The sequence below is a fragment of the Paenisporosarcina sp. NPDC076907 genome (assembly GCF_050269735.1).
Taxonomy (GTDB): Bacteria; Bacillota; Bacilli; order Bacillales_A; family Planococcaceae; genus Paenisporosarcina.
The window spans coordinates 1-57671 of record NZ_JBNNIX010000003.1; the positions used below are offsets into that span (position 1 = coordinate 1).

General features: G+C 39.3%; 62 protein-coding genes, 1 pseudogene and 1 riboswitch (1 of these 64 running past the window's edge). Of the genes and pseudogenes, 18 read left to right on the forward strand and 45 right to left on the reverse strand.

Features of this window, described 5'->3' with window-relative positions:
• Nucleotides 1–223: 223 nt before the first annotated feature.
• Nucleotides 224–1132 (reverse strand): DMT family transporter, encoded by a 909-nt coding sequence (locus tag ACQKEV_RS11505; protein WP_427446255.1) that lies wholly within the window; start codon nucleotides 1130–1132, stop codon nucleotides 224–226.
• A 142-nt stretch (nucleotides 1133–1274) separates the two neighbouring features.
• On the opposite strand from ACQKEV_RS11505, the gene ACQKEV_RS11510 reads away from it, so the two are divergent.
• Together ACQKEV_RS11510 and ACQKEV_RS11515 are read left to right on the forward strand one after the other, a co-directional pair.
• The gene (locus tag ACQKEV_RS11510) at nucleotides 1275–2000 is read left to right on the forward strand and encodes an MgtC/SapB family protein (protein WP_427446257.1); all 726 of its coding nucleotides are present in this window, start codon (nucleotides 1275–1277) and stop codon (nucleotides 1998–2000) included.
• 12 nt (nucleotides 2001–2012) lie between these two features.
• Nucleotides 2013–3002 carry a cation diffusion facilitator family transporter gene (locus tag ACQKEV_RS11515; RefSeq protein WP_427446259.1) on the forward strand — a complete coding sequence of 330 codons (990 nt, stop codon included), beginning with the start codon at nucleotides 2013–2015 and terminating at the stop codon, nucleotides 3000–3002.
• A 42-nt stretch (nucleotides 3003–3044) separates the two neighbouring features.
• On the opposite strand, the gene ACQKEV_RS11520 is transcribed toward ACQKEV_RS11515, so the two are convergent.
• The 5 genes from ACQKEV_RS11520 to pruA all read right to left on the reverse strand — a co-directional run bounded on the left by ACQKEV_RS11520 (nucleotide 3045) and on the right by pruA (nucleotide 9308).
• The gene (locus ACQKEV_RS11520; protein WP_269926474.1) at nucleotides 3045–3452 is read right to left on the reverse strand and encodes a YugN family protein; all 408 of its coding nucleotides are present in this window, start codon (nucleotides 3450–3452) and stop codon (nucleotides 3045–3047) included.
• A gap of 104 nt (nucleotides 3453–3556) precedes the next feature.
• Complete coding sequence (locus ACQKEV_RS11525; protein ID WP_427446260.1) at nucleotides 3557–4720, reverse strand: iron-containing alcohol dehydrogenase; 1164 nt, start codon at nucleotides 4718–4720, stop codon at nucleotides 3557–3559.
• Between the two features lie 116 nt (nucleotides 4721–4836).
• Nucleotides 4837–6081, reverse strand: coding sequence for a Glu/Leu/Phe/Val family dehydrogenase (locus ACQKEV_RS11530; RefSeq protein ID WP_427446261.1), 1245 nt, complete (start codon nucleotides 6079–6081; stop codon nucleotides 4837–4839).
• Between the two features lie 81 nt (nucleotides 6082–6162).
• Entirely contained in the window at nucleotides 6163–7356 is a 1194-nt protein-coding gene (locus ACQKEV_RS11535; protein WP_427446263.1) for an ornithine--oxo-acid transaminase, read from the reverse strand.
• A 407-nt stretch (nucleotides 7357–7763) separates the two neighbouring features.
• Nucleotides 7764–9308 carry an L-glutamate gamma-semialdehyde dehydrogenase gene (pruA, locus tag ACQKEV_RS11540; protein ID WP_427446264.1) on the reverse strand — a complete coding sequence of 515 codons (1545 nt, stop codon included), beginning with the start codon at nucleotides 9306–9308 and terminating at the stop codon, nucleotides 7764–7766.
• A 140-nt stretch (nucleotides 9309–9448) separates the two neighbouring features.
• On the opposite strand from pruA, the gene ACQKEV_RS11545 reads away from it, so the two are divergent.
• Complete coding sequence (locus ACQKEV_RS11545; protein ID WP_427446266.1) at nucleotides 9449–10756, forward strand: sigma 54-interacting transcriptional regulator; 1308 nt, start codon at nucleotides 9449–9451, stop codon at nucleotides 10754–10756.
• A 220-nt stretch (nucleotides 10757–10976) separates the two neighbouring features.
• Here the strand turns inward: ACQKEV_RS11545 and yugI are convergent, their stop codons facing one another.
• From yugI to ACQKEV_RS11560, 3 genes are all read right to left on the reverse strand, one after another.
• A complete protein-coding gene (gene yugI, locus ACQKEV_RS11550; RefSeq protein ID WP_016428978.1) occupies nucleotides 10977–11351 on the reverse strand; it encodes a S1 domain-containing post-transcriptional regulator GSP13 in 375 nt (124 codons plus the stop codon).
• An 87-nt stretch (nucleotides 11352–11438) separates the two neighbouring features.
• Nucleotides 11439–13580 carry a hypothetical protein gene (locus ACQKEV_RS11555; protein ID WP_427446267.1) on the reverse strand — a complete coding sequence of 714 codons (2142 nt, stop codon included), beginning with the start codon at nucleotides 13578–13580 and terminating at the stop codon, nucleotides 11439–11441.
• On the reverse strand, nucleotides 13570–14127 hold the full coding sequence (locus ACQKEV_RS11560; RefSeq protein WP_427446268.1) for an RNA polymerase sigma factor: 558 nt from the start codon (nucleotides 14125–14127) through the stop codon (nucleotides 13570–13572). The genes ACQKEV_RS11555 and ACQKEV_RS11560 overlap by 11 nt, the downstream gene beginning before the upstream one ends.
• Before the next feature lie 133 nt (nucleotides 14128–14260).
• Between ACQKEV_RS11560 and ACQKEV_RS11565 the strand changes: the two genes are divergently transcribed.
• Nucleotides 14261–15601: a sodium-dependent transporter gene (locus tag ACQKEV_RS11565; RefSeq protein WP_427446270.1), complete on the forward strand. Its 1341-nt coding sequence runs from the start codon at nucleotides 14261–14263 to the stop codon at nucleotides 15599–15601.
• Between the two features lie 100 nt (nucleotides 15602–15701).
• On the forward strand, nucleotides 15702–15917 hold the full coding sequence (locus tag ACQKEV_RS11570) for a helix-turn-helix domain-containing protein (RefSeq protein WP_269926483.1): 216 nt from the start codon (nucleotides 15702–15704) through the stop codon (nucleotides 15915–15917).
• Nucleotides 15918–15969: 52 nt separating this feature from the next.
• On the opposite strand, the gene ACQKEV_RS11575 is transcribed toward ACQKEV_RS11570, so the two are convergent.
• On the reverse strand, nucleotides 15970–16230 hold the full coding sequence (locus tag ACQKEV_RS11575) for a DUF1871 family protein (RefSeq protein WP_427446272.1): 261 nt from the start codon (nucleotides 16228–16230) through the stop codon (nucleotides 15970–15972).
• 76 nt (nucleotides 16231–16306) lie between these two features.
• Between ACQKEV_RS11575 and ACQKEV_RS11580 the strand changes: the two genes are divergently transcribed.
• Nucleotides 16307–17479 (forward strand): MalY/PatB family protein, encoded by a 1173-nt coding sequence (locus tag ACQKEV_RS11580; RefSeq protein WP_427446273.1) that lies wholly within the window; start codon nucleotides 16307–16309, stop codon nucleotides 17477–17479.
• Nucleotides 17480–17966: 487 nt separating this feature from the next.
• Here ACQKEV_RS11580 and ACQKEV_RS11585 read toward each other — a convergent pair whose 3' ends face one another.
• Both ACQKEV_RS11585 and ACQKEV_RS11590 read right to left on the reverse strand, forming a co-directional pair.
• A complete protein-coding gene (locus ACQKEV_RS11585; RefSeq protein ID WP_427446275.1) occupies nucleotides 17967–18179 on the reverse strand; it encodes a hypothetical protein in 213 nt (70 codons plus the stop codon).
• A 17-nt stretch (nucleotides 18180–18196) separates the two neighbouring features.
• Entirely contained in the window at nucleotides 18197–18934 is a 738-nt protein-coding gene (locus ACQKEV_RS11590; RefSeq protein ID WP_427446276.1) for a peptidylprolyl isomerase, read from the reverse strand.
• A 141-nt stretch (nucleotides 18935–19075) separates the two neighbouring features.
• Between ACQKEV_RS11590 and ACQKEV_RS11595 the strand changes: the two genes are divergently transcribed.
• From ACQKEV_RS11595 to mnhG, 8 genes are all read left to right on the forward strand, one after another.
• Nucleotides 19076–20308 (forward strand): MFS transporter, encoded by a 1233-nt coding sequence (locus ACQKEV_RS11595; protein ID WP_427457888.1) that lies wholly within the window; start codon nucleotides 19076–19078, stop codon nucleotides 20306–20308.
• Between the two features lie 222 nt (nucleotides 20309–20530).
• Nucleotides 20531–22951 carry a Na+/H+ antiporter subunit A gene (locus tag ACQKEV_RS11600; RefSeq protein ID WP_427446278.1) on the forward strand — a complete coding sequence of 807 codons (2421 nt, stop codon included), beginning with the start codon at nucleotides 20531–20533 and terminating at the stop codon, nucleotides 22949–22951.
• A complete protein-coding gene (locus ACQKEV_RS11605; RefSeq protein WP_427446279.1) occupies nucleotides 22938–23360 on the forward strand; it encodes a Na(+)/H(+) antiporter subunit B in 423 nt (140 codons plus the stop codon). Before ACQKEV_RS11600 ends, ACQKEV_RS11605 begins: the two co-directional genes overlap by 14 nt.
• Nucleotides 23360–23701, forward strand: a complete 342-nt coding sequence (locus ACQKEV_RS11610) for a Na(+)/H(+) antiporter subunit C (RefSeq protein ID WP_427446281.1) — start codon at nucleotides 23360–23362, stop codon at nucleotides 23699–23701. Before ACQKEV_RS11605 ends, ACQKEV_RS11610 begins: the two co-directional genes overlap by 1 nt.
• Nucleotides 23694–25178 (forward strand): Na+/H+ antiporter subunit D, encoded by a 1485-nt coding sequence (locus tag ACQKEV_RS11615; RefSeq protein WP_427446282.1) that lies wholly within the window; start codon nucleotides 23694–23696, stop codon nucleotides 25176–25178. Before ACQKEV_RS11610 ends, ACQKEV_RS11615 begins: the two co-directional genes overlap by 8 nt.
• Nucleotide 25179: 1 nt before the next feature.
• Nucleotides 25180–25656 (forward strand): Na+/H+ antiporter subunit E, encoded by a 477-nt coding sequence (locus ACQKEV_RS11620; RefSeq protein ID WP_427446283.1) that lies wholly within the window; start codon nucleotides 25180–25182, stop codon nucleotides 25654–25656.
• On the forward strand, nucleotides 25656–25940 hold the full coding sequence (locus ACQKEV_RS11625; protein ID WP_427446284.1) for a Na(+)/H(+) antiporter subunit F1: 285 nt from the start codon (nucleotides 25656–25658) through the stop codon (nucleotides 25938–25940). Before ACQKEV_RS11620 ends, ACQKEV_RS11625 begins: the two co-directional genes overlap by 1 nt.
• Entirely contained in the window at nucleotides 25921–26298 is a 378-nt protein-coding gene (gene mnhG / locus ACQKEV_RS11630; RefSeq protein ID WP_427446285.1) for a monovalent cation/H(+) antiporter subunit G, read from the forward strand. Before ACQKEV_RS11625 ends, mnhG begins: the two co-directional genes overlap by 20 nt.
• A gap of 66 nt (nucleotides 26299–26364) precedes the next feature.
• Here mnhG and ACQKEV_RS11635 read toward each other — a convergent pair whose 3' ends face one another.
• Complete coding sequence (locus ACQKEV_RS11635) at nucleotides 26365–26598, reverse strand: hypothetical protein (protein ID WP_427446286.1); 234 nt, start codon at nucleotides 26596–26598, stop codon at nucleotides 26365–26367.
• 108 nt (nucleotides 26599–26706) lie between these two features.
• Nucleotides 26707–28218 carry a leucyl aminopeptidase gene (locus ACQKEV_RS11640; RefSeq protein WP_427446287.1) on the reverse strand — a complete coding sequence of 504 codons (1512 nt, stop codon included), beginning with the start codon at nucleotides 28216–28218 and terminating at the stop codon, nucleotides 26707–26709.
• Between the two features lie 153 nt (nucleotides 28219–28371).
• Here ACQKEV_RS11640 and ACQKEV_RS11645 point away from each other — a divergent pair, with 153 nt between their 5' ends.
• Complete coding sequence (locus tag ACQKEV_RS11645) at nucleotides 28372–28848, forward strand: divergent PAP2 family protein (RefSeq protein ID WP_427446288.1); 477 nt, start codon at nucleotides 28372–28374, stop codon at nucleotides 28846–28848.
• Between the two features lie 144 nt (nucleotides 28849–28992).
• Here the strand turns inward: ACQKEV_RS11645 and ACQKEV_RS11650 are convergent, their stop codons facing one another.
• From ACQKEV_RS11650 to ACQKEV_RS11670, 5 genes are all read right to left on the reverse strand, one after another.
• Nucleotides 28993–29322 (reverse strand): YuiB family protein, encoded by a 330-nt coding sequence (locus ACQKEV_RS11650; protein ID WP_427446290.1) that lies wholly within the window; start codon nucleotides 29320–29322, stop codon nucleotides 28993–28995.
• A gap of 182 nt (nucleotides 29323–29504) precedes the next feature.
• Nucleotides 29505–29639, reverse strand: a complete 135-nt coding sequence (locus ACQKEV_RS11655) for a YuiA family protein (RefSeq protein WP_427446292.1) — start codon at nucleotides 29637–29639, stop codon at nucleotides 29505–29507.
• Nucleotides 29640–29987: 348 nt separating this feature from the next.
• Nucleotides 29988–31202, reverse strand: coding sequence for an NAD(P)/FAD-dependent oxidoreductase (locus ACQKEV_RS11660; RefSeq protein ID WP_427446294.1), 1215 nt, complete (start codon nucleotides 31200–31202; stop codon nucleotides 29988–29990).
• 214 nt (nucleotides 31203–31416) lie between these two features.
• Nucleotides 31417–31779, reverse strand: coding sequence for a HesB/IscA family protein (locus ACQKEV_RS11665; RefSeq protein WP_427446296.1), 363 nt, complete (start codon nucleotides 31777–31779; stop codon nucleotides 31417–31419).
• Nucleotides 31780–32075: 296 nt separating this feature from the next.
• The gene (locus tag ACQKEV_RS11670) at nucleotides 32076–32312 is read right to left on the reverse strand and encodes a NifU family protein (protein WP_269926503.1); all 237 of its coding nucleotides are present in this window, start codon (nucleotides 32310–32312) and stop codon (nucleotides 32076–32078) included.
• Between the two features lie 84 nt (nucleotides 32313–32396).
• On the opposite strand from ACQKEV_RS11670, the gene ACQKEV_RS11675 reads away from it, so the two are divergent.
• Nucleotides 32397–32723, forward strand: coding sequence for a YuzD family protein (locus tag ACQKEV_RS11675; protein ID WP_427446297.1), 327 nt, complete (start codon nucleotides 32397–32399; stop codon nucleotides 32721–32723).
• 49 nt (nucleotides 32724–32772) lie between these two features.
• Here ACQKEV_RS11675 and ACQKEV_RS11680 read toward each other — a convergent pair whose 3' ends face one another.
• Nucleotides 32773–33840, reverse strand: coding sequence for an NAD(P)/FAD-dependent oxidoreductase (locus ACQKEV_RS11680; RefSeq protein WP_427446299.1), 1068 nt, complete (start codon nucleotides 33838–33840; stop codon nucleotides 32773–32775).
• A gap of 143 nt (nucleotides 33841–33983) precedes the next feature.
• Here ACQKEV_RS11680 and ACQKEV_RS11685 point away from each other — a divergent pair, with 143 nt between their 5' ends.
• Nucleotides 33984–34220, forward strand: coding sequence for a YuzB family protein (locus tag ACQKEV_RS11685; protein WP_269926506.1), 237 nt, complete (start codon nucleotides 33984–33986; stop codon nucleotides 34218–34220).
• 31 nt (nucleotides 34221–34251) lie between these two features.
• Here ACQKEV_RS11685 and ACQKEV_RS11690 read toward each other — a convergent pair whose 3' ends face one another.
• Together ACQKEV_RS11690 and hepT are read right to left on the reverse strand one after the other, a co-directional pair.
• Nucleotides 34252–35013, reverse strand: a complete 762-nt coding sequence (locus tag ACQKEV_RS11690) for a TIGR01457 family HAD-type hydrolase (RefSeq protein WP_427446301.1) — start codon at nucleotides 35011–35013, stop codon at nucleotides 34252–34254.
• Entirely contained in the window at nucleotides 35010–35462 is a 453-nt protein-coding gene (hepT, locus tag ACQKEV_RS11695) for a type VII toxin-antitoxin system HepT family RNase toxin (protein WP_427446302.1), read from the reverse strand. Before hepT ends, ACQKEV_RS11690 begins: the two co-directional genes overlap by 4 nt.
• A gap of 90 nt (nucleotides 35463–35552) precedes the next feature.
• On the opposite strand from hepT, the gene ACQKEV_RS11700 reads away from it, so the two are divergent.
• Entirely contained in the window at nucleotides 35553–35819 is a 267-nt protein-coding gene (locus tag ACQKEV_RS11700; protein ID WP_427446303.1) for a DUF3055 domain-containing protein, read from the forward strand.
• Nucleotides 35820–35832: 13 nt separating this feature from the next.
• On the opposite strand, the gene ACQKEV_RS11705 is transcribed toward ACQKEV_RS11700, so the two are convergent.
• The 23 genes and pseudogenes from ACQKEV_RS11705 to ACQKEV_RS11815 form a co-directional block, all read right to left on the reverse strand.
• The gene (locus ACQKEV_RS11705; RefSeq protein ID WP_427446304.1) at nucleotides 35833–36201 is read right to left on the reverse strand and encodes a YutD family protein; all 369 of its coding nucleotides are present in this window, start codon (nucleotides 36199–36201) and stop codon (nucleotides 35833–35835) included.
• Nucleotides 36202–36215: 14 nt separating this feature from the next.
• On the reverse strand, nucleotides 36216–37139 hold the full coding sequence (gene lipA / locus ACQKEV_RS11710; RefSeq protein ID WP_427446305.1) for a lipoyl synthase: 924 nt from the start codon (nucleotides 37137–37139) through the stop codon (nucleotides 36216–36218).
• A 214-nt stretch (nucleotides 37140–37353) separates the two neighbouring features.
• Entirely contained in the window at nucleotides 37354–38145 is a 792-nt protein-coding gene (gene yunB / locus ACQKEV_RS11715; protein ID WP_427446307.1) for a sporulation protein YunB, read from the reverse strand.
• Nucleotides 38146–38183: 38 nt separating this feature from the next.
• The gene (locus tag ACQKEV_RS11720; RefSeq protein ID WP_427446308.1) at nucleotides 38184–39554 is read right to left on the reverse strand and encodes a bifunctional metallophosphatase/5'-nucleotidase; all 1371 of its coding nucleotides are present in this window, start codon (nucleotides 39552–39554) and stop codon (nucleotides 38184–38186) included.
• A 12-nt stretch (nucleotides 39555–39566) separates the two neighbouring features.
• Nucleotides 39567–40391, reverse strand: coding sequence for a sulfite exporter TauE/SafE family protein (locus tag ACQKEV_RS11725; protein ID WP_427446309.1), 825 nt, complete (start codon nucleotides 40389–40391; stop codon nucleotides 39567–39569).
• Nucleotides 40391–41251, reverse strand: a complete 861-nt coding sequence (locus ACQKEV_RS11730) for a DUF72 domain-containing protein (protein WP_427446311.1) — start codon at nucleotides 41249–41251, stop codon at nucleotides 40391–40393. Before ACQKEV_RS11730 ends, ACQKEV_RS11725 begins: the two co-directional genes overlap by 1 nt.
• Before the next feature lie 768 nt (nucleotides 41252–42019).
• The gene (gene sufB / locus ACQKEV_RS11735; protein WP_427446314.1) at nucleotides 42020–43417 is read right to left on the reverse strand and encodes a Fe-S cluster assembly protein SufB; all 1398 of its coding nucleotides are present in this window, start codon (nucleotides 43415–43417) and stop codon (nucleotides 42020–42022) included.
• Between the two features lie 18 nt (nucleotides 43418–43435).
• Nucleotides 43436–43873: a Fe-S cluster assembly sulfur transfer protein SufU gene (sufU, locus tag ACQKEV_RS11740; protein WP_427446315.1), complete on the reverse strand. Its 438-nt coding sequence runs from the start codon at nucleotides 43871–43873 to the stop codon at nucleotides 43436–43438.
• Nucleotides 43863–45092, reverse strand: coding sequence for a cysteine desulfurase (locus ACQKEV_RS11745; RefSeq protein WP_427446316.1), 1230 nt, complete (start codon nucleotides 45090–45092; stop codon nucleotides 43863–43865). The genes sufU and ACQKEV_RS11745 overlap by 11 nt, the downstream gene beginning before the upstream one ends.
• Entirely contained in the window at nucleotides 45092–46396 is a 1305-nt protein-coding gene (gene sufD, locus ACQKEV_RS11750) for a Fe-S cluster assembly protein SufD (RefSeq protein WP_427446317.1), read from the reverse strand. Before sufD ends, ACQKEV_RS11745 begins: the two co-directional genes overlap by 1 nt.
• Nucleotides 46397–46411: 15 nt before the next feature.
• Nucleotides 46412–47191 (reverse strand): Fe-S cluster assembly ATPase SufC, encoded by a 780-nt coding sequence (gene sufC / locus ACQKEV_RS11755; protein ID WP_269926525.1) that lies wholly within the window; start codon nucleotides 47189–47191, stop codon nucleotides 46412–46414.
• 614 nt (nucleotides 47192–47805) lie between these two features.
• Nucleotides 47806–48342: a hypothetical protein gene (locus tag ACQKEV_RS11760; protein ID WP_427446319.1), complete on the reverse strand. Its 537-nt coding sequence runs from the start codon at nucleotides 48340–48342 to the stop codon at nucleotides 47806–47808.
• A 100-nt stretch (nucleotides 48343–48442) separates the two neighbouring features.
• Nucleotides 48443–48640, reverse strand: a pseudogene (locus tag ACQKEV_RS11765) (cation:dicarboxylate symporter family transporter); the annotation flags it as partial.
• Nucleotides 48641–48836: 196 nt separating this feature from the next.
• Nucleotides 48837–49658 (reverse strand): MetQ/NlpA family ABC transporter substrate-binding protein, encoded by an 822-nt coding sequence (locus ACQKEV_RS11770; protein ID WP_427446320.1) that lies wholly within the window; start codon nucleotides 49656–49658, stop codon nucleotides 48837–48839.
• A gap of 57 nt (nucleotides 49659–49715) precedes the next feature.
• Nucleotides 49716–50384 (reverse strand): methionine ABC transporter permease, encoded by a 669-nt coding sequence (locus ACQKEV_RS11775; protein WP_427446321.1) that lies wholly within the window; start codon nucleotides 50382–50384, stop codon nucleotides 49716–49718.
• Nucleotides 50377–51402, reverse strand: a complete 1026-nt coding sequence (locus ACQKEV_RS11780; protein WP_427446322.1) for a methionine ABC transporter ATP-binding protein — start codon at nucleotides 51400–51402, stop codon at nucleotides 50377–50379. The genes ACQKEV_RS11775 and ACQKEV_RS11780 overlap by 8 nt, the downstream gene beginning before the upstream one ends.
• Before the next feature lie 178 nt (nucleotides 51403–51580).
• Nucleotides 51581–51688, reverse strand: a riboswitch (SAM riboswitch).
• Nucleotides 51689–51750: 62 nt separating this feature from the next.
• Complete coding sequence (locus ACQKEV_RS11785; protein WP_427446323.1) at nucleotides 51751–52059, reverse strand: thioredoxin family protein; 309 nt, start codon at nucleotides 52057–52059, stop codon at nucleotides 51751–51753.
• 12 nt (nucleotides 52060–52071) lie between these two features.
• Nucleotides 52072–52413 (reverse strand): toprim domain-containing protein, encoded by a 342-nt coding sequence (locus ACQKEV_RS11790; RefSeq protein WP_427446324.1) that lies wholly within the window; start codon nucleotides 52411–52413, stop codon nucleotides 52072–52074.
• Between the two features lie 188 nt (nucleotides 52414–52601).
• Nucleotides 52602–52982 (reverse strand): glycine cleavage system protein GcvH, encoded by a 381-nt coding sequence (gene gcvH, locus ACQKEV_RS11795; RefSeq protein ID WP_269926534.1) that lies wholly within the window; start codon nucleotides 52980–52982, stop codon nucleotides 52602–52604.
• Nucleotides 52983–53056: 74 nt separating this feature from the next.
• Entirely contained in the window at nucleotides 53057–53416 is a 360-nt protein-coding gene (locus tag ACQKEV_RS11800) for an arsenate reductase family protein (protein WP_427446325.1), read from the reverse strand.
• A gap of 84 nt (nucleotides 53417–53500) precedes the next feature.
• Nucleotides 53501–55285 (reverse strand): acyl-CoA dehydrogenase family protein, encoded by a 1785-nt coding sequence (locus ACQKEV_RS11805; protein ID WP_427446326.1) that lies wholly within the window; start codon nucleotides 55283–55285, stop codon nucleotides 53501–53503.
• A gap of 31 nt (nucleotides 55286–55316) precedes the next feature.
• A complete protein-coding gene (locus tag ACQKEV_RS11810; RefSeq protein WP_427446328.1) occupies nucleotides 55317–56492 on the reverse strand; it encodes an acetyl-CoA C-acetyltransferase in 1176 nt (391 codons plus the stop codon).
• Between the two features lie 31 nt (nucleotides 56493–56523).
• Nucleotides 56524–57671 carry the end of a 3-hydroxyacyl-CoA dehydrogenase/enoyl-CoA hydratase family protein gene (locus ACQKEV_RS11815; protein WP_427446330.1) on the reverse strand. It continues 1219 nt past the right edge of the window, so only the last 1148 of its 2367 coding nucleotides appear in the window; its start codon lies beyond the right edge, outside the window; its stop codon occupies nucleotides 56524–56526.

Genomic DNA, 57671 nt, shown 5'->3' on the forward strand with positions numbered 1-57671 from the left:
AGTTTTCAAGGTTCATTTCGTTGGTCACTCTCGCGACAGCAACTTTTATATCTTAGCAAATCCAGTTTGTCATGTCAACAAAAAGTTTTGCTTTTTATTTATTTCGTTGCAATCAATTTAGCAACTTTATTAATATACCTTCATTCGAAATCAAAGTCAATAACTATTTTGAAATATTTTTCTTCGCTTTCGAAGGACAAGTATTAATATACACCCTCTTGATTTACAAATCAAGAGGTTTTTTACGAAAAAGTTTAATTATCTTCTTAAAGTCCGCTACAAACAGCACTATACCTGCAATCACAATGATTCCCCCGATGATCTGAGTTGTGATTAAATATTCATCGAAGATATAAAACGCTAAAATAGCCGCACCAACTGGCTCAAATAATATGGCGATTGAAATAATATTCGTTGAAACATATTTTAAAGACCAATTAAAAAAAGTATGACCTAATAGATTTGGAACAATTGCTAATAAGATAAACCATAACCAATCATCCGCCGGATAAGGCCCAAAGGATTCACCTTTTACTAATACATAGAAAAAGAGCGTGATTGTGCTAATTCCATAAACCACAAATGTATATGTTACCAAGGACAGTCTTTTTCGAACATCCTGCCCGAATAAGAGATAGGCTGTGACAAGTCCACAAGCAATGAGAGCCAATACATCTCCATACAATGCACTTCCACTGATTTGGAAGTCACCCCAACTTATTAGAATGGACCCACCGATCGCAATTGCTCCAGAAATAATGGTCTTTAATGATAATCGTTCTTTAAAAAAGAAATAGGTACCGGCAAAAGCAAATAAAGGTTGTAAAGTTACTAACACAGTTGAACTGGCCACCGATGTGTAATTTAAAGATTCAAACCATAAGATAAAATGAAAAGCCAAAAAGATCCCGGCAATTAATGAAAAGGTCCAATCTCTTTTTGTTAATCGTTTAATTTCGGACGTGTATTTCCAAAAGAAAACTGGTGACATAATTAATACTGAAAATAACATACGATAAAAAGCTATTACCCCCGCGTCCGCATTTGCAAGTTTCACAAAGATTGCAGACATGGAAACTGCGATGACTCCAATAGCAATTGGAATCCAAGGGTGAATTGGTGGTTTTTCCATGAAGTTCACTTCTCTCTGTACCCTCTGAAAAATTGAAAATACTTTATAAAAAAAGGTACTATATAATTAATCCTTCATAATTGTTTCACGTCTACACGATCAACGCAAGTAAGATTTCATGTTCTGATAAAGGAGGATTTCAATGGAGGAAATAATTATCGACGGTTTTGTACATACTGAAATTTTAATGAAATTGGGTTTAGCGGCATTATTAAGTTTAATTATTGGTCTTGAGAGGGAACTTAAGAAGAAGCCCGTAGGATTGAAGACAAGTTTGGTTATTGCCACTTTCAGTTGTTTGCTTACTTACATCTCTATTGAGTCAGCTTATATGGCTGAAAGCAGAGACGGAGTGAATATTACAATGGATCCATTGCGCCTCGCTGCACAAATCGTCAGTGGAATCGGTTTCTTGGGTGCCGGGGTAATTCTTCGGAAAGGGAATGACAGTATTACCGGGTTAACAACAGCTGCTATGATTTGGGGTGCTGGTGCTATCGGAATCGCTGTCGGGGCAGGATTTTATGTAGAGGCAACGATTTGTGTACTTATTGTACTGGTTGGAATTGAAGCACTACCACCGCTTCTTTCGAAGATTGGCCCAAAACGTCTTAGAATGAAAGAAGTATATATGAAGGTTCTGATTTCTGAAACTGGTTCAATTGAACAATTAGTTACTTTTATTAAATCAGAAGGAATTGTAGTAGAAAGTCTTCGTATTAAAGACGTACCTCTTTCCGACCATCGTTTAAAACACGAAGTAGAATTACGCTTATCAACTTTACCAAAGCATAATTCGTTTACCATCTACGACAGTATCCATTCTCTTTCATATATTGATCGAGTCGAACTAGAAATTTTAACTTAATAGGAGGAAATTATGAAAGATTTTTTCGTTTTACTTAAAGATGGAAACAAACCATCGCTATTGGCGGCTATTGTCAATACAATTATTGCCGTATTAAAAGGTTTTGCATTCTTTTTCACTGGAAATGTAGCCATGTTCGCAGAAATGATGCACTCAATCGGGGATGCAGCCAATCAGTTTTTCGTTTTCATTGGTTCAGCTTTATCAAAAAAAGCTCCAACACCACGATTTCCAAATGGTTTTGGAAGAGTAGTCAATTTAGTCTGTTTAGGCGCTGTACTAATAGTTGGAATTTTGTCTTATGAAACTGTAATTGAAGGATGGCACCATATTCAACATCCAGCAAAATCTGGCGGTTTATTAATTACTCTTGGTGTTCTAGCTATCGCAATTTTATTAGAAACATTTGTATTATTTAAAGCTTCTAAAGAAGTTCTGCATGAAGCTGGTGTTCCAAAAGCTAAAGGATTGGCTCCATTAACTCTTGCGTTCACTCATTTAAATCGGGCTAAGCCTGCCACTAAATTAGTCTTTATGGAAGATTTAGTGGCAACCGCTGGTGGGATTTTGGCTTTTGTAGCCGTCTTAATCGCTCATTTTACTGGTTTTTTACAAGCAGAGGGCATTGCCTCTATCATGATTGGTTTAATGATGTTCTATGTTGTAGGACGCGTATTCCTTGAAAACGCTCGAGGTGCAATTGGCGAAACAGATGAACAAATGCTAAATCACATTGCTCATCTAGTATTTGAACATAAAGATGTCAAAGATATTCAAAAACTTTCCGTTATTAAAGAAGGCGAGTTTCTACATGTAGAACTTGTTGCTGAAGTTGACTCTTCTATCTCTTTTGCAGAGGCTGATGATATCCGTGATCATTTAGTTGATTTAATTCTTCATCAACAAGGTGTTCAAGATGTAACGATTTCGTTTGATGAAGACGATGGTGTCACTCACTGGAAACACGTGAACAATCGACCAGATCAATTACCACCACAATAAATTGCAAAGCGAAAGCCCCGTTCATTTGAAACGGGGCTTTTCTTATTGCAAACGACTATCGAGAGTTCTCAGCAATTCTACACCTTGAACAACTAATTTGTTACTGATTGGAGCATCTTTATCCGTTGGTTTTTGAAATTGGTTCAGCAATCCTCCACCAATTCCAAAAAGAGCATCCTTCTCATCATCAATTCCATATTGATAACAATGTCGTAATAAAAAAGGAACGCCACATTCCAATTTAGCAGAAGCCTGTTCAAAATCACCACTTTTCACCGTGACCGGAATTCGCAAGACATCATAATAGGGTGTTTTTTGAAACACGTAATCAAAATAAGCATGGTCGTAATCCCAACCACCACCTACAGTAAATCCATGGCTAGTTAAAAACTCTTCAAGGTGACCTTTTTCAAAACGTTTTCCTTCTAATGAAGAATTAAGTTCTATCAATTAAAAAACCTCCCGTCTTCTATTAGAATGGACAGGAGGTGTATGGTTTTATTCGTGACTAAAAAAGAAAACATCCATCATGAGCCCAAATATTTTATCAGTGCTTATAGTGAAGCCTTTAAAATAGCGCGTACATCGTCTGCTTCTAAAGGTACAAAGTTTCCAAATGGACCGTAAACCATTGCTTTTTCAACCATCGATTCAATTTTAGAATCGTCGATGTTATAGTCAGCAAGTGTCTCTGGAGCTCCAAGTGAAGTCCAAAAAGCGCGTAAGTTATCGATTCCTTCGTTCGCAATTTCATCAACCGTCTTACCTTCCGGCTCTACTCCAAATACATAAACAGCCAATCTTGCGAAACGTTCAGGGTCAACTTTAATATTATGGCGCATCCAATGAGGGAATAGAATAGCCAAACCACCTGCGTGAGGGATATCATAAATTGCCGATACGGCATGTTCAATATTGTGAGTTGCCCAGTCGCCTCGGTATCCCATTTGCAACATTCCGTTCAAAGCAATTGTTCCGGAGAAGAGAATGGTTTCACGATGTTCATACGAGTGTAAATTGTTTAGTAGTTTTGGTGCAGTTTCCATAATCGCCCTTAAAACACCTTCACACATTTCATCTTGCACGGGTGTACTCGTTGCGTTATTGAAATATTGTTCGAAAATATGAGACATCATATCCACAATTCCATATACTGTCTGGTCTTGCGGAACTGAAAAAGTATAAGCAGGATCAAGCACCGAGAATTTAGGGAATACTAGCGGGCTTCCCCAACCATATTTTTCCTGAGTTTCTTCATTAGTAATGACCGACCCCGAATTCATTTCAGAACCTGTTGCAGCCAAAGTCAACACGGTACCAAATGGAAGTGCTGCTTCTGGCACTGCTTTACGGCTGACAAAGTCCCATGCGTCACCTTCATATTTTGCACCAGCAGCGATTAACTTCGTACAGTCAATGACAGAACCGCCCCCTACTGCAAGTAATACATCGATATTTTCTTTTTTACAAATCTCCACGCCTTTTCGGACAGTTGAAATACGTGGATTCGGATCTACTCCACTCAATTCAAAAATTTCCAAGTCAGCTTCTTTTAAAGTGGACATAACATCCTCATAAAGACCATTTTTCTTAATACTTCCACCGCCATAAACGACTAGAACTTTTTTGCCGTATGTAGGTAATTCTTGTTTAATTTGTTCAAGTTGCCCTTTTCCAAAAATCAATTTAACAGGGTTATAAAATGAAAATGCATTCATTTATATCACGCTCCTCTATTGAGTATTATGTGCATATTCACATATAAAATCAAAGAAAAGAGCTTAATCTGCATTGAAAAAGCGTCTTGTCTCCAAAGAGACAAGACGCTATATTTTTATACCCAGCCACGGAAGCGAGAAGCTTCAGCAGTTTTACGAACACCCACCATATATGCAGCTAAGCGCATGTTAATATTACGTGTTGTAGCAACCGTGTATACATTCTCAAATGCTTCTACCATTTTTTTATAAAGTTTCTCATTTACTTCTTCTTCCGTCCAGTAGTACCCTTGATTATTTTGAACCCACTCAAAATAAGATACTGTTACGCCGCCTGCGCTAGCAAGAACGTCAGGAACAAGTAAAATACCACGATCAGTTAATATTTTTGTTGCCTCAGTTGTTGTTGGACCGTTTGCAGCTTCCACCACAATGCTCGCACGAATATTGTGTGCGTTTTCAGCTGTAATTTGATTTTCAATTGCAGCTGGCACTAAGATGTCGCAATCCAATTCTAGCAACTCTTGGTTTGAGATTGTATTTTCGAATAAAGTAGTTACAGTTCCAAAACTATCACGGCGATCCAGTAAATAATCAATATCTAAACCATTCGGATCATGCAAAGCTCCGTATGCATCTGAGATACCGATTACTTTTGCTCCAGCATCACTCATGAATTTAGCTAAGAAACTACCTGCATTACCGAAACCTTGAATGACTATTCGCGCCCCATTCATATCGATACCACGTTTTTTTGCAGCTTCTTCTACACAGATTGTTACACCTTGTGCTGTCGCACGTTCACGTCCTTGAGAACCTCCAAGAACAATTGGTTTACCAGTAATGAAACCTGGTGAGTTAAATTCATCAATTCGGCTGTATTCATCCATCATCCAAGCCATAATTTGTGAATTTGTAAATACATCTGGAGCTGGAATATCTTTAGTTGGACCTACAAATTGACTAATCGCACGAACATAGCCACGACTAAGTTTTTCAATTTCGTTCATCGACATTTGTCGAGGGTCGCAAATAATTCCGCCCTTACCACCACCATAAGGTAAATCAACGATTCCACATTTCAATGTCATCCACATCGATAATGCTTTCACTTCATCTTCAGAAACCTCCGGGTGAAAACGTACGCCACCTTTAGTAGGTCCTACAGCGTCGTTATGTTGAGCACGATAACCCGTGAAAACTTTAACTTTACCATCATCCATTTTAATAGGAATACGCACTTCAAGCATACGTAACGGTTCTTTTAAAAGTTCAAACATTCCTTCATCATATCCAAGTTTGTTAAGAGCGTCCTGAATAACATCTTGTGTTGATGTGAACAGGTTTAGATTTTCAGCCATTTTATAGTTTCGCCTCTTTATTCATAATGATTACGTCGCAATCATTGTAACATATTTATTTTTATTTTTTAACAGTAAAAATTATTTATTGAATACTTTTTGAATTTTTTCAATTGCCCAGTCCAATTCGTCTTTTGTTATAACCAATGGTGGAGCAAAACGAATCACTGTATCATGAGTTTCTTTACATAAAAGTCCAAGCTCTTTTAATTCTTCACAAAATGGACGTGCTGCCGTGTTAAGTTCCATTCCGATAAATAATCCGCGGCCACGTACTTCTTTAATAGAAGAATGTTCGATTTTTGTCAGAGCATCTTTGAAATAGTTTCCTAGTTCTTCAGAGCGTTCTGCTAACTTCTCTTCTACTAATACGTTCAAAGAAGCAATCGATACGGCACAAGCCATTGGGTTTCCACCGAAAGTTGAACCATGAGATCCTGGGTTAAATACTTCAAGAATCTCTTTGTTGGCAACTACGCAAGAGATAGGGAACACTCCTCCACCTAGTGCTTTCCCCAAAATATACATATCTGGATCTACATCTTCCCATTCACACGCAAACATTTTACCTGTGCGGCAAAGACCAGCTTGGATTTCATCGGCAATAAACAGTACATTATTTTCACGACAAAGTTCACGAGCTGCTTTCATAAATCCAGCTGGAGGAATAACAATTCCTGCTTCTCCTTGAATTGGTTCAATCAAGAATGCTGCAGTGTTCGGCGTTATTGCTGATTTTAACGTTTCAATGTCTCCGTATGGAATCAAGTTGATACCTGGTAGCATTGGTCCGAAGCCACGTTTGTAATCAGGATCTGAAGATAGAGACACTGCCGCCATAGTACGTCCGTGGAAGTTTCCGTTACAAGCAATGATTTCTGCTTGGTTTTCAGAGATTCCTTTTACATCGTAAGCCCATCGACGAGCTGCTTTAATCGCTGTCTCAACAGCTTCTGCCCCTGTATTCATAGGTAGTGCCATATCTTTTCCAGATAGTTCACAAATCATTTCATACCAAGGTCCTAATTGATCGTTGTGGAATGCACGTGACGTCAACGTTACTCGGTCAGCTTGATCTTTTAGCGCTTGAATAATTTTCGGGTGACGATGTCCTTGGTTAACTGCCGAATAAGCAGATAACATATCCATGAATTTGTTGCCTTCAGGATCTTTTACCCATACACCTTGTGCTTCAGAAATAACAATCGGAAGTGGATGATAGTTTGGCGCACCAAACTTTTCTGTTTGCTCAATCACATTTTGTGAAACTGTCATAATGTTTCGCCTCCTCAAATTTTCAAAAAAAGGCAGACGCATCTTCTGATGTGCCTGCCTATATTTAATGTCGCTTTTGTTAATGTGCTTCAAGCGCCAGCTCGCACCGCCGCTTAGGCCTACAGGATGTAGGTCATGAAGGCGTTGCCGCAAAATATCTTTTCCCTGCATTTTGCGACGAGTAATCGCAGGAGCAGGACGCGGCGTTCTTAGCCTTCCTTCCGAAATCATTCGAAAGCAGGCTTTCGATTCGTTTCTTCCACCGGCGGAGTCGAGCTAAAGTGGCGCTTTACGCTTGGGCCCACACGAAGTGGGTCATGAAGGCGTTGCGACAAAATATCTTTTTCCTTCATTTTGCGACGAGTAATCGCAGGAGCAGGACGTCGCGATTTTAGCCTTCGTTCCTCTTATAACATTTCAGATGTTGTTTTTGCTTGTAAGTGTAAAGTCAGGTAGTCAGGACCGCCTGCTTTAGAGTCTGTACCTGACATGTTGAATCCACCGAATGGTTGGTATCCAACGATCGCTCCAGTACATCCACGGTTGAAGTACAAGTTACCTACATGGAATTCTTCACGTGCTTTTTCTTGGTTCATACGGTTATTTGTGATTACCGCACCAGTTAAGCCGTATTCCGTATTGTTAGCAATTTCAAGCGCTTCATCGAAATCTTTTGCTTTAGCGATCCCTACAACCGGTCCAAAGATTTCTTCTTGCATGATGCGAGCTTTAGGGTCTAAGTCAGCGATTACAGTTGGTTGAATGAAGAATCCTTTAGAATCATCACCAGTACCACCAGCAATTAAACGACCTTCACCTTTACCGATTTCGATGTAGCTCATGATTTTTTTGAATGCAGCGCCATCGATAACCGGACCAACGAAATGCTCATCTTGATCTGGAACACCAACAGATAGAGCTTTAGTTAATTCTTCAACTCGATTTAAAACTTGATCATATACATCTTCAACGATTACAGCGCGTGAACATGCAGAACATTTTTGGCCACTGAAACCGAATGCAGATTTCACGATTGATTGAGCAGCTAATTCTAAATCTGCTTCTTTATCAACAACGATTGTATCTTTACCACCCATTTCAGCGATTACACGTTTAATCCAAATTTGACCTTCAGATAATTTAGAAGAACGTTCGAAGATACGAAGACCAACGTCACGTGAACCAGTGAAACTGATTAAACGAGTACGTGGGTGATCTACCATGAAGTCCCCAACTTCAGCACCAGAACCAGGAATAAAGTTAACAACTCCTGCAGGCATACCCGCTTCTTCTAAAACTTCCATGAATTTGTAAGCTACGATTGGTGTAGTTGATGCTGGTTTTAGTAATACTGTGTTACCAGTAACCATTGCTGCAACTGCTGTTCCCGCCATAATTGCAAATGGGAAGTTCCAAGGAGAAATAACAACTGCTACACCCATTGGAATATAGTCATAACGGTTATACTCACCTGGACGGCTTTCAACTGGTTGACCATCTTTCAAGCGAAGCATTTGACGACCGTAATATTCAAGGAAATCGATTGCTTCAGCTGCTTCAACATCAGCTTCAACCCATGTTTTACCCGCTTCTTTAGAAAGCAATGCCGAGAATTCGAATTTACGACGGCGCATAATTGCTGCCGCTTTGAATAATACGTCTGCACGAATTTCAGGTTTTACTTTTTTCCATGTGTTAAATGTAGCATCTGCAATGTCCATTGCTTTAGAAGCCAATTCTTGGTTCGCTTTAGATACAGAACCTACAACTTCAGTTTTGTTAGCTGGGTTGTAAGAAACGATTTTTTCTTCAGTCGTAATGCGTTCGCCACCAATAATAAGTGGGAAGTCTTGACCCATGTAACCTTCTACTGTTTTATAACCGTCTTGGATGGCTTTTTTGTTTTCTTCTTTTGTGAAATCTGTGAATGCTTCATGTTTATAAGGAATCATGTGAATCCTCCTAAGATTTATTTTAGTGCAAAAATAATTTGCGCTTTTAATTCGTTTACATCTATAATAATGCAAAAGATTGTTGCGTTTTTCAAGTGATATTTCTTATTTTCGTAAAAAACTTTAGGAGTGAGCCTCCCTTGAACGATAAAGATCTTCAATTATTGCCTTTTTATCGCTTTGCAAGTGATCATATTTCGGTAGGAATCCATGCAATTGATAGGAATGGGCGTACCATTTTATACAACGAAAAAATGAAAAACATTGAAGGTCTCGATTTACAGGATGTTGCCGATCGCTCCCTTCTTGAATTATTCCAGTTTGATCAACAGGAAAGTACCCTTTTGAAAGTTCTTCAAAGTGGAGAGCATGTTATGAATGTCAAACAAACCTACTGGAATCGTAATGGACATGAAATAACAACCATTAATGATACGCATCCTGTATTTGAAAACGGTGAATTAATCGGGGCTGTTGAATTAGCTCGTGACGTAACAACCTTAGAGCGATTAGTATATCAGCCGTTGCGTCGTTATGGAGAACCCATTACATTTTCAGTGATAACTGCCGTTTCCGAATCGATGAAACATGTGATTTCAACTGCCAAAAAAGCGGCGATGGCACGTTTATCCGTCTTGCTTGTTGGTGAAGCTGGCACTGGAAAAGACTTGGTGGCTGAAGGCATTCATTATGAATTATCCCCACCTTTGTCCCATTTTTATACGTTATATTGCCACAACTCCGACCCAACGATTCTCAATAAATTAAAAGAAGACATGATTGCACTTGAAGCAAGCACAATCTTCTGTGAACGGATAGACTTATTAACATTAGGAATGCAACAGCAATTACTGGACATGGTCAATGATCCAACTCTAGGTAATCATTTGTTCCTGGCGAGTGTCGGTGCCGATCCAGTGGACATGATTGCTTCAGGAGAGCTTTTGAAAGAGCTCTATTACTTCTTTGCTTCCATGACGATTGTCGTTCCTCCATTGCGTGAACGGCGAGAAGATATTGATCCTTTTGTTAACGACTATTTTGCTCGCCACAGAGTTCGCTTCGGATCCGCCATTATGGGATTGACAGAAGAAGTTCGTGACATCTTCCACTCGTATGACTGGCCTGGTAATTTAAAAGAAGTAGAAATCTTATTGGATGAAATCGCTTCGATGCTTACGATAGAGGATATGGTGACGTTTGAAATGTTGCCGCTTCATTTCAAATTGAAAGTGCAGGAAATGCGGGAACCTCTTAAACGTGCAGAAGACTTCGTCGTTCAATCAGATCGTGACTTGCTACCACTGGATGATTATTTACGCGAAGCAGAGATGTACTATTTGCAGAAAGTAATGGGGATGTTTGAAGGCAATGTGACAAAGGCTGCCGTTGCATTGGGTATGAGCAGACAGAACTTGCAATATCGACTTCGGAAGATCAGAAAATAACATAGGATATGCTGTCTTATAGCAATGTGTTACTTTTATCTTTCTCGAAGATTTTTCATCAAAAAAGCGAGCAGACTCCCAGGGAGTCTGCTCGCTTTTACTCATTGTCTAGCTCCAAGCGCCAGACCGCACCTTAGTTTCGGTCCCTCAAGCGAAAGGAGGCTTTCGAATCGGTCCCTCCAACACCGGCGTCGGTCTAGAGTGGCGCTTTACGCTTTTCTCATTGACCGGATTGTTTGATCCAGTCTTGTAATTTGTCTTTTAAAGAGTTGAAACCTTCTGCATCATGCTCATCAACGCGTGCTTGCAATGATTTTTTCGGTTTGTCTTCTTTACGTAAAACCGGTGGGCGTTCTTGTAATGCACGAATCGAAAGGCTGATTTTGCCAGCTTCTTCGTCCACTTCAAGTACTTTCACTTCGATTTCTTGCCCGACAGACAAGAATTCGCTTACGTCTTTCACATAACCATATGTGATTTCTGAGATGTGCACTAAACCTTGAGTCTCTTCGTCTAATGCTACAAACGCGCCGTATGGCTGAACGCCTGTTACTTTTCCTGAGATTACTTCCCCAACTTCGTACTTCTTAGTCATAATAATCGCTCCTAGTCTTGGATATATACCTATCTACCTTAAGGCCATAGAAGATTATACCATAAACTAGAGTATTACTCAAAAGACTCACTGCATCGGCATGAAGTGGACACGCCAGCCTTCTACGGTTTTCCGTAACTGGAACCCTTTCTGGCTTTCATCGTTTGTTTGAAATTCTGGCTTCAAATTAAAATAGATTACTTGATCATGCTCAGCTTGCAAATCTCCAATCATATACTCAACAGAATCGAATTGGGTTTTCCAATCCATTACGTTTTCAGAATGGACATAATCACCCAAAAATTCCTCGCGTGTGGGTTTAATATAATACTCATCATCCACTAGCAACGCATACTGAGTTTCAGCATCCCCTGAATATAATGCTTCCAGATAGATTCCCGCAATGACAGCTGGACCTTCTGAATTGATAAGTTCGTAGTTATATTCTTTCTTAAATTCCTCGTAAATACTTTGGATATTGTTCGTATACTGCGAGTTAATAGGTTCGTAAAAGTGTTCACCTTCGAAGGATACTGTTACTCCTAAATCGATTTGCCATACCCCTTCACGGTGGTTTTTCATAAGCGAGATTGTTTTTACAGTACGTCCTCCCTGTTGGACTTCAATCGTGCCAAAAATTTCTTCATATTGATAACTGCTCATTCTGTCGTCATACATAAGTGTAATTGCTTCATTAGGAAGAATATTTTCGTTTCCTAGAAATGTCTGTATATCCGATACCGTTGCTATGCCTTGAAATGGACGGACTAAATCCAACATTAAATCCGGAAAATCGATTTGCTGAGCATAGGAAAATAACAGAACGGACTCGATTGGTGTTAAATTCGATAATGCATAATCAGGATTTGTTGTGCCTGAATTTTTCAAATAACCATGAATTTTTTGCTGTATGTCCGAGTTTGGCCATTCAACCACATCTACAAAATCCATTTCATCAGTCGGCATTACCTTTGCTAGCTCACCTGTTTCTGCAAGCTGAAACGCTTCCTTCAAACCATTGAAATCAAGCATTTTGTAAGTTTCATTCACTTCCCAATCATTCGAGCGTAAGGAAGCGACTACAGGTGTCATATAATATTTGATTGGTGATACCCTCGTATTTCTAAGTAAATAATTCCATGCAAATTGATATTCCTCTTTAATTTTCCCATTCTCAAAAGTAACTGTATTAGGAGAGCCGAAAATTAAGGTAAAGGCAAGGTCTTCATAATAGGATTTTATGACCGTATACGTTGCAGTGGGGTTCTTATCACTCAGAAGATATATTTCTAATTGATCCAAAATAGATGCAGATTCCTGTATGCCGTAAACTAGTTCTCCACCATTCGTAAATGGGGCCATTTGTTTAAATGCCAATGCATCAATGGCACGTTGAGCAATCCTCCCATAGAGGCTGTAGATTTGGTCATTCATTTGGAATTCAGCAATGTATTCTTTCTCATTTGGTGCCACTTCAATCATAATACCTTCATGTGAAGAATTTAAAATTATTTGCCGCACTGGTTCAGGTAAATCTTTCTGCTTGCTATTTAAATAGGCCACGTCCAGTTTCCCGTTCATTTTGGCAGTACTCAAAACATCTTTATGGTCCGCTAAAACCTGATTATAGACAACCACTAAATCATCGATTTTTTTAGTAAACTCTTCAGTAAACCACATACTCTCTTCTTCATTCAATTCATTTCCATTGGGAAGATTCGTTAGCATCTCAGAAGGCAGTAGTAAATACTTAATCGTTTCACCGTAGGCTACTTTCAGGGGAAGTGTCGAATTCTTTATAGTATCGGGATGCGTGATGCGCGCCAATTCACTATCCGCAAATTGGACAAAATTCAATTGATCGAACTGTTCACTTGTCATTCCAAGCATTTTTCGTCTTATCTCACGTTCCTTTTGATAGTCTTTCTTGAGCTCTGCAATCTCTGTTTTATTGTACTCAGTGGCTGTGTTCGACTTTTGCTTTTCATGATCATTTAAAAAAGATGCGCTCAAGATGCCAATTAAAAATACACTAGCAAGACTGACAGTCCAAACGCTGACTTTTTGCCATTTAGATTGTTTAACAGAATGAACTGCCGGAACTTCTTGCGAATTTTTATTTTCAGCATCTATTTTATTTAATACGTCATCTGCATTAAATTTAGATGGAACGCGATTATACGACTTGCTAAGTAATTTCATCTGTTGGTCAAATTGCTTATCGTCCATATTCGGTACCCCCGTTTAATGCAAGTGCAGATTTGAGTTGTTCTTTTGCTCTTAACAACCTAGTTTTGACAGTTGCTAGCGGAATGTTCATGACATCACCGATCTGGTCATAGGTGAGTTCCTGAAAATAAAATAATATGATGGGAATACGATATTTTTCTTCCAGCAACTGAATGGCTGCATGTAATTCTCTATCTTCTTCAAATACCAAAATTTTCGATTCTGCAGATCTTACACTCGTTCCAAAGTTCTCTTCATCCTGCGCTTTATCTTCTTTGTTTTTCTCTCGCTGTTCTTTTCGATAATAATCCCTAGCAGCATTTAATGTGATTTTGTATAACCAAGTGGTAAAACGGTCACGCTGAAATTGATGGAGGAAGCGATACAGCTTTATGAATACTTCCTGAGTGACATCTTGTATATCATCTGCTTTGACACCACATTGGAAGGCAAATTTTTCAACGGTCCGATGATGTAGATTCATTAAGTCACTATAGGCCGCCCTGTCTCCTTTTTGTGCCCTTTCAATTAAATCAAGTTCGTTCATGAGGCCCCCTCACTCTCTATGTATTACTTGTTATACGAACGAATTCCTCAAATTGTTTCAGAAAATTATATTCTTTTCGACGGCTCTCGTGTAGAATTAGAAAAATCTTTAAAGATTGAAGGAGTTGGAGTACATGGCAAAACGCGATCATTTTGCATCTAAGATAGGCTTCGTCCTCGCAGCAGCTGGAAGTGCGATAGGGCTAGGGGCAATATGGAAGTTTCCATATATGGCAGGAACAAACGGTGGTAGCGTGTTTGTCTTATTATTTATCATCAGCACCTTGTTGATTGGTTTGCCGATTTTGCTTGCAGAGTTCGTCATTGGACGTAAAGGTCAAGCCGATGCAATTACTGGACTTAAAAAACTGGCACCGGGGAAGAAATGGTTTTTAATCGGATGGTCAGGGTTCTTTTTCTCATTTATTATTCTTTCATTTTACAGTGTTGTAGGTGGATGGATTTTATCTTATTTAGGCAGAGCATTAATGTTCAGCCTCAATAATAATGGTGAAAGTTATTATGCGAACTTATTCGACAGTATTATTGCCAACCCATGGGAAGTATTAGTTGGACAAGCTGTCTTTATGTTACTAACAATTTTAATCGTACAAGGCGGCATTGAGGCTGGAATTGAACGTGCCAGCCGCATCATGATGCCCGCTCTCTTGATTTTCTTTGTAGTACTTGTTATTCGTTCATTGACATTGGACGGTGCTATGGAAGGCGTTAAATTCATGTTTGTACCGGATTGGTCTTACTTTACTGCACAAACTATGCTTTTGGCATTGGGACAGGCATTCTTCTCTCTTAGTGTTGGGGTAGCCGGAATGATGACCTATGCTTCTTACTTGCCAAAGGAACAAAAATTAGGGAATTCCGCTTTCAGCGTCTCATTATTAAATATCGGCATTTCCCTTATGGCTGGACTGGTTATTTTCCCGGCAGTTTTTGCACTCGGTTATTCACCGAATGAAGGACCGGGTTTAGTGTTTATCATTTTACCTGCTGTATTTGAACAAATACCTTTCGGTGCCTTCTTTATGTTGTTGTTCTTCATTTTGATGTTATTTGCAACTTTAACTTCCTCTATAGCGATGTTGGAGACTGTAGTGTCAATGGGAATTAAAAATGCATATGATAAACGGAAACGTTCTTCATGGATTTACGGTTTGCTTATTTTCCTTGTAGGTATCCCAAGTGCTCTATCTTTTGGTGTATTTTCGGATGTAAAGATTTTCGGGAAAACATTCTTCGATTTTGCTGACTTCCTGACAAATACTTTTGGTTTACCTTTAGGCGCATTAATGATTTCAATCTTTGCAGGGTACGTTTTGAAAAAACAAGAAACTTTCGAGGAATTGAATATTTCTTCTTTAAAATTTAATATTTGGCATTTGATTGTTCGTTATCTGGCTCCGATTGCTATCATCGTGGTCTTCCTAAATGCCATGATCTCAGTTTTTAGAGGTTGATAACTGTCTGTAAAACGACTTATTTCACAAAAATTATATCTATGATGTATGATAAGATAGTTGAAAACATACGATTTACGATGGAAAGGAGTGCATGAAGATGAAACATGAATTTCACACTCAACTTCGCTTATTGCGAGAAGAACGTAATATGTCTTTAGAAGATTTATCACTAAAAACAAGAATTGGTGCGGGGAAATTAGAACAATATGAAGCAGGTACGGAAGTCCCTTCTGTACAGACCATCTTGAAATTATCCAACGCACTCGAAGTTCCAGCATCTAATTTATTGGACGGACTTCAAGTTAGTTCTTAATACACGAAAAGAGCTTTCACCAATTTTGGTGGAAGCTCTTTTTTTGATGTGCTTATACGATGCATTTTGCTTCGTATTTTACCGCTATTAATTTATAGGCAATTTGAACACATTGTTCTATGGGAATCCATTGTTCATATGAATGTTCATATACTTCCTGTATGCGTTTTGCCAGTTCAGTAGGGTGATCAATTCCTTGTAGAGCTGCTACAACATCAGCTGTTTCCGTATCGTAAGCATCTATCCCCATATTAAAAGGATCCCACAATTGAAGCAACCTCACTGCTTTGCGATTCATTTCAAAGTTTTCCATCATTTTTCACCTATTTACTTTTCTTTAATAAGAGCTATGATAACATATTAATAAAAAAAGGAAAGAAGGAATTACTTTGACTTCGTTTGAACAAGTAATCGATCGACGCAATACTCGCTCAGTTAAATGGGATTTAATGGAGAAGATATATGGAATTGAAGATGCTTCAGATATCTTGCCAATGTGGGTAGCAGATATGGATTTTGCAGCGCCACAAGCAGTCATTGATGCACTTGAAGAACGACTCAAACATCCAGTATTTGGCTACTCATACATGTGTGAAGGATGTAAAACCGCCGTGCAAAATTGGTTAAATAAAAGGCATGGTTGGCAAACACAAACTGACTGGATGCTCTTTCATCATGGGGTAGTTCCAGCCATTGCGACGGTTATTGAAACCTTTACTCAAAAAGGTGACCGCATTCTGATTTCTTCCCCTGTCTATCCCCCGTTTTTCTCCATTCCTGAAAAACAAGGAAGACAAGTGGTTGAGAATTTCCTCATTGAAAAAAATGGTACATATGAATTTGATTTACGTAGTTTTGAAGAACATTTATCTCAGGACGTGAAACTTTTCATTTTATGTAATCCTCACAATCCGGGTGGAATGGTGTGGTCAAAAGAAATATTGGCAGAAATTGTTCGCTTGTGTGCGAAATATAATACCTTGATTTTGTCAGATGAAATACATAGTGATTTGGTTTTCGCTCCTCATCGACACATCCCTCTTGTCTCTGTAGCAAATGGGGAAGAAAATCGCATTATAACTTGTGTTGCTCCAACAAAAACCTTTAATTTGGCGGGTGTACAAGCTGCTGTCATGATTACAACGGATGAAGAGAAACGAGAACAGTTGAAAGAAAATGCGCTAGCTCACGGACAAATGGAATTGAGTCCATTTGCGGCAACGGCATTAACTGCCGCTTACGAACATGGTGAACCTTGGTTAGAGGAATTATTAACTGTCATTTCTTCACATATGGACTATGTCATTTCTGAAATAACCTATGCTATTCCATCCGTAAAAATAACGAAACCGAACGGTACCTATTTGTTATGGATTGATACTCGCGAAACCGGTCTATCTGAAAAAGAAATCATGAACTTACTGTTGACCAAAGGAAAGCTGGCTTTGGAACCTGGTTCTAAATATGGTGAAGCGGGAACAGGATTTTTCAGAATGAATATCGCTTGTCCGAGAGAGGTTCTTGAGGATGGGGTTGCCCGTTTTATAAAGGCATTGACTTAAAGGAAGTATTGGATTGCTCAGCAATATGATCAATGAAATTGCTTAGTCCATGTCTCCCTATTAAGTTGTCGATTTTGATGAGAGGAGAAAAACAACTCGTTTATCTCCCTCCTGGCAAATAAAGAATCTTTTTTTCATTAGAAATTATTGCTATTCAACAGATTTGAATCAATTTCACAGGATTTTTGGGGCAACTCTTCAAAAATAATATTAACTTTTTCGATTTGGTTGCAACTTTTCGGATTTGGTTGCAACTTTTGCAGTTTTCGTTGCAACTTTCCTGATTTGGTTGCAACTTTCGAGATTTCGTTGCAACTATCCATTTATCTCCTAATTTTTTATCTATCTACTTTTTTTGAGATATGGATCCACCTCGGAAAGCGCAACTGTTTTAAGGAATATCAATATTCACAGGCAACTATTCTATAAAAAAGGGGCTGTCCTCAAAAGTCATTTTTCATGACTTTTTGGACAGCCCCTTACATATTTATTGTGAATCTTTTTGTTTGTCGATCTGACGTTCACGTAAAATACGTTCTTCTAAATCCTTTGTCTTTTGTTCTTGTTTTTTGGAAAGTTTGATAATCCAGCGAAAAGCAAGGACGCAAAGAATTGCAAAGATCAAGAATTGAAAAGCAGCAGGAATATAGGCAGACTTATCTTCTGGAAAGTATAGAAAGTTGAGAATCCAATTATTCATTTGGAACACTTCCTAACTTATTTTTGAAGTACTTCGATAGATTCGATTTTGATGTCTTCAAGTGGTTTGTCGCTTGAATTCCTTTTAACCTTAGTCATCGAATCTACAACATCCATACCTTCAATAACTTGTCCAAAAACTGTGTGACGGTTATCCAACCATGGTGTTCCACCGTTTTTAGAATAAGCTTCAATAATTTCTTCTGGGTATCCAGCTTGTTTCAATTGGTTTAGCATGCTTGAATCTACACGGCTAGCTTGAACGATAAAGAACTGACTTCCGTTTGTACCTGGACCGGCGTTCGCCATTGATAATGCGCCACGCAAGTTGAAAGCTTTATCCGAGAACTCATCTTCAAATTTAGGTCCGTAAATGCTTTCTCCACCCATACCTGTACCAGTTGGGTCGCCACCTTGGATCATGAAGTCTTGAATGATTCGGTGGAAAATGATGCCATCATAATAACCATTTTCAGCATGAGTAATAAAGTTTTCGACTGTTTTAGGAGCGATTTCTGGGAAAAGTTTAATTTTAATCGCACCCATTGTTGTGTTCATTACGACTAACGCTTCATTTGTAGCAACTTCTGTTGATAATTGTGGATACATTGCACTCTCTCCTTCAGTTGTAGTTGTAGTTGTAGTAGTTTCTTGCGTTTCTTCAGTTGGTTTTTCTGTTTCGACACTTTCTTTCGTGCCACATCCTGCTAACAGGACAAACAAGCTAATTAATAACAGCCATCCTCGTTTTTTCATGTTCATTTCACCCTAAAATAGTCTATCATATTCTGTTAACAATTTCAGTAAATAAGTCATACCACTTCCTTCGTTAGACGAAATGTTTTATAATTAAACAATAACGAATACTTTGTAGTCGAAATGAAAGAAGGAATTTATTTGGTCAATCAAAAAAGAAATTTCTATATTATATGGATATCAAATTTTTTAGTAGCAGGAACCGCAACGATGATTATGCCCTTCCTGTCACTTTATATAGATACAATGGGTGACTTTTCTGATTCATATGTACAAAAATGGTCAGGTTTTGTTTTTGGCATTACATTCGTTTCAGCTTTCCTTATGTCTCCAATCTGGGGACGAATCGCTGATCGCTTCGGTTATAAACCGATATTAATCATTACAGGTTTTGGGATATCCTTCAGTATTCTACTCATGGGGTTTGTACATTCAGTGGAAGCTTTCTTCTTTTTACGATTGTTTATGGGGGTAGTTACTGGATTTATACCAACATCACTGGCTTTCATCAGTTCCCAAACACCTAAAGAGGTAGCCGGTAAGACACTTGGAACTTTGCAAATGGGAAGTGTTTCTGGTACGTTATTCGGACCTGTTCTAGGTGGTTTACTTGCAGATTCATTTGGTTTTCAGTATACATTTGTCATCACATCCGCAGTCATTGCATTTGCAGCAATTCTTATTTTGGTTGGTATAAGGGAAACAAAAAATATTCCTGCAGCTGATGCTCATGTGTATTCACGAAAAACCGTGTTATCTGGAATCATTCATCATCGATTGGTATTTAACGTAATGATTATTACTGCCTTGATTCAAATCGGGAACTTCAGCATCCAGCCCCTTCTCTCGCTATACGTTTCAGGATTGACCGATTCCTCTCAAGTAGCTTTGCTTGCAGGAATTACGTTCAGTGCAGCAGGAGTTGGAAATTTATTATTCGCAAGAAAATGGGGACAACTGGGAGATTCCATTGGTTATGAAAAAGTGTTAAGTTTCCTGCTAATTCTGGCTTTTCTTTTCATTGTTCCGCAAGCTTTTGTAACAGAGCTATGGCAGTTAATTATATTAAGACTCCTATTTGGGATTGCCGTTGGCGGCTTGGTCCCAATTACGACTGCACTGGTCAGACGCGAATCTCCAATAGAGATTCAAGGTGAGATGATGGGTTACAATACGAGTTTTCGATTTTTCGGGAATATCATAGGTCCGATGTTAGGCGGAATTATCAGTGGATATATAGGGATTTCTTCTGTCTTTTTCGTCACAGGTGCATTATTTCTCTTGTCATATTTAGTTCTGACATCTACTCGTAAAAAACCCGAACAAGATTTTGAAAAAGTGTTGCTAAATGAAGAAGCACATCAGCAAGCTTAATTCATTTTCAAAGCGTTTCTCATTCATGAGAGACGTTTTTTTTTGTGAATTTTTTATGATTTTTCATGAAATCTACTGTTGTTTCTTCCTATTTATCATCTTGTTGAAAGTTAGGAGACAACTCCTTGAACTGTAAGGAGTATCTCATGCAAACACTCAATGTGTACGCTATAATTGACTTTACAGTGAGAAATTGTGATTTTTCTAAAAAGGAGGATTAACTTGTCTTTTGTCTATTTTATTTTCATCCCCATGCTTGCCGCACTTGTGATTCCTTTTTTATATAAAAAAGTACGTGGCATTCACACCGGTTGGTTTGTACTAGCCGTTCCAGTCATATTGTTCAGCCTCTATTCCACATTTCTATCAAAGGTTAAGCATGGAGACTCATTTACTTCCTCTTTCGAATGGATTCCTTCGTTGAACATTGCGGTTACCTCATACATAGACGGATTGAGTTTGTTATTCTCTCTACTCATTACCGGTATTGGCTCATTGGTCGTGCTATATTCCATATTCTATCTGGATAAAACACGTGAGCAATTGCATAATTTCTACGTTTATTTGTTACTCTTCATGACAGCGATGCTTGGGGTTGTACAATCCGATCATATGATCAGTTTGTATTTCTTCTGGGAATTGACATCAATCTCTTCATTCTTATTGATTGGGTATTGGTATAAACGAGATCGTTCCCGCTTTGGTGCTTTAAAATCAATGATGATTACCGTATTTGGCGGATTAATGATGCTCGGTGGCTTCGTTCTTCTCTCGATAATGGGAGACACTTATTCAATTCGGGAATTGATTGATTCCGCTCCAGAGCTCGCCAACCATGAATGGTTTGTATGGTCTCTAATTCTCATTTTACTAGGGGCTTTCACCAAGTCTGCACAGTTCCCATTCTATATTTGGTTACCGGATGCAATGGAAGCACCTACTCCCGTCAGTGCTTACTTACACTCAGCCACAATGGTTAAAGCCGGCCTTTATTTAGTAGCTCGGTTCACGCCAATATTCGCAAGTTCAGAATGGTGGATTTGGCTTGTGACTGGGAGTGGATTATTAACACTTTTTTGGGGTTCATTCTTCGCTTTGAAACAAACAGACTTAAAAGGCATTTTGGCTTTCTCAACAGTAAGTCAACTTGGCTTGATTATGTCTTTACTTGGTGCAGGAGCGATTTCTTTCCACACAGGAATTGAAGAGAATTCCATCTTTAAATATGCTGCTTTTGCAGCTATTTTCCACTTAGTGAATCACGCAACATTTAAAGGCAGTCTGTTCATGATTGCCGGTATCGTCGATCATGAGACTGGGACACGAGATATTCGAAAACTCGGTGGCCTCATGAGCTTGATGCCAATCAGTTTTACCATTGCTCTTATTGGAAGTTTTTCAATGGCAGGCCTTCCTCCATTTAACGGTTTCCTGAGTAAAGAGATGTTTCTAACTGGAATGCTCTCCATACCAGAGTTTAATTTGTTTGCGTTTGATACTTGGGGGATATTATTCCCGATTATCGCTTGGATTGCCAGCGTGTTCACATTTGTATATAGTTTCTATTTTGTATTCCGCACGTTTACTGGGAAATACAAACCGGATCTATTACCAAAACAAGCTCACGAAGCACCGATTGGCATGCTCATTTCACCTGCCATTTTAGGAGCTCTCGTAGTAGCAATCTTCTTTATTCCTAATGTCATTGGTGATGTTTTGGTTAAACCAGCTGTTGTGGCTATACAGCCCTACCTTTACGCTGTACCTGACGATATAGACATTCACATTAAAGCTTGGCATTGGCCCAGTATTGAATTGTGTATGACCATTGGGATTTTCCTATTGGGGTATCTCCTATATGCGACCTTGACTAGATGGCAACCACTATACAACAAATTCCCGCAAGGTTTCACCCTTAATCGTCTGTACGACACAATGATGTTTTTAAGTGAAGTTGGGACAAACCGTCTATCTAGAATTTATATGACGGGCTTCATTCGCTCATATTTAGTGTATATGTTTACTGGAATTGTTCTTTTAACGATCAGTACAGTTTTCATTAAAGAAGCTTTTGATATCAGTTTCGCTACGCTGGCACCGATTCGTTTTTACGAACTGATTATTGCCCTTGTGTTAATCGCTGGGACATTGACCATCTTATTGGCTAAGTCCCGATTAACTTCCATCATTGCATTGGGTGCAGTAGGTTACTCAGTTGCTCTATTCTTTGTCATTTTTAATGCTCCAGACCTGGCATTAACCCAATTAGTAATTGAAACCGTTTCCGTTGCCCTGTTCCTATTAGCTTTTTACCATTTACCAAAGTTAAATCGTCATGAAAATCGAATGAAATTCCGTTTGGGCAATGCAATGGTTGCAATTGGCGTTGGCGTTACCGTTACCATCGTTGCGCTTTCTGCTCATTCACAGAAGCTGGTCCCGTCCATTTCATCATATTATGAAAAAACGGTCTATACAGAAGCTGGTGGCGGTAATATCGTAAATGTCATTTTAGTCGACTATCGCGGATTTGATACTTTATTTGAAATTGCAGTTCTCGCAATCGCATCTCTTGGCATTATTGCGTTGATTCAGCTGCGCTTGACTAAAAAGAAAGAGGTGAATCGAATTGAAGACAAATGATGTTATTTTACAAACAACTACAAAAATCATCTTCTTTATCATTTTTCTCTTTTCGATTCACATTTTCTTTGCTGGTCATTACACACCGGGTGGCGGATTTGTAGGAGGTTTACTGACCGCCAGCGGGATCGTCCTGTTGTTGCTGGCATTTGATTTAAAAACTGTTACAACTGCACTACCAATCAACTACACGGTCATGACGGCAATTGGATTATTATTGGCATTAAGTACAGCTGCAGGATCCATTTTCTTCAATGTGCCTTTCTTTACACATGCCTTTGATTATTTCAATCTTCCTCTATTGGGGAAACAGTCATTACATACCGCTATGTTGTTTGATACAGGAGTATATTTAGTTGTTGTAGGCGTTACGATGACCATTATTCAATCGATTGGAGCTGATGATTAATGGAAATTGTCATGTGTTTTGTCATCGGTTTTCTATTCATGGCAGCAGTTTATTTAATGCTTTCTAAAAGTCTTCTGCGCATTATTATTGGTACCGGATTACTCAGTCATGGAGCACATTTACTGATTCTGACGATGGGTGGACTTGAAGGAACCGCACCGCCGGTTGTTTCACCTGGTGTGACGGATTATGCTGACCCTCTTCCCCAGGCACTGATTTTGACTGCGATCGTCATCAGTTTCGGTGTAACTGCTTTTTTCTTGGTTCTTGCTTATCGCGCTTATCAGGAATTGGGTACAGATAATATGAATTTAATGAGAGGAACTGAAGATCATGATTAATTTGCTTTTGTTCCCCATCTTACTTCCTTTTTTCTTTGCCATGATTTTAATGCTTTTTCCAAAGAAGATTCTTGCACAACGAACAGTTGCTTCTACTGCTCTTGTACTAACCTTTGGAGTAACTCTTGTATTACTGTTCAAAGTTAAAACAGATGGCATTCAAGCCATTACACTCGGTAACTGGCCTGCCCCATTTGGTATCTCGATGGTTTCGGATATGTTATCAGTATTACTCGTCCTGTCCTCGACATTGATTGCCCTTTTAGTTGTCTGGTATAGTTTTTCATCAATCGGGAAGGATCGAGAATCCTATTTCTACTATCCTGGCATCTTGTTCATGTTAACGGGTGTGAATGGTGCATTTACCACCGGCGACATTTTCAACATGTTCGTATTTTTTGAAGTATTACTTATGTCTTCCTACTTATTAATTGTTCTCGGTGGTGAAAAAGAACAATTACGGGAATCTATTAAATATATTTTAGTGAACGTCATTTCATCTGCTTTATTCGTTGTGACCGTTGCTTATTTGTATTCCGTTATCGGCACTTTGAATATGGCTGATATTTCAGTGAAAATCGCACAAATTGATCAACCTGGAATTATCACAGTCATCGCGGTATTATTCCTGATGGTCTTTGGTCTGAAAGGTGCGATATTTCCGCTTTATTTCTGGTTGCCAAGCTCTTACGCGGCACCACCAATTCCTGTATTGGCCTTATTTGGAGCATTATTGACCAAAGTTGGCGTTTACGCCATTATGCGTACATATACTCTGTTCTTCACACTGGATCAAGGTTTTACACACGAAATGCTAATGATCCTTTCGATTCTAACGATCATTGCGGGATGTATTGGTGCATTGGCTTACTTTGATGTAAAGAAAATTATCATTTATAACATCATTATTGCTGTTGGCGTTATTTTATTTGGTGCATCCCAAATGAACGAAGCCGCATTAATGGGTTCTGTATTCTACTTAATTCATGACATTTTGATTAAAGGGGCTTTGTTCTTATTAATTGGTGTCATTATTGCGATTACTGGCACATCTGATTTAAGAAAAATGGGTGGATTGATTAAAACTTATCCGATGCTTGGATGGACTTACTTAATAGCTGCTTTTGGCTTAGCCGGTATACCACCTTTGAGTGGATTTATAGGAAAATTGCTTATTGTACAAGGTGGATTTGAAGCAGGGAATTTATGGGGAAGTATTTTGATTTTACTTTCTAGTCTCGCTGTTTTATTATCCGTTGTCCGTATTTTCATTTATGCTTTCTGGGGTGAGCCGCTCGATATCAAACCTCTTACAAGACAGCATTACCGCGGATTGTTTATACCTGCAGCCATTTTAGTAGGAATCAGTGTTTTGTACGGCATAGGCTCAGAGTGGTTGGTCGCTTATATGAGTGACGCAGCAAATGTATTGCTAGAACCTTCACTCTATATAAAAGCTGTTTTAGGAGGTGCATAAAATGGCATTTCAAATCATGCTAAACTTTTTTATCGCCTTTCTTTGGATGTTTTTATCCGTATCATTTAATGCTTCCACGTTTATCGTCGGATTTTTATTAGGGATGCTCATGCTGTGGATAACGAAAGGATTCTTTCCAGGGCGGTTCTATATGAATCGTGTGTGGGCCGTGATTAAACTGATCATGCTATTCTTAAAGGAATTAATCATGGCTAATATTCAGGTTCTGTTGTTGATTATTCAGCCGAAGATGCCGATTAAACCTGCGATATTCGCATTGCCCATTGAAGTGGAAAAGGATTGGGAGATCACGCTTTTAGCAAGTTTAATTACATTGACACCTGGTACCCTTGTTATCGACGTGTCTAAGGATTCCAAAATTTTATATATCCATGCATTGCATTATGACGATGCGGACGAAGCAATTGCTTCAATAAAAAATACATTTGAAAAAGCCATACAGGAGGTGAGCCGCTGATGATGGTATTCTTTTGGGTCATGGTTATATTGATTAGCCTGTCCATGTTGGCTTTTATTTATAGAATGATTGCCGGTCCTACTATCCCTGACAGAGTTGTAGCGCTGGATTCATTGGGGGTTGCACTGATATCAATAATAGGTATATTTTCTATTCTCGTTGATACCAGCTTTTTCCTAGAAATCATTTTACTGCTCGCAATTTTAGCATTTATTGGCACTGTGGCTTTCTCTAAGTTTTTAGAGAAAGGAGAGATTATCCAACGTGATAACGATCATAGCTAATATCCTAATTGTTTCTACTATTGGATTTGGGGTAATTTTCATTCTTGTTACCGCAATTGGATTGATTCGCCTGCCAGATGTTTATTCCCGAACTCATGCTGCATCCAAAAGCGCTACGCTCGGGGTTATGTTCATCCTTCTCGGTGTATTTCTCCACTTCTGGTTAATTGAAGGTCATATTAATACCCGAATTCTACTAGGCATTGTATTTCTATTTATCACAGGGCCAGTTGGTGGACATGTCATCGGCCGCTCTGCCTATTTATCAGGCGTAAAACTTTGGGATAAATCAGTTAGAGATGAATTAGCTCCTGTTGTAGCTGAACGTAAAAAACAACATGAACATAGAAAAACGTAAAGCTCAAGCCTGAAATAAAATAAAACGCTTTTGCTGTTCCCATAATGGGAGAGCAAAAGCGTTTTTTTAATATGGGCGATATGGATTATAAGGATAATATGGGTATTGATATTGGTATTGGTATGGATAATAAGGATAAGGTTGATAGTATGGTTGATTATAGAATGCTGAACCAAGCAAGCTTCCTGCCAAGCCCCCTAAAAATGGACCACCAAAAAAGCCTAGTCCTCCAAACCCACGTCCAAATCCACCACCAAATCCTCTTCCAAATCCTCCACCGTAAGGTCGATAGCGATTCATATGTCCCCTCCTCTCTTTCCTAACGTATGAAAAAAAGGAAGTGTGACATATGCATATAGCCTATAAGCCAAAATAGCACTGTAATACTAGTCTTTACATTCTACCGATTTATTCTTCAGTATCTTCCAGGCTCATTCGTTCAATAAGCGTCGCTAAAGAACGGACCATTGCCCCAGTTCCACCTTTTGGTCCTAAATCGTGTGCAGCGCTTGCATCTGAAGTGCCAGCGATATCTAAATGGATCCAAGGTGTATTTTCAACAAATTCACCAACAAACCCACCACCGAAAATCATATGACCGTCACGTCCAGGTGAATTGTTTAAGTCGGCCACATCACTTTTGCGAATACGTTTCTTATCACTTTCAGTTAAAGGCAATCTCCAAACAAACTCACCTGTTTCAACTGTAGCTTCTAAAAATGTTTCAAAGAACGTTTCATCATTCGTTAATGCACCTGTTTTATCTTTACCAAGAGCGATGATTACACCACCAGTCAAAGTTGCTACGTCTACAATATAGTTCGCGCCTTGTTGCTTGGCATATGTGACCGAATCAGCCAAAACAAGTCGACCTTCAGCATCCGTATTCAGGATTTCAATCGTTTTCCCACTTAAAGAAGTGATGACATCATCCGGTTTAAACGCATTGCCTGAAATCATGTTATCAGTAGACGCAATGACAGCTATGACGTTTTTATTAGGGCGTGTTTCACCAATGATGCGCATTGCACCTAAAACAGCTGCTGCACCTCCCATGTCCCCTTTCATGCCAACGAGGCCATCCTTAGGCTTAATGGAGTAACCACCAGTATCGTAAGTAATCCCTTTACCTACCAGACCAACAACATCAGTCCATTCTTCATTTGCGCGATATTTAATGACCATTAATCTTGGTTCCTCTGTTGAACCTTGATTCACTGCCAAAATAGCGCCCATTCCCAGTTCTTCCATTTCAGCTTTGCCTAGTTCTTCATATTCGAAATCATATGTTTCTGCCAATTCTTTTGCGTACTCAGCCATTTTGGTTGCCGTCAATACGTTCGAAGGCATGTTTACTAGCGTACGGGCTTCATTAACTGCTTCTGCATACACTTGTCCTACTTCAAAATAAGCCAAAATTTCCTGTTCATCCGAATTCGTTAACAATTCAACATGGTCCAGATAAGCTTCTACTTCATTTGAAGAAGTCTTGTAGTTCGGCACTTTATATAGTCCCATCCCAATTCCTTCTGCAGAAAGATAAGCCGCATCTTCTATTTCAATATCTTCATTGATAAACGAATCCAACCAGATGGATACACTTGATGTTTTAGATGAAACCAGTTCTTTTCCAACTGTCCCAAAAATATCACGTAATTCATCTTGATCTAAAGTTTTACGATCGCCAAGGCCAACAAAGAAAATGCGTTGAAGTTTGCCCTCTTGAAGTGTTGGTAATTTCGTCAATTCCTTGCGATCAGTCGAAACATCTCCGGTCTTTAACCATTTTTCCAAGGATGAACCATAGAAAGAAACAAAGTCTGACCAACCTTGTGTGTTTTCAGGATGTTTAAATGTTCCCACAATCAATACATCTGTTTGTACTTCATTAAAATTAATACCTGCAACATTTACTTTCACATAAACCCCTCCATCTATTTACATTCGAATTCTATTATATACGAATATGTTACGCTTTTCGAATTATCTGTCATTAGATGATTTTACGCGTTTTTGAGAGTTATAGATGTGGTATACTTTACTATACAATTCAACATGAAAGGGTGGACAACAATGGACATTCTAACAAATATTCCACTCCTTGCAGCGTTATTCGGAATCATATTTGCTCAACTCGTAAAAATCCCGATTACCTATTTAGTCACAGGAGTTGTGGACTGGAAGCTATTCACTTCAACTGGAGGCATGCCGAGTTCCCACTCTGCAGCAGTAACGGCTTTAACTACTGCAGTGGCCTTTGAAACTGGCCTCGGTTCACCACTTTTCGCTGTGTCTGCAATCTTTGCCATCATCGTCATGTTTGATGCGACCGGTGTGCGTTTCCAAGCTGGACAGCAAGCAATCATGATTAATCAAATGCGCATTGACTTTCAAGTATTTGTTAATCAATCAAAAGGATGGGCTCAGAAAAAAAATGAAGAAAAAATTGAAGAGCTCAAAACTCTTCTTGGTCACAAACCAAGTGAAGTGTTTATAGGCGCACTGACTGGAATAGTCATTTCCATTATCATTTATGTCTTCATATTATAAAAAGCAGTGAAGCTCTTTTACGAGCTTCACTGCTTTTTGGTTAATGGAAATATTAAACTTCATATAGAACTTTTTATCCCCATGTGCGACTAGTCACATAAAGCGTCAGTGTTGAGCTTAAAAGACAATTTACGTTTTTCATCGTTAAAACATTTGATATCCATTTTTACGTAACAGTTTGATGACGATTCCTGCAATGATTGCGCCAACCAAACCACTCGACAAAACTAAAATATCTGCGAAATGAAGAGCCAATAATTTATCTCCAAGCGCTTGAAATGCCATCACAGGTGATGTGAAGTATTCAAAGAAATCTACTTCATCGATGATTAAGATAACGATTATTGGATAGACAATTGCCATTAACCATGTCATGCGAAGTAACATATTGAGTAAAAAACCGATTCCGAAAAACATAACCATAAATATTAATACGGATAACATAACCGTTACAAGTGTAAAATTACCGTCCATTGAATTGTTCCCTCCATGCGTTCCTTTCAACAGTTTACATGATTGATATGTACCTTTCAATATCCTGGTGAGTTGTTCATCGGAATGTAACAAGTTACTGACTACAATGAGCTTTTCATCCTTCTAACAAGTACAAAAAAAGGCTCTTTTCGCATATTTACGAAAAGAACCTTCATTGCTGATTATTTTCTGCCTGATCCAGCACAACACGAACATGTCTCAGATCCACCAAGGCGTAATTGGAAGTATCCGTTTCCTTTGCAGTATGGGCATAGATTGGCTTTAACATCCTTTTTGTAAGTAGTCAAATTGACCATCTCCTTTTAGGTTTAAATTCTTAATTTTCAGATAATATAACATACTGAGATTTACCTGTAAACCATATTCCCATACAATGTAAACGAATACATACTATTTTTACTCTTATATCCTCTCTTATTCTCTTTTTTCCTTAATCTTTCATAAAACGAGCTGCATATTCTCTACATCTTCTTATATATGCGTAAAACGCCCATTAATTGCCCAATAATAATAGAATACTTAAATTTTTTACATTAACAGGCATTAACAGGATATATTCACTTCAAAACTTTACTTACGCTTCGATGGCATTAAACCTAAAAAAAATCCCATCTGAAGATCCAGATGGGATTAAGAAATCAATATTATAAAACGTTGAATTTACCTTTTTTAACAACTAATGAAGGGCCACCTAACATGTATAGAGCACGGTTATCAACCATTTTCTTCATGAATGAAGCTTTAGCACCCGTCACTTTTTTACCGAAGACTACGCCAATTGCATCGTCTTCTCCAAGTGAACATACACTACCTTTTAAATCAGGTACGAATGTTTCTGTTTGTTCTCCATTGATTAAAGCAATAAGGTTCTTCGCCACGGTCACACCTTGTTGCATAGCAATTTGAGCCGTTGGTGGGTATGGACGGTTAACTTCTTCATTAATCAATAAAGCGCAATCTCCAACGATAAATACATCATCGTGGCCTGGAGCACGCATATCTTTTTCAACTTTAACGCGAGCACGCATGTTTTCGATGCCTGTTTGTTCGATTAAACGATTTCCGCGAACGCCTGCAGCCCAAACTACTGTGCCAGCTTTCACAAAATCAAACTCTTCTTCACCTTTTTTGATCTTAACGCCTTCAGGAGTTGCTTCAACAACTGGTGTTCCAATCGAGAATTCAATTCCTTTTGCTTGTAGATGTCCAACAGCGTATTCAACTAATTCCGGATCGAAACCTGGTAATACCATTGGTGCAGCTTCTACACAAATAACGCGCACTTTTTCTTGAGGTACATCAAATTCTTTGCAAAGTTCAGGAACTCGGTTACCAAGTTCACCAAGGAACTCGATACCTGTAAATCCAGCACCACCTACAACGATTGTTAAGCGGCTATCATCTTTTACTTCTTCCATTGACCATGTAGCGAATTGGTATTCGATATGTTCACGGATTTGACGCGCTGCTTTGACATTTGCAATAGATAAAGCATATTTATCTAAACCTGGAATACCGAATGTTTCGCCTTCGAATCCAAGACCGATTACTAGGTAGTCATAAGTAAACACACCGTTATCAGTTGTTACTTGTTTTCCAGGAATATCGATTCCTTCTACAGAAGCTTTAACAAATTTTACTTTATCTGATTTAATAACATCTGCGATGTCATATCGTACTTGATCTGGTCTTAAAGTTCCTGCTGAAGCTTCATGTAACCAAGTTGATTCATAGTGATAATCATTTTGGTTGATTAGTGTAATATCCGCAACGTCAGGTCCAATATTTTTTTGTAAGTTGACTATGGTTGCTAAACCGCCATATCCGGCGCCTAATACTAAAATTGTCGGTCTTTTCACGAAGATCGAAACCACCTTTAAATAGTTTTATATTATTTCGTCCAGTCTAAGAAAAAAGAAGTATTTCCATACTTCAATCAGACTTAAGCGAATTTGTCTCTTTTTCGACAAATGTACTATCCTCTATAATATACTTCTTATGTTTTGATTTCAATATAATCTTGTCAAGAGTAAAAGGTTTGAATTTACAGAAAAAAACCAATCAATCTTAGTCTTAGCAATTTTCTGGTGTACCTGTTTTGCTGGCTGTTCGAAATGAAGAACCGCATCCACATGACGCAATGGCATTTGGATTTTCAATCGTAAACCCGCCGCCCATCAAGGATTGCTTATAATCAATCACGGTACCTTTTATAATCGCTGCATCATCACTTGACACTAGAATGGTCAAACCGTGTTGCTCAAGAGTAATGTCGGAGTCTTTCTTTTCCTGTTCAAAACCCATTCCATATGAAAGTCCGCTGCATCCACCGCCATGCACGGCTACACGTAGAAAAGCTCCATGCTCTTCATTGTGACTCATCATTTCTTTCACTTGGTAAGCTGCAGCTTCTGATAATTCGACAACTTGTGTCATCCGTTACACCTTCCTTCTATCCTTTATGATACCAATTATGAACAATTACATACAACTAGAACAACTTAAAATGATTCTCCATACAATCAACCTTTTGGGTATAATGGAGAAAAGATATGTATAAAAAAGGAGCCTTTTAAGGCCCCCAATTGTACAGCATAAAAAACAGCTGGCACTACACTTTTCATATTGTCCTGCTACCTATCTATGCACCAGGTCACCAAGCAAAAGTAAACTTTCGATTCAGACCTTCCAACACGAGTGTCAGTCAGAAATGGCATTTTGGAATTTCAGGATTAAAATACTTGTTCTACTTCAACGACACCTGGAACTTCTTCCAATAGGGCTCTTTCAATACCTGCTTTTAATGTAATTGTAGAACTTGGGCAGCTTCCGCACGCACCAAGAAGACGAAGTTTGACTATGCCATCTTCGATATCGACAAGCTCACAATCTCCACCATCACGGAGTAAGAATGGACGTAATTTATCTAGTACTTCTTGAACTTGTTCTGTCATCATTGTATCAGTCATTTATTTCGACTCCTTTCCTTATAATTATTATAATGTGAAGAGAAGAAAAAATCCAACAGTACATACGAAATGGAGATAATTATCATGGAGAAAAATGCAATTTCAATTGAAATTTATGGTGCGGATGTCGTTTGCGCCAGCTGTGTAAATGCACCTACGTCTAGAGATACGTATGAATGGCTTCAAGCAGCCATTGATCGCAAATACCCTAACCAACCATATGAAATAACTTATATTGATATTGAAAAGCCGGTGGACAACGAGCGTCAGAGAGTATTGGCTAACCGTGTACTGGAAGAAGAATTCTTTTTCCCGCTCGTTTTAGTTGCTGGAGAAGTGGTTGGTGAAGGGTATATTCAACTCCAACCCGTATTTGTAGAATTAGAAAAGCATGGCTTTGTGAGTAAATAATAAAAGAGACCTGGAAGTTATTTTTAACTTCCAGGTCTCTTTCTATTCATCAGCCATTATGCCACTTGTACATCCATAACACACCGGATTTTAACAAACGTGCAATACGTCCAGTAACTGTGCGGTCTGCCAAGTACGCAAAACCTTGTTTTTTCCCTAAAGAACCGAGGAAACCTTTTAGTTTGATTTCCGGCATAGTTTCAGGCAACTCTTTGCCTTTCCAACGTGCATGAAGCACTTCAACAATTTGTTCCGCTTGTTCTTCCGCAACTTGAGCACTTGGCGCATAAGGTAACGCAGCGCAATCTCCGACCACATAGACACTTTCGTCTTCAGGTAAGTTATGGTATTGAGTCAACACAACACGCCCAATAGAGTCAGTTTCCGTATTCATGTTTCGCACAGGTGCGACAGGTTGAATACCTGCAGTCCACACCACTGCATCCACTTCAATCGTCTCTTCATGGTTATGCAAAACAGTTGGTTCCACATTTGTGATGTTTGAATTACTGATAACTTCTACATTGTGCGTATCAAACCATTTTTTCACGAAATTACTTAGACGTTCTGGGAAGTCACGCAAAATACGTGGGCTTCGATCAAACAATTTTATTCTTAAATCCGGACGTGATTCCCGTAATTCGCTGGCAAGCTCAATTCCGCTTAAGCCGGCACCTACGATTCCTACAACAGACCCAGAAGGCAATCCACATAATTTATTGAATGTTTCGCGTGATCGACCGATCGTTTGAATACTTAGAGTGAATTCGTCAGCACCAGGTACACCATGGTACTTATCTTCACAACCTAATCCAATAACTACATTATCATAAGGAATTTGGATATCGTTGGCCAACACGACCATTTTTTGTTCACGGTTGATCTCAACGACTTCACCGTAGACCATTTTTAAGCGTTCATGTTCTGGATACGACACTCGCACTTCTTGATCAGGGACAGTACCAGCTGCCAATGCATAAAACTCTGTTTTTAAGCTGTGGAATGGTGTTCGGTCCACTAAGGTAATTTGTACATCTTCAGGTAAATTATTTGGAAGTAAACGAAGCAACACACGCATGTTGCCGTATCCACCGCCAAGTAGCACTAAGTTTTTCATAAAAAAATCTCCCTTGAGCATTTTATATACAGTCTTTCTTTACGTTGTTAGTATAAATCATTGTGAGAAGTTTCACAATAAGACACTCGAATTGACGAACGAAAAAAAAAAGAGTAGCATGGCGATGTAGCGAGGTGAAGAACGTGAATCCAATGGTAGAATTTTGTGTCAGTAATTTAGCGAATGGTTCGCAAAAGACGTTTGAACAATTAGAACGTGACCCGAATCTAGACGTTCTGGAATACGGTTGTTTAAGTTATTGTACAAAATGTGCTGAGTCTTTTTTCGCAGTTGTGAATGGTGATGTCGTAGAAGCTGATTCGCCAGATGAACTAACGAAGAAGATTTATGAATATATAGATGAAAATCCACTATTTTAACTCCTAGGAGCTGCGATGATGCAGCTCCTTTTTATATACACTCCACTAAAGTTCCAAAAGTTACTGTTGGTCGTACTGATTTCAGCAACGCTTCTTCTGTAGAAGTCACGCCCGTATTCACATGAATGGTATCAATTCCAAAATTTATTCCTGCCATGATATCGGTATCATAATTGTCTCCAATCATCACCATATCTTCTTTTTCATAATGATGTTCAAGCTGAATCATTTCAAGCATATGCCCTTGTGGCTTTCCAATAAATATTGGCTCAATACCTGTGGAATTTTGTATGAGTGCAGTAAACGCTCCATTTCCAGGCATTAAGCCTCTTTCATTAGGAAAAGCGCGATCACTATTAGTTGAAATAAACGTTGCACCTTGTCTGATGTCCAAACAAGCCTGTGCCAGTTTTTCGTATGTTATTTCCCGGTCAATGCCCATCACAAAAATTTCTTTTGAAGAAGTAACAATGTTTACGCCATTTTCGAGCAGTGCATCGTGAAGACCTCTTTCCCCGATCATAGACACGTCTTTGCCAGGGTAATGATAAGCAATGTACTTCGCAGCTGCCATAGCCGAAGTCATAATATGACTGCGCTTTGCTTCTATCCCAAAGCCCGAAAGCTTCGAAAGCACTTGATCAGGTGTCTGTGATGCATTATTGGTCACAAAAAACGGTTCTTTTTCTTGTTGTTGCAAGTGGTGAACAAATTGTACCGTCTCGTTAATCGGTTCTTTTCCACGATAGACTGTTCCATCCAGGTCGATGCAATAACATTTATATGTTTTCATGCTGGATCCTCAGGTAAAAATGCTGAAACCGGCCCAAGTTCATGGGTTAAATAATGCTCGATGCTTAAAGGAAATTGTCTTAACGCTTGCAAATTTGTTTGCAAAATGGTTTGTACTTTCTCGTGATCAACTTTCATAAAATCTCTCACCAACATTTTACGAAGTTCAATCACTTCTTTCAGTGGAGCGTCCATCTCAACAGAAATAACTTTTTCGTCAGTCAATATGTCAATGATGTCTTCATAGCTACCAGGGTCTCTCATGATGAACCCGTCTATCATTGAGTTCCCTACGTCAATCATGGACTCAATGATATTTTGAGCAATTCGTTCCAACGCCAGTTTTTCGAATTCATTCATAGTAGAATTTGCAAATGTCTCAAGCATTTCTAAAAGTGATGTCATATACGTTAATGTCATATTTATTTTTTTGCGGTCTACGAAATACATAAGGTTTCCTCACTTTATATGTTCTCTTGGTTGATTGTCTTTTCCATCCTATAGTACCATAATTGCTAGGAGTGGAAGGAGAACTGCCCTATGGAACGATTTTATTTATATGATGATGTCGAAGATACAAAAACTCGTTTTGTCAGCTTTACCGGAGAATCCCAAAGATATGATTTGGCGATCTTACAAAGTAGCCGTTTTTTCGGTAAAGTACTTGTAATGGATATTCAATATAATCGGTTTGCTATATTGGGTTCTGATGATTTAGAAGAAGAAGGTTATTTGGAGCATGTTTATAACCGGAATGAAGAAGAAGCCGCAGAATTACGCGATTATTTACAGGAATTATTAGGATAAGAAAAAACCTCGATTAGGATGATTGAACATCCGAATCGAGGTTTTCTTCTTGTAGTGTTTCTTCTTTCACAACTTCTTCTATCATAGCTGGAACTACCACCGGTTTAGCCGGTCCGGTTTTTTTCAAAATAAAGTAGGCACAGCCGAAATTACAGTATTCATACAAGTAGTCCTGCAATGTACTGACTTTCGTATCATAGGTTGCTTTCTGATTTTTATCATCAAAGAAACCTTTCAGGCGTAGTTGTCCATATCCCCAGTCACCCAAAATGTAATCATATTTATTTAAAATCTCACTATAGCGATCTTGAAAAGCCTCTTCTTTAAATGCTTCTCGATAATCTATCAGAATCTCATAGTCCCATCGATCGATTGTAATCATCAATTCACGCTCCATCAACTTGTTGTGAGAGCTAATTGCTCGTCACCAAGACGCTGTTTTTCTTTTGCTGCTGCATTTACCTGTTCATCCGCATGGTAACTACTGCGAACCAATGGTCCCGCTTCACAGTGTGAAAATCCTTTAGACATGGCAATTTTACGTAGTTCGCCGAATTCAATCGGTGAATAATATTTTTGAACTGCAATATGCTTTTTAGATGGCTGCAGGTACTGGCCAATGGTCATAATATCCACTTTATTTGCACGCAAATCATCCATTACTTCAATAATCTCTTCTTTTGTTTCCCCTAGTCCAACCATTAAAGAAGATTTTGTTGGAATATCAGGTTGCATTTCTTTTGAACGTCGTAAAAACTCCAAAGAACGATCGTATTTTGCACGCGCACGAACTCTCGGTGTTAAACGACGAACTGTTTCTATATTATGGTTTAAAATATCTGGTTTTGCATCCATTAGCATTTGTAGGTTTTCTTCAATTCCACCCATGTCTGACGGCAAAACTTCAATTGTGGTGAATGGATTTTTACGACGAATTGCACGCACAGTTTCTGCGAATACAGCAGCCCCGCCATCTTTTAAATCGTCACGCGCTACAGCAGTTACCACTACATGTTTTAAATTCATCATGACCACTGAGTCTGCTACTCGTTCTGGCTCCGCTAAATCAAGTTCATTCGGTAAGCCTGTTTTGACTGCACAGAAACGACACGCACGTGTACAAATTGCACCTAAAATCATAAATGTGGCTGTACGTCTTGTTCCCCAGCATTCGTGAATATTTGGGCATTTGGCTTCTTCACATACAGTATGTAAATTGTTTTCACGCATCATTTTTTTTAGGCCTTTATAATTGTCATTCGTATTTAATTTAATTTTTAACCAGGCAGGTTTTCGGATATATGTTTCTTTTGTCGTCATGATTTTTAACCCCATTCTTTTCAGACTATGTAGGCAAGTTACTCACTGTTGTCAATGTACCATATTCCATCACGTCCCACAACCTTCGCTGGAATCAATAAAATAAAGCGCCTCGGTGTAAGAGGCGCTCTTTCTTATGCTTTTTGTTTAGCTTTTGAACTAGCATGCATCATACTTGCTATTAGGTCGCCAATTCTAGTCTCTTTGCACCAGTTCATTCAGGTGGTGGTGTAGTTGAGACTGGTGGGGGCTGTAATGGTACTTCTACTGAAGGTTGGGTATTTCCTTCACCTTTTGTATAGATTTGAGGTACTTGACCTCTGATGATTCCCAATGCAACCGGGATTTTTCGTTTGATTGTCGTTGTTTTGGTTGCCAGTGGCACGATGACTTGTACATTAACCTCTATGATAATGCTCACATCTACCATTGCATTGTTAATGCCAAACTCAGTGATTTCGTATATTACGTCTGATTGCACATTGCCGATCACATGGAATCTTATCGGAATTTTTGGTCCCAGATTACCAAGAAGCGGGATATTCGTTGCTTGACCAAGTGGTACATAAAACACAATTCCCCCGTTATCTTCCATTGCCTGTGGATCATACTCGATGTCATCTAAATAAGGTAAATTATCCAAGTTCCCTTCTTCAGCCTGCTCCAAGTGGGTTTGCACCAATTGGCTAGTTTCTGCCTGTACCCGATTGATGATATCCGTCTTGAATTTCGTCGTTACCATATTGGGTTGGTCTGTAGGTAATTCTTCAATTATATCATTTACATCCATCACATCAGCGGTGCGTGAGTTGATTGCTTTACTTACGACAAGTGAAGCAATCTTATTGGATTGAACTTCTGCATATTGTAAGTAAATTGGCGTCAGCCGAACGTTGACGAGATAAAACATTAAAGCAACGGAGATTACGACAATAACAAATAATATGGGTACAATATTTTTGCCCTTCCAGTAAACTGATCTTTTTGGTACTTTACGTAATCGCACATGAAAAGCCTCCTAGGTCATGTTACGACCAGGAAGCCTCAATTATTCCTATAATTGTTCTTTTGACCGTATGCAATCAGAACATCCCGAATGAATTCCGGCATAAAGTAAGTCTTTGGCAGTACTTTAAAAGCAGGAAAGAAATAACCAAAAGTGAACATATCTAGAGTCGCTAATCGGACTTTATCTGTAGGGTTTATGTAACGACCTTGCACAATCAAGGTTTCATCAACTACTTTAAATTGATGAGTGATCATTTTCCCCATCACAACACCACGGAAACCCAGTCCTTTTATTTCAAGATTTGGCCAGCTTTCATTCAACGATAATTTAAATATATCTTTTAATTCTTCTCCTGTGAGTTCAATGACACATGGGTTGATTGGATGAGGCATCATTTGGTGAATATCAAAATGCGTAACATTACCTTTATGTAAATCCGTCAAGAATAAACCTGCATTGAAAAGAGCACACTCGGTGTTGCAAAATGCAGTTAATGCGTCTCCAAAATAAGATGACAAAGTGGAGTCCTTAAACCATTCTTTTTGAAGATGTTCTGATTGGGTAAATGCAGGAACAAATAAGAGATCTTTACCCTTTTTGACTAAATCGTTTAGAAATTCCTCTTCATCTGGACTCTCTTTCAACTCATTCGTATCATACAAAAGTGCATGTCTCTCTACTATTTCTTTCTTCTCTAAATCAAAGCTCAGCGTTACATGCCCAACGTAAAAACCGAATTTACCGGCTGCAGCTAATAGAGATCGATTGACCAGCTTTCCTTCATGCAAAATGTGGTGGGTATGTGCTCCGAAAATCACATCTATTTCAGGAAATTGATCAGCCATCTCTTCATCTGCCTGAATGCCCAAATGAGACATGCAAATGATGATATCGGTTTTGCCTTTTAATTGTTGAATATGTGCTTTTAAAGCTATAAATGCATCTGTCACTTGCCATCCAAGTTGTTTATAAATATGCGTGTACTCAGCTGTAAGGGCAGTTACACCGATTTTTGTTCCATGGATAGTTGTAAGAATCGTAGTAGGTTGTAACCAGGTTGGTACTTCTCCATTTTGATTAAGCAAGTTTCCTACTACTACTTGAAATTGTGCATCTTGATAAAGATTTTCCAATTCATCGTAAGCCAATGTAATGCCTTCATTGTTACCAATGGTGGCCACGTCATAAAAAGCCTTATTCAAAAGATCAACATTACCTTTTCCAAGTGTTCCTTCAGTAAAAATATGTGAACGGTCAATATGATCTCCAATATCTAACGTGAAACTTGATTCGCCTTCTTCAAGATGCCATTTTTTTCGTGTGGTCACGAGTTCATGAATACGTGGCCAATGTTGAAAGTGACTGTGCAAATCATTGGTATGATAAAAATGAATGGTTTCAATCATTTGACCAACTCCTTATCCCATGAGTCCCGCAGCTATCGAACGAACGCCGAGTAGTAATAGAATTATACGCAAAGCAAATACCAATGTTTCCGATTGAATACGTTGATTTAAGTGTGCACCTATTTTGGCTCCAATATAAGCAGCCGGAACGACAGGAATTGTATATAACCACGGTACATTCCCTAGAGATATATGGCTAGCTGAGTTCACCAATGCAGATAAAAACACCATGAACATGGAAGTCCCGACCGCAACGTGTGGTGGAAATAAAAATAGCAAAATCATGGCTGGTACAATAATGGACCCTCCACCAATACCAAATAAACCAGAAGCGAAGCCCACTCCGAAAGTCAGCAACAAGGCGAACCATACTGGATATCCGAACACGTAATTTTGCCCCTGTTCATCAGTAAATGCCCTTTGCTTACCATGTTTGACAAACCACTCAACAGGTTTCAAGTATTTCCGAACCATTAATAACGTCGATAAGATAATCATTAAAATACCAAAATATAAATTAAATGAAGGTAAATCCAATCCTTTGTTCACCCACGCGCCTAAAATTGTACCAGGAATACTTCCAGCAAAAAAGATCAGACCACTGCGGTAATCAACTGTTTTGGCTTTCATGTATGTCAAAGTAGAGGCTAGTCCAGTAAAAATCATCATAAAGACAGATAGCCCCACGACATTCTGAGGTGTGATTCCAGGAATTAATCCAAGGGAGCCTCCTAAAAAAAGAGTTGCGGGAACAAGAATGATGCCTCCTCCAAGTCCAACCAAAGCACCTACGATCCCGGATAACAATCCCACAAACACCAATAATACATATTCCATTACCATTCTCCTTCAAACATCTCTAGTTGCTTCGGTGCCAGCCCTTCATATTGAAGATCGAGCATTTGCATAAATTGCTTGGCATTCTTAGCTGCATGCCCACCCGAGTTATTGTTGAATAACACAGTCACTTGTCTAGACTGCTTGTCCAATGATCGAACGACATTCGCTAATTGCAACATCTCCACTTTGTTGTAATCGTATAGATACCGAACTTCCCTCCACTTTTGGTCGTTTCCAGGATTCCGCCATCCATGAACATTGCGGCCATGGAGTCGTAGCAATACTTGGTCCTTTGAAGTTGCTATCGGGACAAGTGGAATACTTCCTTCACCCGCTTGAGGTTCGTCACATACCGAATGAATCCAATGATATTTCCTTAAGTGGTCGAGTGTCTTTTCCCTAAACTCAGGATAATACCATGACTGGTGTCGGAATTCGAGAGCCAGTGGATACCCTTTGAGTTGTTCTTTCACTTCCTGTATGTAGTCAACATGTTTCTTTTGACAATCAAACCATGGTGGGAATTGTACGAGTACCATGCTTAATTTATTGGCTTCCACCAATGGACCAAGCGACTCTTTGTATAACGAGAACATCTCGTCGGTTGTTGCAAAAGGTGATTCCCCACGTTGATGACCGGTAATCCCTTGATAGGCCTTTACGATAAATTGGAACGTTTCAGGAGTTTCTCGAATCCACTTCCGCATATTACGTTCAGGTTGAATCGCATAAAAAGCTGCATCCATCTCAACCACAGGGAAATGTGCACTGTAATCGACTAGTTTTTCGCTACTTTTTGAATCTTTGCTGTAAAGGTCCGGATGGTCACCCCATCCCGTAAGTCCGACGTGAATCATCTCCATCACCCCTTCATTTGTTCATTATCATACCATAATTTCTAATGACAACAGGACAAAACAACCTCTGTGGATTTCCAGCGAAGTATGGCGTTTAATGGTCTTGTTTTCGCTGCGCTCTTGTTTGGAAAGTAGACACCGTTTCAATGGCTAGTACACTTGGACAATGAGACGTAGTTTATGCCTCGCTAGGGTTTGTGAAAAATTTAACGCTCATTTCGCGTGGTTTATCGCTCATATCGAGGATTTATCGCTCATATAGAACATTTTATCGCTCAAACACGTCTCAGCTCCAAGTTAACTTGCAGAAACTAAGTAGCATTCTTCTCTCACAGAAATGAGCCTGGAGCGATTGAGTGGAATGGCTCCCATTCAGGTTTTAGATTGAATGGTCTTATTTTCGCTGCGCTCCTGTTGGAATGCAGACACCTTCTCGTTGGCTAGTACACTAGCAGTAAATGCTCCTGCGGTTACTCGTCGCAGTGATTGCTCCATATCTTACAATACGAAGAAATAGAAATATTTTATGGTATTGCCGAGACGAGACACACGCCAAAAGATGCTTTTACAACGTCAACGTCAATTTTTCCTACGTCAAGGCCGATAATTCCTACGTCAACTCCAATTTTTCCTACGTCAACCTCGATAATTACAACCAAGAGTCAGAATAGTATTCTCAGCTCCGGCCAACAACTCAAAAACCGTTCAATATTGATTATAAAACAAAGAAAACCTCGCCCAAAAGGCGAGGTTCGTAAAATTATTGGTTTAGCCGATTGAGCCTTCCATTTCGAACTTAATCAAACGGTTCATCTCAACTGCGTATTCCATTGGTAATTCTTTTGTAAAGGGCTCGATGAAGCCCATAACGATCATTTCAGTTGCTTCTTCCTGTGAAATACCGCGGCTCATCAAGTAGAACAATTGCTCTTCAGATACTTTAGAAACTTTTGCTTCATGCTCCAAAGAAACATTGTCGTTCAAGATTTCATTGTATGGAATCGTATCCGAAGTCGACAGGTTATCCATGATCAATGTATCACACTCGATATTTGAACGGGCACCTGAAGCTTTAGGACCGAAACGAACGACACCACGGTAAGTCACTTTTCCGCCTTGCTTCGAAATTGATTTAGAAATAATTGTCGAAGATGTGTTCGGAGCCAAGTGAATCATTTTCGCGCCTGCATCCTGATGTTGACCCTTACCTGCTAAAGCAATCGATAATGTCATACCACGTGATCCTTCACCTTTTAAGATGACGGCGGGATATTTCATTGTCAATTTAGAACCGATATTTCCGTCAATCCATTCCATCGTAGCGTTCGCTTCACAAACGGCACGTTTCGTTACTAGGTTATAAACATTGTTCGCCCAGTTTTGGATTGTTGTGTAGCGGCAATATGCATCTTTTTTGATAATAATTTCAACAACCGCACTATGAAGTGAATTCGTCGTGTAAACCGGTGCTGTACATCCTTCTACATAATGAACATGTGCGCCTTCATCTACGATGATCAGCGTACGTTCGAATTGCCCCATGTTTTCTGAGTTAATTCGGAAGTAGGCTTGCAATGGAGTATCCACTTTAATACCAGGTGGCACATAGATAAACGATCCGCCTGACCATACAGCTGAATTCAATGCTGCGAACTTGTTATCAGAGTTTGGAATAACTGTACCCCAGTGTTTTTTGAACAGTTCTTCGTTTTCACGTAGAGCTGAACCAGTATCTTTAAAGACGATCCCCATGTCTTCTAATTCTTTTTTCATGTTGTGGTAAACTACCTCAGATTCATACTGAGCAGATACACCAGCCAAGTACTTTTGCTCAGCTTCAGGAATACCAAGTTTATCAAACGTACGTTTAATTTCTTCTGGTACTTCATCCCATGAAGTTTGAGTTGCTTCCGATGGTTTTACGTAATACGTTATTTCATCGAAGTTCAGGGAAGCTAGATCTCCACCCCATTGTGGCATTGGTTTTGAGTAGAACAGTTCCAACGATTTCAGACGGTAGTCTAACATCCATTGGGGTTCTTCTTTCATATTTGAAATTGTTTCAACGATTTCACGTGTCAGTCCACGTTTTGAACGGAAAATAGATACGTCTTTGTCGTGGAAACCATATTTGTAATCGCCGATTTCAGGCATTTTTTTAGCCATAATCTTTCCTCCGTTCTGTTACGAATGTGATTCGTTTTCTACACCTTTTTCCATGGCTTTCCAAGCAAGGGTTGCACATTTAATACGCGCAGGAAACTTGGCTACACCGGAAAGTGCTTCGATATCACCTAAGTCAATAGAGTCATCATATTCTTTTCCAAGCATCATATCCGAGAAAATTGTGGATAGTTTTAAAGCATCATCCACTTGCTTCCCTTTTACAGCTTGGGTCATCATGGATGCTGATGCCATGGAAATGGAACATCCTTCCCCATCAAACTTTGCATCTTGCACAACACCATCAGCAACTTGCAATGTCAAATGAATGCGGTCCCCACAAGTAGGGTTATTCATATCGATTGTCACGCTGTCTTCAAGTGACCCTTTATTGCGAGGTTTCTTGTAATGATCCATAATCACAGTTCTATAAAGTTGATCTAAATTATTAAAAGACATCGTTAAAATACTCCTTTGCCGTGTTAAGTCCAGCCACTAGTCGGTCAATATCCTCTTCCGAATTGTAAACATAGAAACTTGCACGTGCAGTCGCAGTTACTTGCAACCATTTCATTAATGGTTGTGCACAATGATGTCCGGCACGTACAGCAATTCCACTCATATCGAGAGCAGTTGCAACATCGTGTGGATGCACATCATCTAAATTGAAAGTCACAAGTCCTGCTCTTTTTCCAGGATCTTTCGGACCGTACATCGTCAACCCATTGATTGTTGACATGCGTTCCATCGCATAAGCAGCTAATTCGTGCTCATGCTTTTCGATCTCATCGAGCCCGATTTCTTCCAAGAAATCGATGGCAGCCGCTAAACCAACTGCCCCTGCAATAATCGGCGTGCCCCCTTCAAACTTCCAAGGGAGTTCTTTCCACGTTGAATCATACAATCCAACGAAATCAATCATCTCGCCACCGAATTCAATCGGCTCCATTTGCTCAAGCAATTCTTTCTTGCCATAAAGAACACCAATCCCTGTAGGACCGCACATTTTATGACCAGAAAAAGCAAAGAAATCACAGTCCAGATCTTGCACATCGATACGCATATGAGGTGCAGCTTGTGCACCATCTACCACCATAATGGCACCATTTTCATGCGCAATTTGTGTAATTTCTTTAATTGGATTCATTGTGCCAAGAACATTTGAAACATACATGATTGAGACAATTTTTGTACGAGGCGTCACGGTTGCGCGAACTTTTTCCAAAGACAAAGTACCGTCTTCTTCTAAATCCACGTATTTTAATACCGCGCCTTTTTGCTTCGCCAATTGTTGCCAGGGAATGATATTTGAATGATGTTCCATGTAGGTGATGACGATTTCATCGCCTTCCTCCACATTTGCACCACCGTAGCTTTGTGCCACCGTATTAATTGCCGTTGTCGTACCGCGCATAAAAATGATTTCCTGAGTAGACTTTGCTGAAATGAAGTTACGGACTTTTTCACGTGCCCCTTCATAACTTTCAGTTGCTCGGTTACCAAGTGTATGAACACCGCGGTGAACATTGGAATTATCGAACTCGTAATATTTTTTTAAGGCTTCAATGACTTGAACGGGTTTTTGAGATGTTGCCGCACTATCTAGATAGACAAGCGGGTTGCCGTTCACTTCTTGATTCAATATGGGAAAATAGCTTCGAATGTCTTTACTGATCATTAGCGCACTTTCCTTTCAATTACCTCCGTCAGTTGCTTTTTAACGCCTTCAATTGGCAATACATTTACAACTGGCGCAAGGAAACCATGAATAACTAATCGTTCTGCATCTTGCTTGGAAATTCCGCGACTCATTAAATAATAAAGTTGAAGTGGATCTACACGACCAACAGAAGCAGCATGTCCTGCTGTAACATCATCTTCATCAATTAAAAGAATTGGATTAGCGTCCCCACGTGCTTTTTCATTCAACATCAATACACGAGATTCCTGGACAGCATTTGATTTAGTTGCACCATGTTCGATTTTACCAATTCCGTTGAAGATAGAAGAAGCTTCATCTTTCATGACACCATGTTTCAAAATGTATCCTTCGGAATGTTTACCCCAGTGAATGATTTTAGTCGTGAAGTTTTGCTTTTGATTCCCACGTCCGACGACTACCATTTTCGTATCTCCATAAGAAGCGTCACCCACCAAGTGTGTAACGTTTTCTGAAATTGTATCGCCATCATTCATTAAACCTAGAGCCCATTCAATTCGCGCATTGCGATTAGCGATCCCGCGACGGTTAACATATGTTGTACCGCCTTTTGCAAGAACATCAACAGCTCCGTAAGTAATACGGGCATTGTCTTCAGCGAACACTTCAGAAACAATGTTTACAAGACCAGCTGATTCGGGAACAGTTGAAAGGTAGTTTTCTACATAAGTAACTGAGCTATTCGCATCCGCCACAACAATTGTGTGGTTGAATAGAGAAGCTTGTGCATCATCATGCAGGAACACAACTTGAAGTGGTTCAGCTAACTCAACATTTTTCGGTACATAAACAAACACGCCACCATTTAACAAAGCTGCATGTAAGCTGGCAAGCTTATGCTCGTCCGATTTCACACCGTTTGTCATGAAGTACTTTTGTACAAGGTCGCTATGTTCACGAACAGCAGTGAATATATCTGTAAAAATGACACCTTGTGCTTTTAGCTCCTCAGAAATCTGTAAAAAAGCCGGTGTATTATTTCGTTGAATATAGACGCTTTTTTGTTCATCATTAACGATGGCTTTCACTTCTTCAGGTAATTCAGCGATTGAAGCAAAAGGTGCGCTTTTAACTGAATGAACTGGGAAGTTGGTGAAATTCCATTTATCAATTTTCGTTTTATCTGGTGTTGGCATTGGCAAATTTTCTGCCGCTAGTAAAGCTTGTACACGATATTCAGCAAACCAAGAAGGTTCTTGCTTAGCCGATGAATAGGAGCGTACATCTTGTTCGGTTAATGCCAATTTTGTTTCAACCGTCATGTGTATGTCTCCTCCTTACGCTTCTTGACCTACAGTTTCGTCTTCAATTCCTAATTCTTCTTTAATCCAATCGTAACCTTGTGCTTCCAGTTTATGAGCAAGTTCCGGTCCACCGGATTTCACAACACGACCTTGCATCATTACGTGAACATGATCAGGCGTGATGTAGTTAAGTAATCGCTGATAGTGAGTGATAATCAAACAACCGAAGCCTTCACCGCGCATTTGATTGATTCCTTTTGAAACGACTTTAAGTGCATCAATATCAAGACCAGAGTCAATCTCGTCAAGAATCGCAAATTTTGGTTGAAGCATCATTAATTGCAGAATTTCGTTACGTTTTTTCTCACCACCAGAGAAACCTTCGTTTAAGTAGCGTTGAGCCATGTCTTGGTCCATTTCAAGATATTCCATTTTGGAATCAAGTTCACGGATGAATTTCATGATGGAAATTTCATCGCCTTCTTCTCGACGAGAGTTAATAGCAGAGCGTAAGAAGTCAGCATTTGTAACACCCGTGATTTCACTTGGGTATTGCATAGCTAGGAAAAGACCTGCTTGTGCACGCTCATCAACTTCCATTTCCAGTACATCTTCACCGTCTAAAGTGACTGAACCAGATGTTACTTCATATTTAGGGTGACCCATGATTGCTGAGGCTAATGTTGATTTACCAGTACCATTTGGTCCCATAATTGCGTGAATTTCGTTTGTATTAAGTGTAAGGTTCAATCCTTTAAGAATCTCCTTACCATCAATGGCAACGTGAAGATCTTGAATAACTAAAGTCGACATTTTGTAACCTCCATATTATAAATGAACGGAAAATCCCATTCTTAATTTATTATCATTCTAATCTTAACCGAATTATCAAGCCCTTGCAAATCTTTTAGAACCCCTATTAAATATATGAAAATCGTTTAGACAATTGAAATTCACTAATATCAGCAGGTGTTATCAATGGCGTTCATATCAATTTTCCCATTTTCAATAAAGCACTTCTAATTGAGAATTGATTTCACTAAGAAACGACAAAAAAAGTCAATGAACCGTGGCTCACTGACTTTCATTATTAATTGTTATACTTCTCTATGGGCTTGTCGCTCTAATCGAGCAGCTACTTTGTGGCCAATTTCATGATCTCGCTCACGTTGCATTTCGATTTTAATTCGTAAATCGGAGTTATTTTGGTAATCAACCAGTCCAACACCATGTGCGCTTCTAAATGCTTGGTCCATACGTTCTGTGTAGGTAAAATCTAGCGATTGGATAATGAATCATTCCTTTCAAATTTTCAACCTACTTAATGCAAGTTGTTATCCTTCACAATTATATATATACCCCAATAAAACGAGGTTAAACAAAAAAAGTTCGACCGAATGAACGGACGAACTTTTTTGTCTTACTTCTTATAAAGAAACTTCATTTAAAATGCTTGAACCAACCAAACCGATTTCTTCGAGTACCGCATTTAACTCTGTGTCAGCTTCTTGGAATTTCACATTTGCTTCATCCAACTTAACATCGCCTTCAGAAACTAAAGCTTGTGATTTCATTGTGTAAGCTTCATGCATTTTAGTAAGTGCACTTTCGATTGCTTCTTGATGTTTTGTCAAAGCTTTAGGAACTTCCATTGCTTCTACTTTTGCTGCCGCATTGTCTGCAGAGACTTTTGCAGCATCTTTCATTGTTTTCAGTTCGGCACCTTCAGGAAGTGCAGCTTCGCCTTGAGCAATTTCAAACGTGTTTAGGTCAGCATCAACCTCATTAATTGATTGGGAAATTGATAAGTAAAACTTCATCATGTCTGCAGCTGGGTTTGCTTTTTCTTCAGTCTTTGCTGCACCTGCACCATTTGTTGTTGTTTCAGGCGTTTCTTCTTTCTCAGAAGTACATGCCGCTAGAACGATGGTAAGTGAAGCTACTAATAGTAATAATTTTTTCATGAGTAAATCTCCTTTAAATGTGGTCAATTCGCTTTGCTATCCTACCATAACAAAAGTCCCACTGTAAAGGTTTTACAAAATAGTCGAAACTCATTGAATATTATGATTCCAAAGAGTCGCGGTTACTCGTTTTTTCACGTGCGAAGCGATTTACGATTAATGCCAATGCTCGATCGCCCGTTACATTTATTGCCGTTCCAAAACTATCCTGCGATAAGTAAAGAGCAATCATTAATGCAATCATCGTTTCGTTGAATCCTAACATCGAACTTAATAAGCCTATTGCAGCCATGACAGCTCTCATTCAAAACAGACGGTTTTTTTGTTTAAAGCTTGCTAGGTATGAAGGAGATTTAATCGGAATAGTCATTGATTTATTCAGCATGAACAAGTACTTATCTGTTTTCACCTACAAATCCACTTAAGACAATGTAATTTCTATAAAGAAAAAACTCCAAAAATAGACGCCGGTTTCCCGACGTCTTTACTGCTAACTATTTTTCAACAGGAACGACCGAGCCGCCCCATTCATCCATAATAAAATCTTGAATTTCTTTCGATTTCAACACTTCAACTAAAGCTTTAATTTCTTTCTTGTCTTCATCGCCAGTTTTAACTGCAATGATGTTTACATAAGGTGAATCTGTATTTTCAATTGCAATTGAATCTTCCAAAGGATTCAAACCGGCATCAATTGCATAGTTAGAATTGATCAACACTGCGTCGCCTTCTTCATTTTCATACAGCTTAACAAGAAGTGCTGCTTCATATTCCGCATCGAATTGAAGGTCTTTAGGATTTTCAACAATGTCTTTTACTTCGGCAGTTGTTTTATCAATGCCTTCTTTTAATTTAATTAAGCCTTCAGCTTCCAACATGGAAAGAACTCGACCATGGTCAGCAACAGAATTACTGATTAAAATTGTTGCACCTTTAGGTAGATCATCTAATGATTTGTATTTTTTCGAGTATACGCCTATTGGCTCGATATGAATACCGCCTGCATTGACGAAATCATATCCATTATCCGCAATTTGTGACTCCAAGTAAGGAATGTGCTGGAAGTAGTTTGCATCCAGATCCCCAGCATCTAAATCTTTATTCGGCAAAATGTAATCCTGGTAAGTTTCGATTTTAAGTTCGATTCCTTTTTTCTCAAGCAACGGTTTTGCTTGTTCTAGGATTTCTGCATGAGGTACGTTAGAAGCCCCAACAACTAGCTCTTTGCTGTCTCCTGAAGACGAATTATCTCCACCGCAAGCTGCAAGTGTAATGACACTTGCCGATAATAAAATTCCTGCTACAAATTTCTTCATGAATGTCTCTCCCTTTTTGTTGTGTATTTTATCGAGTATAAACCCGACGAAACCAAATTAACGTTTATCTGCTTTTGTTGTAATCGCATCTCCCACCCATTGGATGACGAAGACAATGAGTAAAATTAGAATCGTGGAGACAATTGTTACATCTTCACGACTTCGTTGGAAGCCATCTAGGAACGCTAAGTTACCAAGACCACCGGCTCCGATTATGCCGGCCATTGCCGTATAACCAACCAGTGCGATAGCAGTAACGGTAAGCCCTGAGATTAATGCCGGTAAAGACTCTGGAAGCAGCACCTTCCATATAATAGTAGAAGTTTTCGCTCCCATCGAGCGAGCTGCTTCTATTACCCCTTTATCGATTTCACGTAATGCAATCAGTACCATGCGTGCATAGAATGGTGCTGCACCGATAATTAGTGCAGGTAATGCAGCGTTTGCCCCACGAATCGTATCGAGTAAAAATTTAGTGAACGGAATCAATAAAATAATTAAAATGATAAACGGAATCGATCGGAAAATATTTACGAATGCCCCTGTTAACCAGTAGACTATTTTGTTTGCCCATAATTGATGAGGGCTAGTAAGAAATAGTAGTATTCCTAGTGCCAAACCGATAATGAAAGTCAGACCGGTAGCCATTGCTGTCATATATAAAGTTTCAAGTGTGGCTTCCCACATTTTTTCCCAGTCCACATTCGGTAGAAGGTTTTCAATCATGTGAAATCACCTCCGTTTGAACTTCTTGACCGTGTAAATAATCGATTGCTTGATCGATTGCGATTGAATTTCCATCGATTTGAAGATACAACGTTCCATAAGCTCCATTTTGAGTTTGTGCAATATTTCCTTGAACAATGTTTACTTCTACTTGGTATTGTTTAATTAATCTTGAAAGAATTGGTTGTTCCGTTCTGTCTCCGACAAAAACTAATTTCACAAGTTTGCCTGAAGGATATTGCTCGACTAAATGTGCAATTGTTTGACTTGCGGATTCCGGACCATTTACTTGTGCAACAAAGCGTTTTGTAATCGGTTGTTCAGGTGCTTGGAATATTTGAAGTACACTTCCCATTTCAACTACTTTTCCAGCTTCCATAACTGCAACCCGATGACAAATTTTACGGATGACATGCATCTCATGCGTGATCAGAACAATCGTCAATCCTAATCGTTTATTGATATCTACTAACAGCTCCAAAATGGCATCTGTAGTTTCTGGGTCAAGCGCTGAAGTCGCTTCATCACATAACAGTACTTCGGGATTGTTTGCAAGGGCACGTGCAATTCCTACCCGTTGCTTTTGACCGCCGGATAACTGCGAAGGGTATGCTTTCTCCCTACCTGTCAATCCAACAAGTTCGATTAATTCTTTCACTCGTTCTGAACGTTTTGTTTTGCTGATCCCGGCAATTTCAAGCGGGAACGAGATATTCTCTTCAACTGTACGGGACCATAGTAAATTGAAATGTTGGAAAATCATACTTACTTTTTGTCTTGCGCTACGAAGAGCCTGTCCTGAACTGGATGAAATTTCTTGTCCATTCACAGTGACGCTACCAGCAGTAGGTTTTTCCAAGCCATTTAACAATCGAATCAATGTACTTTTTCCGGCTCCACTGTATCCAATAATGCCAAAGATCTCACCTGTATCAACGGTTAGATTCACGTTATCAACTGCAATGAGCTGGCCATTAGCTGTATCAAACCTTTTTGATAAATTTTGTAATTGAATCATGTTCACTTCACCTCTGAGTATCTGATAAATAGTTTATCGTACAATTGTGCTGGCCGCAGATGCATTTTGTCTTTTCACATTCAATCACATCATTGTTAAGATGCCCTTGTGAAAAATAAAAATCCCTTCCGCAGACAAGCAGAAGGGACCAATGCATAATTATATACGTCAGACCGTTCTCTCATCTTTCAAAGCAAAAATACTTTGAGTGATTTGGCACCATTTCACAAATTGTGACGGTTGCCGGGTTTCATAGGGCACTTCCCTCCACCTCTCTTTATAAGAGCGACGATATTAAGTTTTAAGTTTTTATTACGAAAGCTAATGTATCATGTTCAAAAGTCTACGTCAAATATTTTTTCTTAATCGATTATACAGATGTGGAACTGACTGAAATGCGTAGATTTTTTCAATAATTTTGCCGTTTTCAGCAATAAGTAAGCACGGAACGCTTTCGATTTGATGATCAATTGCCAAGCTTTCCACATAATTTAAATTGGCTTTTCCAATTTCCACCTCAGGTAACAGTTCTTCAACAACTTCAAGCATTTTTGAAGCAACCATACAAGTGCCGCACATCGGTGCATATAAATAATAAGCTGTCACCTCTGCGTTTTGGGACTGATTCTCCCACTCCGCACGTGTCCATTCTTTCATGGTATTCATCCTTTAGGCAATAAATTCCGATTTCACATCGATATTGGCGCCGAGTAATACAGTTGCAAGAACTTTCATCGGGGTTGTTGCAACTTCGCGATAGGCTGGTTCAGTATATAAATGAAGGGCTTCAGGAAATTCACGTTTAATGAGCGCACGTAATTTTTCTCCCGATTTATCAGCATCGACAAATACATAGATCTCCAACTGATCGTAAGGTGCCAGTAACTCTTCCAGACGGGTAGCGCTTACCGTTCCGTTTGTACAGACGATTTCAATAGGCTCTGCTATAAGCCGCAGTATTCTCTGTTTGTCTGAACGTCCTTCTACAAGTATGACTTTATCAATTGGCATGGGATCACTCCTGGCTGTACTGACTTAAAAGGTTATTTAAAAATTATTATTAAAAGTAAAGTTCATCATGTTTCAACTCTTCCCCTATGACAACTAATACCATACTTTTAATATTCCTTTTTAAACTCGCAGTTATTATCGACATATGCAAAAAACGCCGAACAAATGTCGGCGTTCAACTAACGATTTTACTCTTGAGTCATTTCTTCGTACTGCTCAGCAGTCATTAATGAGTCCACTTCAGACAAGTCTGTAGGTTCGACAACGATCATCCATGCATTTTCATATGGAGATTCATTTACGAATTCAGGGCTGTCTTCCAAGCCACTGTTCACTTCAACTACTTTACCACTGATTGGTGCGTAAAGTTCAGAAACTGTTTTAACAGATTCAACACTTCCAAAAGGTTCATTTGTTTTGATTTCGTCGCCTACTTGTGGAAGTTCAACGAATACAATATCACCAAGCTCAGATTGAGCGAAATGTGTGATGCCGATACGCGCTTTTCCGTCTTCAACTTTAACCCATTCGTGTTCTTCAGAGTAGCGTAATTCTTTTGGTGTGCTCATTAATACCCCTCCAAATATGTAATACATTCAACTTCAGTTTGACATAATCTTTCCTTAAAAACAAGAACAGATAATCAGCTTTTCCAATTCTCAGTAAAATCCAATTCTTTAAAACCGACGGTAGCTTTCACACCGTCTGTCACAAGAGGTCTTTTTATAAGCATACCGTCTGAAGCAAGCAGCTCAAACTGTTCATCCTCGGTCATTGAAGGGATCTTATCTTTCAAGCCGAGCTCCCTGTATTTCATGCCACTAGTGTTATAGAACTTTTTCAGTGGCATTCCACTGGTCTCAACAATTTTTTTCAGTTCTTCTTTCGAAGGAGGTGTTTCTACAATATGTACATCATGATAAGAAACATCCTCAGCATCCAGCCAGGCTTTTGCCTTTTTACATGTACCACAATTCGGATATCCATAATACGTAATAGCCATCATTTTGCCTCCATCGATTCATTTTAACCAGTCTAACAAAAAACAAATCCGAACGCCTCATCAGAAGCGTCCGGATTTGTTGTATTACACTACGTATTTTTCTGCATCGATCAATTTAACCGATGCTTCACGTTTTTTGGCAATGACATTGTAAGGAGTTGAGCGAGTCAATTTACGCAGTGCAGAAAGCATCATGCGTAAGCTATCGCCTTCAACTGCAGCAATCAACGTTTCTTTTGCATCTTTTTCGATACATTCAAAGGCTTCCTGGCAGAAGATTTGTGTGTAAAGAAGTTTTTGGTTCGCTTTTTCAGCACCATCGCGCTGAATTGCTTTCTCTGTACGTAGAACAGCTGATTCCATTGCAAATAGATTGTTCACGATGTCCGCAATGTTTGCCAATACTTCTTGTTCTGATTCCAGTTTTGTGCCATAACGTTGAGCAGCTAATCCCGCAGCAAGCAAGCCGATTTTTTTCGCGTTTTGTACAAGTACTTTTTCTTGAGCTAATGGCGTATCCTCAATTTCTTCAGGCATCATCATTAAAAGTTCTTCCTGAAGTGCTTGTGCTTTTTGAAGAAGTGGAAGCTCGCCTTTCATTGCTTTACGCAAGAACGTGCCTGGTACTAGCAAACGGTTAATTTCATTCGTTCCTTCGAAGATACGGTTGATGCGGGAGTCCCGATAGATGCGCTCTACTTCGTACTCTTGCATGAAGCCATATCCACCATGTAACTGAACTGCTTCATCCGCGATATAATCCAACACTTCTGTACCAAACACCTTATTGATTGAACATTCAATTGCATATTCAGCAATAGAAGCAGCAATTGCTTTGCCATCTTTTTGCTCGTCAGCACTCAATTGACTCATGCGGTCTTCGAAGTAACCTACCGTACGATAAATTAAACTTTCTGAAGCATACAGACGTGAAGCCATCGTTGATAGTTTTTCTTTTGTTAAATTGAAAGAAGAGATTGGTGTCTTAAATTGTTGACGTTGGTTCGTGTAAGCAACTGCCAATTCAAAAGCACGTTTGGATGCGCCTACGGTACCTACGCCCAATTTGTAACGGCCAATATTCAAGATGTTGAAAGCAATAACGTGTCCACGTCCAACTTCACCAAGTAAGTTTTCAACTGGTACTTGAGCGTCCTGTAAAATTAATGTACGAGTGGATGAAGATTTAATCCCCATCTTTTTCTCTTCCGCACCAACGGAAACCCCAGAGAATTCACGTTCTACGATGAAAGCAGAGAATTGTTCTCCATCAATTTTTGCATATACAACAAATACATCCGCGAAACCAGCATTCGTAATCCATTGTTTCTCTCCATTTAATACATAATGCGTTCCTTCTGCATTTAACTTAGCCGAAGTTTTAGCACCTAAAGCATCCGAACCTGAGCCTGGCTCAGTTAATGCATAGGCAGCAATCAGTTCGCCCGTTGCAAGTTTAGGCAAATATTTTTGTTTTTGCTCTTCATTTCCGAATAACACGATTGGTAATGATCCAATCCCAACGTGAGCACCATGAGTGATAGAAAACCCACCTGCACGGGACATTTTCTCTGCAATCAATGCAGATGACACTTTATCCAATGCCAGACCGCCGTATTCTTCAGGCACGTCAGCACCAAGTAGACCTAAATCACCTGCTGATTTTAATAGTCTTACAGAATGCTCAAATTCATGATGTTCCAAGTTTTCAATCACTGGTACTACTTCATGTGTCACATAGTCTTCTGTTGTTTTAGCAATCATTTTATGTTCATCTGTAAAGTCTTCCGGCGTAAATACGCGATCAAGCTCTACATCTTCAACTAAAAAGCTTCCGCCTTTAATTGCATTAGCAATAGTATTCGTCATTTTATTTTCCTCCTATTTTTCACTTATTCTATTAAAGAATCTCGAATACGCCAGCTGCACCCATGCCTCCGCCGATACACATCGTGACTACTCCGAATTGCTTACCTTGACGTTTTAGTTCATGAATCATTTTCAATGTTAAAATTGATCCTGTCGCACCAAGTGGATGCCCCAGTGCAATAGCACCTCCATTGACATTCACTTTATTGATGTCGATTCCTAAATGACGGATCACTTGAATAGATTGCGATGCAAATGCTTCGTTTAATTCCCACAAATCGATGTCTTCAATTGAAAGACCCGCCAATTTCAACGCTTTGGGAATCGCGACAATCGGTCCGATCCCCATAACTTCCGGTGGAACCCCGCCAACTGCAAATGAGCGGAATTTAGCAAGTGGCTTCAGCCCTTGCGCTTCAGCAACTTCGCGGTCCATGACAAGAACAGCACCTGCTCCATCAGATGTTTGAGATGCATTTCCTGCTGTCACAGTTCCACGTGCGTTGAATGCCGGACGAAGTTTTGCCAGTGTTTCCATGTTCGTGCCTACTCGAACACCTTCATCCATTTCAAACATGAATTTCTTTTCCTGTGGCTTGTTTTTATCATCAATAAATCGTTTCAGTACTTCTACCGGTACAATTTCATCGTTATATTTACCTGCTGAAATCGCTGCTGCCGCAAGCTCATGGGAGCGCACAGCAAATGCATCCTGGTCTTCTCGGGTAATGCCATACTTCACCGCCACTTGTTCAGCTGTATGCCCCATACCCATATAATACTGAGGCGCTGTTTCCGCAAGTGCTGCGTTAGGACGAATTGTATTACCCATCATCGGAACCATACTCATCGACTCAACGCCACCTGCAATGATTGCTTCCGAGTGACCAAGCATAATTCGTTCTGCTGCATAGGCGATTGATTGAAGACCAGAAGAACAGAAGCGGTTAATTGTAATCGCTGGTGTTGTATCTGGAAGTCCTGCTAATGCACCAATATTTCGGGCAACGTTCATTCCTTGTTCCGCTTCAGGCATTGCACATCCTAAAATCAAATCGTCGATTGGACCATCATAGCCGCCCGCTCTTTTTAATGTTTCTTTTACAACCAATGCACCAAAGTCATCTGGTCTCACTGTTGCAAGGGAGCCTTTTTTCGCTTTCCCTACAGGTGTTCTGGCACCTGCTACAATCACTGCTTCGCGCATAAGTTCTCCTCCTCATTGCCGTTTCGTTCTATTAGTTACGAAGTGGCTTTCCTTTCAATAACATGTGCTGCATTCTCGCTTGCGATTTTGGTTCAGCTACTAAACTCAAAAATGCTTCACGTTCTAAATCAAGCAAATATTGTTCATCGACCAATGTACCGTAAGGCACTTTTCCACCAGCTATTACGTAAGCTAATTTTTTCGCGATCTTCAAGTCGTGCTCGCTAATGAAACCTGAAAGGAACATTCCTTCAGCACCCAATAATAACGTTGCATAACCAGATTCACCTGTTACCGGTACTTTTTCTCGAAGAGGTGCTTTGTAATTGTTTTCATATAGTGATAGTGCAACTTGTTTCGCATCATATAGTAAGTGATCAGCATTTACACTCACACCATCTGCAAAGCTTAGGAAGTTATTTTCACGAGCTTCTTCGCCAGATGTGGATACTTTTGCCATTGCAATCGTTTCAAACACTTTGTTTGCCACGTATTGATAATCAACATGCACACCCGTTGGCAAGCCTTTTAGGTGTTTCATATACAACTCTTTGTTTCCTCCGCCGCCAGGAATGAGTCCAACTCCCGCTTCCACTAATCCCATATACGTTTCATGAGATGCTTGAATGTGTGCAGCCGGAAGGCAGGCTTCAGCCCCACCGCCAAGTGTCATGCCAAATGGCGCTGCCACTACAGGCTTAGTGCAATACTTTATTTTCATCATTGCATTTTGGAACGAACGAACCACAAAATCCAGTTCGAATATATTGTCGTCTTGTGCTTCCATCAGAATCATGCCAAGGTTTGCTCCTACGCAGAAGTTTTTCCCCTGGTTACCTATGACAAGACCTTTAAAGTTTTTCTCCACTTCATCAACTGCAAAGTTAATCATTTGAATAATATCGAGCCCAATTGCATTTGATTGTGAATGGAATTCCAGTAAGGCAATACCATCACCTAAATCTATTAAACTAGCACCAGAATTTTTCTTAATTACTCCATGTTTTTTCTTGTAACGTTTTAAGTTAATGACTTTTTCATTTGTTGGCACCAATGAATAGTCTTCGCCATTGAAGAAATACAAATCTCCGTTGTCTTCTTTATAGAAGGAATCGAATCCTTGATCAAGCAAGCTTTGAACGAAAGCTGGTATTTCCATGCCTTCCTCAGTCATTTTAT

Coding starts and splice junctions, on each gene's coding strand:
- ACQKEV_RS11505 (WP_427446255.1), bottom strand. CDS start 1,132: ATGGAAAAACCACCAATTCACCCTTGGATTCCAATTGCTATTGGAGTC.
- ACQKEV_RS11510 (WP_427446257.1), top strand. CDS start 1,275: ATGGAGGAAATAATTATCGACGGTTTTGTACATACTGAAATTTTAATG.
- ACQKEV_RS11515 (WP_427446259.1), top strand. CDS start 2,013: ATGAAAGATTTTTTCGTTTTACTTAAAGATGGAAACAAACCATCGCTA.
- ACQKEV_RS11525 (WP_427446260.1), bottom strand. CDS start 4,720: ATGAATGCATTTTCATTTTATAACCCTGTTAAATTGATTTTTGGAAAA.
- ACQKEV_RS11530 (WP_427446261.1), bottom strand. CDS start 6,081: ATGGCTGAAAATCTAAACCTGTTCACATCAACACAAGATGTTATTCAG.
- ACQKEV_RS11535 (WP_427446263.1), bottom strand. CDS start 7,356: ATGACAGTTTCACAAAATGTGATTGAGCAAACAGAAAAGTTTGGTGCG.
- pruA (WP_427446264.1), bottom strand. CDS start 9,308: ATGATTCCTTATAAACATGAAGCATTCACAGATTTCACAAAAGAAGAA.
- yugI (WP_016428978.1), bottom strand. CDS start 11,351: ATGACTAAGAAGTACGAAGTTGGGGAAGTAATCTCAGGAAAAGTAACA.
- ACQKEV_RS11555 (WP_427446267.1), bottom strand. CDS start 13,580: ATGGACGATAAGCAATTTGACCAACAGATGAAATTACTTAGCAAGTCG.
- ACQKEV_RS11560 (WP_427446268.1), bottom strand. CDS start 14,127: ATGAACGAACTTGATTTAATTGAAAGGGCACAAAAAGGAGACAGGGCG.
- ACQKEV_RS11565 (WP_427446270.1), top strand. CDS start 14,261: ATGGCAAAACGCGATCATTTTGCATCTAAGATAGGCTTCGTCCTCGCA.
- ACQKEV_RS11570 (WP_269926483.1), top strand. CDS start 15,702: ATGAAACATGAATTTCACACTCAACTTCGCTTATTGCGAGAAGAACGT.
- ACQKEV_RS11575 (WP_427446272.1), bottom strand. CDS start 16,230: ATGGAAAACTTTGAAATGAATCGCAAAGCAGTGAGGTTGCTTCAATTG.
- ACQKEV_RS11585 (WP_427446275.1), bottom strand. CDS start 18,179: ATGAATAATTGGATTCTCAACTTTCTATACTTTCCAGAAGATAAGTCT.
- ACQKEV_RS11590 (WP_427446276.1), bottom strand. CDS start 18,934: ATGAAAAAACGAGGATGGCTGTTATTAATTAGCTTGTTTGTCCTGTTA.
- ACQKEV_RS11610 (WP_427446281.1), top strand. CDS start 23,360: ATGGAAATTGTCATGTGTTTTGTCATCGGTTTTCTATTCATGGCAGCA.
- ACQKEV_RS11615 (WP_427446282.1), top strand. CDS start 23,694: ATGATTAATTTGCTTTTGTTCCCCATCTTACTTCCTTTTTTCTTTGCC.
- ACQKEV_RS11620 (WP_427446283.1), top strand. CDS start 25,180: ATGGCATTTCAAATCATGCTAAACTTTTTTATCGCCTTTCTTTGGATG.
- ACQKEV_RS11625 (WP_427446284.1), top strand. CDS start 25,656: ATGATGGTATTCTTTTGGGTCATGGTTATATTGATTAGCCTGTCCATG.
- ACQKEV_RS11635 (WP_427446286.1), bottom strand. CDS start 26,598: ATGAATCGCTATCGACCTTACGGTGGAGGATTTGGAAGAGGATTTGGT.
- ACQKEV_RS11645 (WP_427446288.1), top strand. CDS start 28,372: ATGGACATTCTAACAAATATTCCACTCCTTGCAGCGTTATTCGGAATC.
- ACQKEV_RS11650 (WP_427446290.1), bottom strand. CDS start 29,322: ATGGACGGTAATTTTACACTTGTAACGGTTATGTTATCCGTATTAATA.
- ACQKEV_RS11655 (WP_427446292.1), bottom strand. CDS start 29,639: ATGGTCAATTTGACTACTTACAAAAAGGATGTTAAAGCCAATCTATGC.
- ACQKEV_RS11665 (WP_427446296.1), bottom strand. CDS start 31,779: ATGACACAAGTTGTCGAATTATCAGAAGCTGCAGCTTACCAAGTGAAA.
- ACQKEV_RS11670 (WP_269926503.1), bottom strand. CDS start 32,312: ATGACTGATACAATGATGACAGAACAAGTTCAAGAAGTACTAGATAAA.
- ACQKEV_RS11675 (WP_427446297.1), top strand. CDS start 32,397: ATGGAGAAAAATGCAATTTCAATTGAAATTTATGGTGCGGATGTCGTT.
- ACQKEV_RS11680 (WP_427446299.1), bottom strand. CDS start 33,840: ATGAAAAACTTAGTGCTACTTGGCGGTGGATACGGCAACATGCGTGTG.
- ACQKEV_RS11690 (WP_427446301.1), bottom strand. CDS start 35,013: ATGAAAACATATAAATGTTATTGCATCGACCTGGATGGAACAGTCTAT.
- hepT (WP_427446302.1), bottom strand. CDS start 35,462: ATGTATTTCGTAGACCGCAAAAAAATAAATATGACATTAACGTATATG.
- ACQKEV_RS11700 (WP_427446303.1), top strand. CDS start 35,553: ATGGAACGATTTTATTTATATGATGATGTCGAAGATACAAAAACTCGT.
- ACQKEV_RS11705 (WP_427446304.1), bottom strand. CDS start 36,201: ATGATTACAATCGATCGATGGGACTATGAGATTCTGATAGATTATCGA.
- lipA (WP_427446305.1), bottom strand. CDS start 37,139: ATGACGACAAAAGAAACATATATCCGAAAACCTGCCTGGTTAAAAATT.
- ACQKEV_RS11720 (WP_427446308.1), bottom strand. CDS start 39,554: ATGATTGAAACCATTCATTTTTATCATACCAATGATTTGCACAGTCAC.
- ACQKEV_RS11725 (WP_427446309.1), bottom strand. CDS start 40,391: ATGGAATATGTATTATTGGTGTTTGTGGGATTGTTATCCGGGATCGTA.
- ACQKEV_RS11730 (WP_427446311.1), bottom strand. CDS start 41,251: ATGATTCACGTCGGACTTACGGGATGGGGTGACCATCCGGACCTTTAC.
- sufB (WP_427446314.1), bottom strand. CDS start 43,417: ATGGCTAAAAAAATGCCTGAAATCGGCGATTACAAATATGGTTTCCAC.
- sufU (WP_427446315.1), bottom strand. CDS start 43,873: ATGTCTTTTAATAATTTAGATCAACTTTATAGAACTGTGATTATGGAT.
- ACQKEV_RS11745 (WP_427446316.1), bottom strand. CDS start 45,092: ATGATCAGTAAAGACATTCGAAGCTATTTTCCCATATTGAATCAAGAA.
- sufD (WP_427446317.1), bottom strand. CDS start 46,396: ATGACGGTTGAAACAAAATTGGCATTAACCGAACAAGATGTACGCTCC.
- sufC (WP_269926525.1), bottom strand. CDS start 47,191: ATGTCGACTTTAGTTATTCAAGATCTTCACGTTGCCATTGATGGTAAG.
- ACQKEV_RS11760 (WP_427446319.1), bottom strand. CDS start 48,342: ATGAAAAAATTATTACTATTAGTAGCTTCACTTACCATCGTTCTAGCG.
- ACQKEV_RS11770 (WP_427446320.1), bottom strand. CDS start 49,658: ATGAAGAAATTTGTAGCAGGAATTTTATTATCGGCAAGTGTCATTACA.
- ACQKEV_RS11775 (WP_427446321.1), bottom strand. CDS start 50,384: ATGATTGAAAACCTTCTACCGAATGTGGACTGGGAAAAAATGTGGGAA.
- ACQKEV_RS11780 (WP_427446322.1), bottom strand. CDS start 51,402: ATGATTCAATTACAAAATTTATCAAAAAGGTTTGATACAGCTAATGGC.
- ACQKEV_RS11785 (WP_427446323.1), bottom strand. CDS start 52,059: ATGAAAGAATGGACACGTGCGGAGTGGGAGAATCAGTCCCAAAACGCA.
- ACQKEV_RS11790 (WP_427446324.1), bottom strand. CDS start 52,413: ATGCCAATTGATAAAGTCATACTTGTAGAAGGACGTTCAGACAAACAG.
- gcvH (WP_269926534.1), bottom strand. CDS start 52,982: ATGAGCACACCAAAAGAATTACGCTACTCTGAAGAACACGAATGGGTT.
- ACQKEV_RS11800 (WP_427446325.1), bottom strand. CDS start 53,416: ATGGCTATTACGTATTATGGATATCCGAATTGTGGTACATGTAAAAAG.
- ACQKEV_RS11805 (WP_427446326.1), bottom strand. CDS start 55,285: ATGACGAATACTATTGCTAATGCAATTAAAGGCGGAAGCTTTTTAGTT.
- ACQKEV_RS11810 (WP_427446328.1), bottom strand. CDS start 56,492: ATGCGCGAAGCAGTGATTGTAGCAGGTGCCAGAACACCTGTAGGGAAA.